This window comes from Paraliobacillus sp. X-1268, from assembly GCF_003426095.1.
GTDB classification, from domain to species: Bacteria; Bacillota; Bacilli; order Bacillales; family Amphibacillaceae; genus Paraliobacillus_A; species Paraliobacillus_A zengyii.
On record NZ_QJSK01000011.1, the window covers coordinates 1 to 57,671 of the forward strand.

General features: G+C 36.2%; 49 protein-coding genes. 36 read left to right on the forward strand and 13 right to left on the reverse strand.

The window, feature by feature from the left end; translation table 11 throughout:
* Positions 1-368: 368 nt before the first annotated feature.
* The gene (gene recQ, locus D2K62_RS12325) at positions 369-2,468 is read right to left on the reverse strand and encodes a DNA helicase RecQ (protein ID WP_117161553.1); all 2,100 of its coding nucleotides are present in this window, start codon (positions 2,466-2,468) and stop codon (positions 369-371) included.
* A 394-nt stretch (positions 2,469-2,862) separates the two neighbouring features.
* Between recQ and D2K62_RS12330 the strand changes: the two genes are divergently transcribed.
* The 4 genes from D2K62_RS12330 to D2K62_RS12345 all read left to right on the forward strand — a co-directional run bounded on the left by D2K62_RS12330 (position 2,863) and on the right by D2K62_RS12345 (position 8,179).
* A complete protein-coding gene (locus tag D2K62_RS12330; protein WP_112182254.1) occupies positions 2,863-4,713 on the forward strand; it encodes a cation:proton antiporter in 1,851 nt (616 codons plus the stop codon).
* A 452-nt stretch (positions 4,714-5,165) separates the two neighbouring features.
* Positions 5,166-5,723: a TRAP transporter small permease gene (locus D2K62_RS12335; protein WP_112182253.1), complete on the forward strand. Its 558-nt coding sequence runs from the start codon at positions 5,166-5,168 to the stop codon at positions 5,721-5,723.
* A gap of 39 nt (positions 5,724-5,762) precedes the next feature.
* Positions 5,763-7,043: a TRAP transporter large permease gene (locus D2K62_RS12340; RefSeq protein ID WP_112182252.1), complete on the forward strand. Its 1,281-nt coding sequence runs from the start codon at positions 5,763-5,765 to the stop codon at positions 7,041-7,043.
* A gap of 182 nt (positions 7,044-7,225) precedes the next feature.
* Entirely contained in the window at positions 7,226-8,179 is a 954-nt protein-coding gene (locus D2K62_RS12345; protein ID WP_332871763.1) for a DctP family TRAP transporter solute-binding subunit, read from the forward strand.
* 48 nt (positions 8,180-8,227) lie between these two features.
* Here the strand turns inward: D2K62_RS12345 and D2K62_RS12350 are convergent, their stop codons facing one another.
* Complete coding sequence (locus tag D2K62_RS12350; RefSeq protein WP_332871762.1) at positions 8,228-9,307, reverse strand: AI-2E family transporter; 1,080 nt, start codon at positions 9,305-9,307, stop codon at positions 8,228-8,230.
* A gap of 333 nt (positions 9,308-9,640) precedes the next feature.
* Between D2K62_RS12350 and D2K62_RS12355 the strand changes: the two genes are divergently transcribed.
* The 3 genes from D2K62_RS12355 (at position 9,641) to D2K62_RS12365 (ending at position 12,471) form a co-directional block, all read left to right on the forward strand.
* A complete protein-coding gene (locus tag D2K62_RS12355) occupies positions 9,641-10,408 on the forward strand; it encodes a TerC family protein (protein WP_117161554.1) in 768 nt (255 codons plus the stop codon).
* Positions 10,409-10,471: 63 nt separating this feature from the next.
* Entirely contained in the window at positions 10,472-10,924 is a 453-nt protein-coding gene (locus D2K62_RS12360; protein WP_117161555.1) for an OsmC family protein, read from the forward strand.
* Between the two features lie 152 nt (positions 10,925-11,076).
* The gene (locus D2K62_RS12365; RefSeq protein ID WP_112182247.1) at positions 11,077-12,471 is read left to right on the forward strand and encodes an L-cystine transporter; all 1,395 of its coding nucleotides are present in this window, start codon (positions 11,077-11,079) and stop codon (positions 12,469-12,471) included.
* A gap of 620 nt (positions 12,472-13,091) precedes the next feature.
* Here the strand turns inward: D2K62_RS12365 and D2K62_RS12370 are convergent.
* Positions 13,092-16,148, reverse strand: a complete 3,057-nt coding sequence (locus D2K62_RS12370; protein WP_117161556.1) for an efflux RND transporter permease subunit — start codon at positions 16,146-16,148, stop codon at positions 13,092-13,094.
* A 135-nt stretch (positions 16,149-16,283) separates the two neighbouring features.
* Between D2K62_RS12370 and D2K62_RS12375 the strand changes: the two genes are divergently transcribed.
* Complete coding sequence (locus tag D2K62_RS12375) at positions 16,284-17,522, forward strand: aminopeptidase (protein WP_117161557.1); 1,239 nt, start codon at positions 16,284-16,286, stop codon at positions 17,520-17,522.
* 50 nt (positions 17,523-17,572) lie between these two features.
* On the opposite strand, the gene D2K62_RS12380 is transcribed toward D2K62_RS12375, so the two are convergent.
* On the reverse strand, positions 17,573-18,820 hold the full coding sequence (locus D2K62_RS12380; RefSeq protein WP_112182244.1) for a hemolysin family protein: 1,248 nt from the start codon (positions 18,818-18,820) through the stop codon (positions 17,573-17,575).
* Between the two features lie 283 nt (positions 18,821-19,103).
* On the opposite strand from D2K62_RS12380, the gene D2K62_RS12385 reads away from it, so the two are divergent.
* Positions 19,104-20,126, forward strand: a complete 1,023-nt coding sequence (locus D2K62_RS12385; protein ID WP_117161558.1) for an acyltransferase family protein — start codon at positions 19,104-19,106, stop codon at positions 20,124-20,126.
* Between the two features lie 714 nt (positions 20,127-20,840).
* On the opposite strand, the gene D2K62_RS12390 is transcribed toward D2K62_RS12385, so the two are convergent.
* Entirely contained in the window at positions 20,841-21,056 is a 216-nt protein-coding gene (locus D2K62_RS12390) for a DUF5316 family protein (protein WP_112182241.1), read from the reverse strand.
* Positions 21,057-21,135: 79 nt separating this feature from the next.
* Complete coding sequence (locus D2K62_RS12395; RefSeq protein ID WP_232828015.1) at positions 21,136-22,002, reverse strand: fructosamine kinase family protein; 867 nt, start codon at positions 22,000-22,002, stop codon at positions 21,136-21,138.
* A 120-nt stretch (positions 22,003-22,122) separates the two neighbouring features.
* Between D2K62_RS12395 and D2K62_RS12400 the strand changes: the two genes are divergently transcribed.
* Together D2K62_RS12400 and D2K62_RS12405 are read left to right on the forward strand one after the other, a co-directional pair.
* Positions 22,123-22,443 (forward strand): YwdI family protein, encoded by a 321-nt coding sequence (locus D2K62_RS12400; RefSeq protein WP_117161559.1) that lies wholly within the window; start codon positions 22,123-22,125, stop codon positions 22,441-22,443.
* 46 nt (positions 22,444-22,489) lie between these two features.
* The gene (locus tag D2K62_RS12405; protein WP_112182239.1) at positions 22,490-22,858 is read left to right on the forward strand and encodes a DUF423 domain-containing protein; all 369 of its coding nucleotides are present in this window, start codon (positions 22,490-22,492) and stop codon (positions 22,856-22,858) included.
* 13 nt (positions 22,859-22,871) lie between these two features.
* On the opposite strand, the gene D2K62_RS12410 is transcribed toward D2K62_RS12405, so the two are convergent.
* The 3 genes from D2K62_RS12410 to hemQ all read right to left on the reverse strand — a co-directional run bounded on the left by D2K62_RS12410 (position 22,872) and on the right by hemQ (position 24,904).
* Positions 22,872-23,120 (reverse strand): hypothetical protein, encoded by a 249-nt coding sequence (locus D2K62_RS12410; protein WP_112182238.1) that lies wholly within the window; start codon positions 23,118-23,120, stop codon positions 22,872-22,874.
* A gap of 211 nt (positions 23,121-23,331) precedes the next feature.
* Positions 23,332-23,850 carry a spore coat protein GerQ gene (gene gerQ / locus D2K62_RS12415; RefSeq protein ID WP_232824324.1) on the reverse strand — a complete coding sequence of 173 codons (519 nt, stop codon included), beginning with the start codon at positions 23,848-23,850 and terminating at the stop codon, positions 23,332-23,334.
* A 307-nt stretch (positions 23,851-24,157) separates the two neighbouring features.
* The gene (hemQ, locus tag D2K62_RS12420; protein WP_117149576.1) at positions 24,158-24,904 is read right to left on the reverse strand and encodes a hydrogen peroxide-dependent heme synthase; all 747 of its coding nucleotides are present in this window, start codon (positions 24,902-24,904) and stop codon (positions 24,158-24,160) included.
* A 337-nt stretch (positions 24,905-25,241) separates the two neighbouring features.
* Here hemQ and pta point away from each other — a divergent pair, with 337 nt between their 5' ends.
* Together pta and menC are read left to right on the forward strand one after the other, a co-directional pair.
* Positions 25,242-26,213 (forward strand): phosphate acetyltransferase, encoded by a 972-nt coding sequence (pta, locus tag D2K62_RS12425; RefSeq protein WP_112182236.1) that lies wholly within the window; start codon positions 25,242-25,244, stop codon positions 26,211-26,213.
* A 105-nt stretch (positions 26,214-26,318) separates the two neighbouring features.
* Positions 26,319-27,404: an o-succinylbenzoate synthase gene (menC, locus tag D2K62_RS12430; RefSeq protein WP_112182769.1), complete on the forward strand. Its 1,086-nt coding sequence runs from the start codon at positions 26,319-26,321 to the stop codon at positions 27,402-27,404.
* A 330-nt stretch (positions 27,405-27,734) separates the two neighbouring features.
* Here menC and D2K62_RS12435 read toward each other — a convergent pair whose 3' ends face one another.
* Positions 27,735-28,577 (reverse strand): lipoate--protein ligase family protein, encoded by an 843-nt coding sequence (locus D2K62_RS12435; RefSeq protein WP_112182235.1) that lies wholly within the window; start codon positions 28,575-28,577, stop codon positions 27,735-27,737.
* Between the two features lie 142 nt (positions 28,578-28,719).
* On the opposite strand from D2K62_RS12435, the gene D2K62_RS12440 reads away from it, so the two are divergent.
* The 4 genes from D2K62_RS12440 to D2K62_RS12455 all read left to right on the forward strand — a co-directional run bounded on the left by D2K62_RS12440 (position 28,720) and on the right by D2K62_RS12455 (position 32,697).
* Entirely contained in the window at positions 28,720-30,024 is a 1,305-nt protein-coding gene (locus D2K62_RS12440; RefSeq protein WP_112182234.1) for an HD domain-containing protein, read from the forward strand.
* A 52-nt stretch (positions 30,025-30,076) separates the two neighbouring features.
* Positions 30,077-30,568 (forward strand): YwgA family protein, encoded by a 492-nt coding sequence (locus tag D2K62_RS12445; RefSeq protein WP_112182233.1) that lies wholly within the window; start codon positions 30,077-30,079, stop codon positions 30,566-30,568.
* 141 nt (positions 30,569-30,709) lie between these two features.
* On the forward strand, positions 30,710-31,630 hold the full coding sequence (locus tag D2K62_RS12450) for an ABC transporter permease subunit (protein WP_112182232.1): 921 nt from the start codon (positions 30,710-30,712) through the stop codon (positions 31,628-31,630).
* Positions 31,627-32,697, forward strand: coding sequence for an ABC transporter permease subunit (locus tag D2K62_RS12455; protein WP_112182231.1), 1,071 nt, complete (start codon positions 31,627-31,629; stop codon positions 32,695-32,697). The genes D2K62_RS12450 and D2K62_RS12455 overlap by 4 nt, the downstream gene beginning before the upstream one ends.
* Before the next feature lie 47 nt (positions 32,698-32,744).
* Here D2K62_RS12455 and D2K62_RS12460 read toward each other — a convergent pair whose 3' ends face one another.
* Positions 32,745-32,927 carry a 2-hydroxymuconate tautomerase gene (locus tag D2K62_RS12460; RefSeq protein ID WP_112182230.1) on the reverse strand — a complete coding sequence of 61 codons (183 nt, stop codon included), beginning with the start codon at positions 32,925-32,927 and terminating at the stop codon, positions 32,745-32,747.
* Positions 32,928-33,066: 139 nt separating this feature from the next.
* On the opposite strand from D2K62_RS12460, the gene D2K62_RS12465 reads away from it, so the two are divergent.
* Complete coding sequence (locus D2K62_RS12465) at positions 33,067-33,591, forward strand: YwhD family protein (RefSeq protein ID WP_117149580.1); 525 nt, start codon at positions 33,067-33,069, stop codon at positions 33,589-33,591.
* A 691-nt stretch (positions 33,592-34,282) separates the two neighbouring features.
* On the opposite strand, the gene D2K62_RS12470 is transcribed toward D2K62_RS12465, so the two are convergent.
* A complete protein-coding gene (locus D2K62_RS12470) occupies positions 34,283-36,280 on the reverse strand; it encodes a transglycosylase domain-containing protein (RefSeq protein ID WP_117161560.1) in 1,998 nt (665 codons plus the stop codon).
* Between the two features lie 211 nt (positions 36,281-36,491).
* Here D2K62_RS12470 and speE point away from each other — a divergent pair, with 211 nt between their 5' ends.
* The 4 genes from speE (at position 36,492) to D2K62_RS12490 (ending at position 41,370) form a co-directional block, all read left to right on the forward strand.
* The gene (gene speE / locus D2K62_RS12475) at positions 36,492-37,322 is read left to right on the forward strand and encodes a spermidine synthase (protein WP_117161561.1); all 831 of its coding nucleotides are present in this window, start codon (positions 36,492-36,494) and stop codon (positions 37,320-37,322) included.
* 664 nt (positions 37,323-37,986) lie between these two features.
* Positions 37,987-38,421: a YwiB family protein gene (locus D2K62_RS12480; protein ID WP_112182226.1), complete on the forward strand. Its 435-nt coding sequence runs from the start codon at positions 37,987-37,989 to the stop codon at positions 38,419-38,421.
* A complete protein-coding gene (gene argS, locus D2K62_RS12485; RefSeq protein WP_117161562.1) occupies positions 38,421-40,091 on the forward strand; it encodes an arginine--tRNA ligase in 1,671 nt (556 codons plus the stop codon). Before D2K62_RS12480 ends, argS begins: the two co-directional genes overlap by 1 nt.
* A 493-nt stretch (positions 40,092-40,584) precedes the next feature.
* The gene (locus D2K62_RS12490) at positions 40,585-41,370 is read left to right on the forward strand and encodes a GNAT family N-acetyltransferase (RefSeq protein ID WP_117149583.1); all 786 of its coding nucleotides are present in this window, start codon (positions 40,585-40,587) and stop codon (positions 41,368-41,370) included.
* A 22-nt stretch (positions 41,371-41,392) separates the two neighbouring features.
* Here D2K62_RS12490 and D2K62_RS12495 read toward each other — a convergent pair whose 3' ends face one another.
* Positions 41,393-42,583 (reverse strand): phospholipase D-like domain-containing protein, encoded by a 1,191-nt coding sequence (locus D2K62_RS12495; RefSeq protein WP_117161563.1) that lies wholly within the window; start codon positions 42,581-42,583, stop codon positions 41,393-41,395.
* Positions 42,584-42,730: 147 nt separating this feature from the next.
* Between D2K62_RS12495 and D2K62_RS12500 the strand changes: the two genes are divergently transcribed.
* The 14 genes from D2K62_RS12500 (at position 42,731) to D2K62_RS12565 (ending at position 57,149) form a co-directional block, all read left to right on the forward strand.
* Positions 42,731-43,315 carry a P-loop nucleotide/nucleoside kinase family protein gene (locus D2K62_RS12500; protein ID WP_117161564.1) on the forward strand — a complete coding sequence of 195 codons (585 nt, stop codon included), beginning with the start codon at positions 42,731-42,733 and terminating at the stop codon, positions 43,313-43,315.
* 241 nt (positions 43,316-43,556) lie between these two features.
* A complete protein-coding gene (gene rpoE, locus D2K62_RS12505) occupies positions 43,557-44,078 on the forward strand; it encodes a DNA-directed RNA polymerase subunit delta (RefSeq protein WP_112182221.1) in 522 nt (173 codons plus the stop codon).
* 218 nt (positions 44,079-44,296) lie between these two features.
* A complete protein-coding gene (locus D2K62_RS12510) occupies positions 44,297-45,904 on the forward strand; it encodes a CTP synthase (RefSeq protein ID WP_117161565.1) in 1,608 nt (535 codons plus the stop codon).
* Positions 45,905-46,150: 246 nt separating this feature from the next.
* A complete protein-coding gene (locus D2K62_RS12515; RefSeq protein ID WP_112182217.1) occupies positions 46,151-46,516 on the forward strand; it encodes a response regulator in 366 nt (121 codons plus the stop codon).
* Between the two features lie 224 nt (positions 46,517-46,740).
* Positions 46,741-47,595: a class II fructose-1,6-bisphosphate aldolase gene (gene fba / locus D2K62_RS12520; protein ID WP_112182216.1), complete on the forward strand. Its 855-nt coding sequence runs from the start codon at positions 46,741-46,743 to the stop codon at positions 47,593-47,595.
* 238 nt (positions 47,596-47,833) lie between these two features.
* Positions 47,834-49,120 carry a UDP-N-acetylglucosamine 1-carboxyvinyltransferase gene (locus D2K62_RS12525; protein WP_112182215.1) on the forward strand — a complete coding sequence of 429 codons (1,287 nt, stop codon included), beginning with the start codon at positions 47,834-47,836 and terminating at the stop codon, positions 49,118-49,120.
* Between the two features lie 565 nt (positions 49,121-49,685).
* Complete coding sequence (gene rho, locus D2K62_RS12530; protein ID WP_117161566.1) at positions 49,686-50,969, forward strand: transcription termination factor Rho; 1,284 nt, start codon at positions 49,686-49,688, stop codon at positions 50,967-50,969.
* A gap of 167 nt (positions 50,970-51,136) precedes the next feature.
* Positions 51,137-51,382, forward strand: a complete 246-nt coding sequence (locus D2K62_RS12535) for a type B 50S ribosomal protein L31 (protein ID WP_112182213.1) — start codon at positions 51,137-51,139, stop codon at positions 51,380-51,382.
* A 249-nt stretch (positions 51,383-51,631) separates the two neighbouring features.
* Complete coding sequence (locus D2K62_RS12540; RefSeq protein WP_112182212.1) at positions 51,632-52,255, forward strand: thymidine kinase; 624 nt, start codon at positions 51,632-51,634, stop codon at positions 52,253-52,255.
* A gap of 535 nt (positions 52,256-52,790) precedes the next feature.
* A complete protein-coding gene (prfA, locus tag D2K62_RS12545) occupies positions 52,791-53,861 on the forward strand; it encodes a peptide chain release factor 1 (RefSeq protein WP_112182211.1) in 1,071 nt (356 codons plus the stop codon).
* A gap of 3 nt (positions 53,862-53,864) precedes the next feature.
* Positions 53,865-54,752 (forward strand): peptide chain release factor N(5)-glutamine methyltransferase, encoded by an 888-nt coding sequence (gene prmC, locus D2K62_RS12550; protein WP_112182210.1) that lies wholly within the window; start codon positions 53,865-53,867, stop codon positions 54,750-54,752.
* Positions 54,753-54,829: 77 nt separating this feature from the next.
* Positions 54,830-55,435 carry a stage II sporulation protein R gene (gene spoIIR / locus D2K62_RS12555; RefSeq protein ID WP_117161567.1) on the forward strand — a complete coding sequence of 202 codons (606 nt, stop codon included), beginning with the start codon at positions 54,830-54,832 and terminating at the stop codon, positions 55,433-55,435.
* A gap of 67 nt (positions 55,436-55,502) precedes the next feature.
* Positions 55,503-55,913: a GNAT family N-acetyltransferase gene (locus D2K62_RS12560; RefSeq protein WP_117161568.1), complete on the forward strand. Its 411-nt coding sequence runs from the start codon at positions 55,503-55,505 to the stop codon at positions 55,911-55,913.
* Positions 55,914-56,120: 207 nt separating this feature from the next.
* Positions 56,121-57,149 carry an L-threonylcarbamoyladenylate synthase gene (locus D2K62_RS12565; RefSeq protein ID WP_117161569.1) on the forward strand — a complete coding sequence of 343 codons (1,029 nt, stop codon included), beginning with the start codon at positions 56,121-56,123 and terminating at the stop codon, positions 57,147-57,149.
* The last annotated feature ends 522 nt before the right edge of the window (positions 57,150-57,671 follow it).

Consider the following 57,671-nt stretch of genomic DNA (forward strand, 5'->3'; position numbering starts at 1 on the left):
GGAAAGATCATCGTTATCAACATAAGAGTCCTTTTGACATTCTATATCTTACGTATGAACAAACCTTCCAAGCAGTATAGGCTTACGGTATACATTTTTTTAAAATAGTAAAGTGGCTTATTATTACACATACATCTAATTGGAAAATAATTCAACTTTATGTTAGAAGTTAGTTGCGTAATGTTTGTTTTTTCTATAGTTTATCCTTAGCTTGACGGCTATGGGTTGTGCCCACGGAAAGCGAAACCCTTTGCTGACGTAGTGAGATCAAGCACGTTATGTCGAAGTTTATAGAGAGTTAGTCATAGTTACTATTTTTTAGAAAGTGGCTTAATGATATAAGTAATAATGATCTCAATCACAATAGGTTAACTCGTTAAGATCCTATTTTTTATTAATACCGCTCGGATGATTTCATAACTGTAGCTTTCATCTAGACTGTCTTTGAGGGCTTTCAGTTTTGGTTCTTCTAGTTGTTCGTGAGCGTCCAATACCGCCATTTCCTCATCTTCGGAAAAAAAGAGTGACCAATCTAACTCCATCCCATGTTGATAAGCTTGAAATAAATGACTAGAAACAGTTTGTTCTTTAATTTCTCGTTTGTTAGCAATTTCAGCTAACGATTCACCTGCTTGATAAAGTTGATAACTAACCAAATAGCTTGGCTGATCATCCGTTTCCTTTGGTGCTTGTTCTTTTATCCATTCTGTAATAGCATCCATGAAGGGCACTCCATACTGTTCGAACTTTTTCGTTCCCACTCCTTTAATATGAAGCATGTCCTCTTTTGTTTGTGGTAAATAGCGACTTAACTCTTTTAATGTTGCATCTGAGAAAAGAACATACGGAGGAACTTTATCGTGAGCAGCCATTTCTTTACGTAACACACGCAGTTTCTCGAATAAACTTTCTTTGTAGTCTGTCTTAGCTGCTTGTAGAACTTTTCCTTTTTGCATCCAGATCTTTTGGGTTCCTTTTAAAATAGCTTCTGCATTTTTTGTTAATTGTAAAATAGGAAAACGCTGATCCCCAGTGGTTAAGAAATCTTCCGCTACTAAATAATGAATAAAATTCGTTATTTCTTTTTCTGTTTGATTGGCCATTAAACTATAAGTAGATAACTTATCAAAGCCAAACTGTTTGATCTTCTTATCTTTAGAACCCTTTAAGACTTTGGCTGTTAATCCTGCGCCGAAACTTTCATTCATTCGTTTTACACAGGAAAGCACCATTTGTGCCTCTTTGGTCCTATCTTGTTTTTCCCCAATATTCTCGCAATTCGTACAGCGACCACAATCCTTATCAGTTGAGTAATCATGAAAATAATGCAACATGTAAGTTTGCAGACAGCTATCCGTGTGGCAGTAATTAACCATTGATTGTAGTTTCTTGTATTCATTTGTTTTCATTTTTTCATCCATCATCGACTGTTCAATTAAGAACTTCTGTAAATGAATGTCTTGTCCAGAAAATAATAAAATACAATCACTAGGTTCTCCGTCACGTCCAGCGCGCCCTGCTTCTTGATAATAAGCTTCGACATTCATTGGCAATGCGAAGTGAATGACAAACCGAACATTAGATTTATCGATCCCCATGCCAAATGCATTTGTTGCTACCATTATCGTCGCTTCATCTTGGATAAAGCGATTTTGTTCTGTTTGTCGCTTTTGTTCACTAAGTCCTGCATGATATTTAGCTACGGACAAGTTTTTACCTTCTAATAGATTAGCAATGGAATCTACTTGCTTTCTTGTTGGTGCATAAATGATGCCGGATTCTTGAGGATGTTCCTTCAGATATTCAGAAACAAATTCATGTTTATCTCGTCCTTTAATAAGATGAAAAGCTAAATTTTCACGGGCAAAACCAGTGTTAACTACGGCGTCTGAATCAATCGATAACAAGCGCTGGATATCCTTCACAACCTCTGTAGTTGCTGTCGCGGTGAGAGCCATTACCATGGGAATGTGGGTGAGGGTGTGGAAGGTATTCACGATTGATCGATAGCTAGGACGAAAATCATGCCCCCATTGCGATATACAATGTGCTTCATCAAAGGCTAGAAAAGAAATCTTCATTTGTTTAATCGTATATAAAAAGGAATTGGTTTCAAAACGTTCAGGAGCAACATAGACGAAGTGATAATTCCCCTCCTTTAACTCTTTTAAGCGGGCTTGTTGTTCTTCACCAGAAAGTGAACTATTAATATATGTAGCAGAAATACCTAAAGCATGTAGCGCATCTACCTGATCCTTCATTAATGAAATTAATGGAGAGACGATGATAGCAGTACCGTCTAGTAGTAAACCGGGAATTTGATAGCAAATCGATTTGCCACCACCAGTAGGCATAAGACCTAACGTATTTCTTTTATGTAAAACATGCTGAATGATCTCTTCTTGGCCACGCCTAAAAGAATCAAATCCATAATATTCTTGTAATAACTTTTTTGCTTCTTCTAACATCTAGATAGCCATCCTTTTTCAAATTTAGTTTAGTATCACCGTCGATAAGGCTCCACTTTAATTGAAGTATAATGCGGTTAATTTAGTGGGAACGAAAGGACGCTAACAACCTGTTTAGTTCGACTAACAAGCCGTGGAAGTGCGGATTGAAGTTTCACTTTATATCTTATTCTAACATTAGATGACAAATTAATAGAAGGGACTTTTTAAAAAGTTGTTTTAAAATTTGTATGATGCTTTAAAATAGCTGAAATTCAAGGTTTAACTAGCTTCAAAGTTTCGTGAAGAGTAAAAAAGAAGACGAATATAGTTCAAACTGTTTTACATTATTAGGCGCGACAAGTAAACTATCGTTATAATTAGAAAGTTAGACGGATAGAGAGGAGGCTACAAAATGATCGGTTCATTTTTAGTGCAATTTATGATAATTGGTATACTTGGAGTCGGTTCCCAATGGGTAGCTTGGCGATTTCGTTTTCCTGCAATTGTCGTTATGTCAATTGTTGGTTTACTTGCAGGTCCTATTTTTAGTATTATTCATCCGGAACAGGACTTTGGTGACATGTATCGTCCCTTTATTTCCGTAGCAGTTGCGATTATCTTGTTTGAAGGTAGTTTGAATTTAAATTTTAAAGAAGTACGAGGATTAGGTAAACCTGTACTTCGAATTGTAACGTGGGGAGCTCTAATTAGTTGGGTTCTAGGCTCACTAGCTGCTCATTATGTAGCAGGATTATCATGGACTATATCCTTTGTCATTGGTGCCATTTTTATTGTAACAGGCCCAACAGTTATATTACCGTTATTACGACAGTCAAAATTAAAACCAAGGCCAGCTAAAATTCTGAAATGGGAAGGCATTATTGTCGACCCCTTTGGTGCACTACTAGCTGTGTTTGCATTTGAAATTATTGTCTTTTTAACAGCTGAAACTGCTGATATAACAGCATTACTAATCTTTATTCTAGCGTCTATTTTTGCTGTAGTACTTGGTATAGGATTCGGAAAATTGATTGGTTGGTTATTTGAAGCTGGACATATGCCAGAGTATTTAAAATCCTCGGCAGTATTAAGTGCAGTAATCGCTTGTTTTGCAATTGCAGATGAAGTAACGCATGAAACAGGTCTACTAGCTGTAACAGCTATGGGTATGACTTTAGCGAATATGGGTATTGCATCTATTCGACAGATGCGTCACTTTAAAGAAGATATATCTATCTTACTCGTATCAGCAATCTTTATTATGCTGACCGCTTCATTAACAAGAGAAACATTAATTCAAGTCTTTAATCCTGAAATTATAGGCTACGTACTTTTAATGTTATTTTTAGTTCGTCCACTATCCATCTTTATATCGACGATAGGAACTGATTTGAAGTTTAATGAAAAAATCCTAGTAGGTTGGATCGCACCTCGCGGAATTGTTGCACTAACAGTGGCGAGCTATTTTGCTTCTGTTTTTACAGATGGAGATTTTGAAGGTGCAGAGATCATCACATCTATAACATTTGCTCTCGTATTCTTTACTGTTTGTGCACACGGGTTTTCAATTGGTTGGTTAGCGAAAAAATTAGATTTATCCTCAGATGGTAAACCAGGTGCATTAATTGTAGGTAGTAATCAATTCTCCGTCGCCTTAGCGAAGGTAATGAATGAATTAAAAGTACCTATTTTAATTAGTGATTCATCGTGGGAACGTCTTTATAAAGCGAGACAGGCAGGAATAGATATCCATCATGGAGAAATTTTATCAGAGCAGACGGAGTATACGGTCGATATGACGCCGTATGATTACTTGATTGCTGCCACTGAATATGATTCTTATAATGCTTTAGTAGCTTCTACGTTTGTCCCAGAGTTCGGTAGAAAAGACGTTTATCGACTTTCTATTCAACACAATAGTGGTGATAATATAGAAGATATGGACCATACAATTGGTGGAAGAATATTATTCACTCGAGATGTCGCTTTGGATGATTTAGCACATAAAGTAGAAATCGGTTATGTATTCCGAAAGACAACATTAACAGAGCAATATACATTTAAAAATTATCGTGATAACTGTGAACCACATACCGTTTTATTATTTGTGCTAAAAGCAAACGGAAAACTACTTTTCTTTACGGAGGAACTAACAATTTCACCAGAAGTAGGTGATACGGTCATCAGTTTAACACCACCAAGCAAAGAATTTAATAAGATGAGAGAAAAGATTGAAGAACAACGAAATGATAAACAATCATAATAAAAAGGGGCATGCAAAAAATAGCATGGCCCTTTTTTCGTGCTATTTGTTAGGATGAATGCATATTTTTTAAAAGAAAGGGTATTACATAATGTGTATAGGTATCTCTTATGCATTTCATACAGTTTGTACATTATAAGGAGATGCGATATCCAGTAGTCTACAGATGTAATAGATATAAAAAAGGAGGGAGTTAAATTAATTAGGAATATATAAGTGAACTAAAACCCTTTTTTTAGCATATTTAAAGTATTTGCCAAGAAAAAAGAGTATTTAAGCTTATAACTACATATACACCGCTCCTTTTTATTACAGGCTTATATTTGTCGTAAGAAGCAGTGTAACTAAAGCTTAGCGTATTTGTTAAGAAATCTACGTTACACTATAATAGTAATAGTCTGAATAATATGGTTATCGTGTACCATCATCCCAATAGAGGAGGGAACAAGTAATTGAAACTATTCCAAATACTCGATAATTTTTTATTGAAATTAGAAGAGATTATCTTAAGTTATTCCGTTTTATTAATTGCAGTTATGGTTGTTGGAAACGTACTTAGTCGTGCGATTACAGGGAAAAGTTGGTTCTTTGCAGCTGAGATTAGTTTGTTTGCTGTAATAATCGCAACTTTTATGGGAATCAGTTATGCTGCACGAAAAGGACGACATATTAGTATGTCAGCATTTTATGATTTAGCTCCATTTAAAGTTAGAAAAGTATTGGCAATATTTATTCCATTAGTTACTGCAATTGTTCTTTTTGTTGTTTCTTATTACTCTTTCAGACACGTGCAATCTGTTTATGAGAGTGGAACAGTTACAGCTGCGTTAGAATTACCAGCAGTATATATGTTAGTCTTTATCCCTATTGGGTTATTCCTAGGTGGATTACAGTACTTAAGAAATGTATGGATGAATATCAGGCACAAAGAAATTTATCTAGGCACAGATGTGAAAGATTATAATGATAAAGAAAATGATGAAGATATAAAGGATCAAATTCATGTATAGAGTTAAAATAGTAAATATGGTAGGGGAAAGGATTACACTATGCTCACGACATTAGTGACGATTATGATCGTCTTGTTATTATTAAATTTCCCGATGATGATTCCTTTAATTGCTGCCCCATTAGTGGTAATGATGATCTATTTTCCAATGATGGATCCGATGTTAATGATTCAGCAATTAAAAACTGGAATTGAATCATATGTATTATTGGCTGTGCCATTGTTTATCTTTGCTGCAGACATAATGACGACAGGGAAAACATCTAATCGTTTATTAGATTTTATTGGCTCATTTGTTGCGCATATTCGTGGTGGTTATGCGATTACAACCGCAGCTGCATGTACATTGTTTGGTGCTATTTCTGGTTCAACACAAGCAACTGTTGTAGCAATTGGAACACCAATGAGGCAACGTTTACTTAAAGCAGGTTATAAAGATTCAAGTGCAATTGCATTAATAATTAATTCCTCAGATATCGCGTTACTTGTCCCGCCTAGTATTGGAATGATTATGTATGCACTTGTTTCTGGAACTTCTGTTGGAGATTTATTCCTAGCAGGCATTATTCCAGGCTTGCTCGTGTTTCTTACATTTGCAATTTATAGTTATTTATACGCGCGTTTCAAAAAAATCCCATTAGCAGAAAAGGCAAATTGGGGTGAGCGTTGGAAATTTACTAAAAAAGCATTATTACCATTAGGATTTCCGATAATTGTAATAGGTGGTTTATACTCTGGTATTTTTGGACCAACAGAAGCTGCCGGTGTGTCAGTATTTTACGCTTTTATATTAGAAGTAGTAATATATCGCTCAATAAAACTGAAGGACCTACCAAATGTTGCGTTGTCAACTGGTTTAGTAACTTCCGCGGTATTTGTTTTAGTGGCTGGTGGTCAAGCATTCACATGGTTGATCTCATTCGCAAGAATACCACAGCAGATTACGGAAACAGTCCTAGGTACAGATCCTAGCGCAATATATGTACTATTAATGGTATCTTTATTCTTTTTCATAGGTTGTATGTTTGTTGATCCAATAGTTGTTATTTTAGTTTTAACACCAATCTTTTTACCAGCGGCAACAGCAGCAGGTATCGACCCTGTTCATCTTGGAATTATCGTAACGTTCCAAGCAGCTTTGGGTTCTGCAACACCGCCATTTGGTGTCGATATATTCACCGCCAGTGCGGTTTATCAAAAACCTTATTTAGAGGTTATTAAGGGAACGCCACCATTTATTGTTATGTTATTAGTAATTGGTGCACTCTTAATCTTTATACCGGATATTTCACTAGCTTATCGTTGGTTCATCCCATCGTAGAGTAGTGATATCATATATAACAAATTTATTAGGAGGTAAGGCATATTTTTAAGAAAAAATATCTTTTCGGTTTATTAACAGTTCTCGCACTTAGCTTTTTATTAGTAGCTTGTGGAGGGGAAGAAGAAACAGAAACGGACACAGGAAGCGACACAGAAGGTGATGATACAGCATCATCTGATATTGAAGCTGCTACATGGCGTTTTGTAACAGAAGAAGTTTCTGGTCAAGTACAATATGAATATGCAGCTGAATTTGCTGCACGTATAGATGAAAAGACAGATGGGGCAATCACTGTTGAACCATATGAATATGGTGGTTTAGGTAGTGAAACTGACCAAGTAGAACTATTGCAAAATGGTGGAGTTGAAATGGCAGTTATGTCACCAGGTTTTACAGGTGGAATGGTTAAAGAAGGACAAATTTTTGCTCTTCAATTCCTATTTCCAGATAGTGTAGAAACAACGCAAGAAATTTTAGAAACAAGTGAAGCATTAAACACTGATTTACGTGAGCGTTATGAAGAATATAATATCTCGCCATTATCATTCTGGACAGAAGGTGCAATGCAGTGGACGAGTTCAACACCACTTGAAACACCTGAAGATTTTCAAGATTTCAAAATGCGTACACAAGAATCACCTTTAATTCTTGAATCTTATCGTGCATATGGTGCAGAACCAACAGCAATGAGCTGGAGTGAGTTATATACTGCATTAGATAACGGCACTGTGCAAGGACAAGAAAATCCAATCTTCTTTATTGGAGATGCTTCATTTAATGAAGTTCAGGATTACATGACGATCTCTAATCATAATAACTATGTAGCAATGACTACAGTTAATACAGATTGGTACAATGGTCTAGATGACAATGTAAAAGATATTGTTGATGAGACAGTAGAAGAGATGCAAGAATGGGTATTCGATGAACAAGCAAGTCAAAACGAAGAGTTCTTAGAAACAATTAAGAATGACACGGATAACCCAACAGAAGTTGTTGAGTTAACAGAAGAACAACGTGATGCATTTAGAGAACTAGCTGTTCCTGTTCGTGATTTCTATCGCGATGAAGTATCAGAGGTAGATGGTGCAATTCTTGATAAGTTAGAAGAAGAAATTGAAGCAGCACAATAAGCATAATCAAAAAAACCAGGCTCTCAACTAATGAGCCTGGTTTTTTGATTATAAAATATCTTGTTCATCTTCAGGTTGTTGTTTTTTCCATTCATGATAAAAGTGTGAAATGATTGTTTTAATTACTGCATATGCTGGTATTATAAACAGTAGTCCAAGAAAACCAGCAATACCACCAGCAGCAAGAATTAATGTAATGACAGTTAACGGATGAATTTGTAGTACCTTGCCCATTACATTAGGTGAAATGAAATTACTCTCAATTTGTTGCGCTATAATCATAACAACGGCAGCCCATACCCCGAGTATTGGATCTTGGAAGAGACCGACAATAACAGCAGGTACTGCAGATAAAAATGGACCGACAAATGGAATGAAGTTCATTAAGACTGCGAATAATGCAAGTGTTAATGAATAGGGCAGATCAATAATGACGTATCCAATATAGAGCATAATACCAACGCAAACACTAACAATAAATTGTCCTTGAATAAAGGAAGCTAATGTGTGATTAATATCCCCCATTAATGTTTTATAGCTTTTTGCTTTCGCTTTGCTTAAAAACTGTGTAATAAATGGAACAAACTTATACCCATCTTTCAACATAAAGAATAGGAAGAAAGGGATAAGGAAGAAAGAAAATACAAAGCCGAATATTTGTCCAACTGCATCAAGTAGAAAAGATGTAATGTTTTCTACATAGGTGTTTAGGTTATCTGTAACATTCTGAATGGTAGTCTCGAGTTGTTCTGGAATATAATCTTGATTATTTTGCCATAAGTTTATTAACTCCTCTGCGGTCGAAATCATACTTGGTGTATTCGAGACAAGTTTATTAAATTGATCTTGAACAATTGGTACAATATAATTCACTCCAAAAAATCCAAGTGTAATTATTAGAAGGAATACAATGAAAATACTGATGAGACGTGGAACTTTGTATTTTTCTAATAGATTCACAAGCGGATTAGTAACGTAAAAAATAACTCCCGCTCCAATGATTGGTACGGCAATTGCTGTCAGATAGGCGACCAATGGTGCAAAAACAAAATTAGTTATCGAAATTAAATAAATAAGTACGAAAATTAATATGGTTGTTATTAGAATTCGAAACCATTTTTGATGCATCAAAAAAAACCACTTCCTTTATTGAAATTTTTTAGTATGTATTTTAACAGTATTTACTATAAGAATAGCATATAAAACTACAATCTTCTAATATTTTAAATATAGTAAAAAAAGATAGTTTTGTTGACAATATCTCACAGTAGACTTAATATAAAATACATGAATAAAGGGGAGTAGCTGTTACAATTATATCGTCAATACGAGAGAATATCTCCGGTATAATTGGCAACGAAAGTTGTTAGCAAGACCTTTACCAGTAAAAATGGTAAAGGTCTATTTCTATGTTGAAAAATAGAGACCAATTATTTATTAATAGAAATAGGGGGAATACTAATGGATGCACAATTGTTAATTGAATATGGTTGGGTATTAATTGTACTTGTTGGTTTGGAAGGGATCTTGGCAGCTGATAATGCACTTGTTTTAGCTATTATGGTAAAGCATTTACCAGATAATCAACGTAAAAAGGCTTTGTTTTATGGTTTAGCTGGTGCTTTTGTATTACGCTTTGCATCATTGTTTGTTATTTCATTTTTAGTAGATGTTTGGCAAGTACAAGCAATTGGAGCACTTTACCTATTGTTTATATCTGGTAATCATATGTATCAAAAGTTTCGAAAAGGCTCGGAAAAAGAAGAAAAAGAGAAAAAAGTTAAAAACAGTGGTTTTTGGCCTACAGTTGTAAAGGTGGAATTTGCTGATGTTGCCTTCGCAGTTGATTCTATTTTAGCAGCTGTGGCGTTAGCGGTCGCACTTCCACCTACTAGTCTGCCCAATATTGGTAGTTTAGATGGTGGTCAATTTCTCGTTGTATTTGCTGGAGGTATGATTGGTCTAATTATCATGCGTTTTGCTGCCAATGTATTTGTTCGAATATTACATGAGCGTCCGGGTTTAGAAGTTGCAGCCTTCGCTATTGTTGGTTGGGTCGGTATTAAACTAGTAGTTAGTGTTCTCTCCCATGATGCAGTTCAAATTTTATCACATGGTTTTGCACATTCCTTAGCTTGGAAATTAACATTTTACATTGTTCTCATAGGGATTGCACTTGCTGGTTGGTTTTTATCAAGTGTTCAAAAAGTTGAAGAGCGTGCATTATAAATAAGTTCAAAGCAGCCTATCCTTTACTTAAGGAATACTATATTAATGGAAAGGAAGATAATAATGGCATTACATCAATTTCATCTAGAAGCAGATTGGACTGGAGGTCGTAATAGCGTTGGTAAAATTGAAGCAGGTAATCTTCAAACCGAAATTTCGATCCCAACAGAAATGGACGGTCCAGGAATTGGTACGAATCCAGATGAAATGTTACTTGGGGCGGCAGCTACTTGCTATTTGATTACATTAGCTGCAATGATAGAACGAGCAAATCTACCATTAGAAACGATAAAATTAACTTCAGTTGGTGAAGTCGATGTAACAAATGGTATTTTCACCTATCAAAAGATTACACATCGACCATTAGTACAGTTAAAAGTGGAAGCAAGTGAAAGAGATTTAGACATACTTAAAGTACTTGTGAAAAAAGCAGAGTCTACCTGTATGATTTCAAAAGCAGTGCAAAGAAATGTAACAATTGAACTCGAACCGGAAATTTCGATTGCACGATTATAGATTGCTATCATAACTTTTGTTAAATATCTTGACAAAAGAGTTATGAAATTGTAATCTATTCCTTATAAAACTTATCGGATTAAGTGTAATTCGATAAGTTTTTACTTTTGTTTTTATTTAGCATAATACTACATACATATGGGGGAATTAGCTTGGATACAGTATTTATTCTTATCAACATTGCATTAATGTTAGCACTAATAGGTTTATTAATTTTCATGCAAAAAAGACATGTCTCTTTCAGTAAAAGAGTCTTTACAGGTTTAGGGTTAGGAATACTCTTAGGGGTGTTATTACAAGTAGCATATCCTGCTGATTCAGAGATAGTAAGTACTACAACAGAATGGTATAACATACTTGGCCGTGGCTATGTACAATTACTAATGATGATTGTTATTCCGCTAGTTATGGTATCAATCATTCAATCTATTATAAACTTAGAAAAGTCGGCTGATCTAGGTAAGATGTCGGCTTGGATTATTGGTATCCTTGTTGGAACGGCAATGGTTGCAGCGTTAGTCGGTATTGTGGCAGCTTCTGTATTCAATTTAGATGCTAACCAAATTGAAATAGGTCAAGCCGAACAAGATAGAGGATTCGCTTTAGAAGAAACACTTGGAGAAGTAGAAAACTTATCTACACCAGACAAAATATTAAGTTTTATTCCAGCTAATCCATTTTTGGATATGACAGGACAACGTTCAACCTCAACGATAGCTGTTGTAATCTTTTCTGTGTTTATTGGTGTAGCAGTATTAGGTGTGAGACGCAAAAAACCAGAAGAAGCAGCAAAATTCACTGAGATAATCAATGCGGTATATGCTGTCGTAATGCGAATTGTAACGTTAATATTACGATTAACACCATTTGGTATTTTAGGTCTAATGGCTAATACAGTTGCCGGAACAGATGTCGCTGGAATACTAGAACTCGGTAAATTCGTTGGAGCTTCTTATGTAGCATTGATTGCAATGTTTATAATTCATTTAATTGTTTTAGCATTGTTTGGCTTAAATCCACTAACTTTTTTAAGAAAAGTATTACCGGTATTAGGTTTTGCCTTCACATCACGTTCAAGTGCGGGTACAATACCACTGAATATCCAAGCACAAAAGAATAGTTTAGGTGTGCATGAGGGAATTGCAAACATGTCTGCATCATTTGGTGCAACAATCGGTCAAAATGGTTGTGCAGGAATTTACCCAGCTATGTTAGCTGTAATGATTGCACCATCACAAGGCATTGATCCACTGTCATTTGGTTTCATTGTTCAATTAATTTTAATTATTGGAATTAGTTCATTTGGTGTTGCAGGTGTTGGTGGCGGTGCAACGTTTGCAGCATTAATCGTTTTATCATCAATGAACTTACCAGTTGCGTTAGCTGGTCTACTTATTTCAGTAGAACCATTAATCGATATGGGACGTACTGCATTGAATGTTAATGGTGCGATGTTATCTGGAACATTAACATCAAAAATTATGCGTAAGTTAAATATAAAAACCTATAACAACCCAACAGCGATCGAAAAAGATACAACTATCTAATAATGAAAGACAGTTCTCATCAACAATACTACTGTTTAAATGTCATAGTAGATAGAAACTACGACGTAAGATTATAAAGGTTAAGTTATATAATTCCTTGTTAATCTGTCGCTACGTAAAAATACTCGCTTTCCATGGGGAACGCTTCAGCCTCCTCGTAAGCAAATGTTTTCGATGGGCCGAGTAATCGCAGGTCCAAAAATCGCTCACTGCGGGGTCTTCAGACTGTTCCTTTCCCATAGGAGTCTCGCATTTTTCCTCCGCTAGTTTGTATTGATATTTTTCTTTTCTAAAGCGGGGTGCCATAATAAACATACATTAGTCTTAAATCAAACTAGCGTATCAAGTGAAATTGGCGACACTCCTGCAGGAACAGCACATGTTTTCGATGGGATGAGTAATCGCAATCCCACGGGCTGAAGATCCACTCGGAAAGCGTACTGTGCTTATCCGAGTTAGCTGAAGCCGTGCCTGCGGAAAGGGAGCCAATTTCACTTGAGGAGCGGGTCATGGTATTCTGTTAAGTCTAATTATATCGATTCTTCAAACGATAATCTTTTAAAATATAACGAATTAAAGCGCATCTCCTCAAATGAGGAGATGCGCTTTTAGATTCTTGTTTATTTTCGAATTCGATCCATTGTCACGTAAAATGCTGGTAATAGAACGAGCGTTAATATAGTGGAGAATAATAAGCCGAAAACAATGGAAACTGCTAAGGGCTTAAAGAGTACATCTCCAGTGAAAATGATTGGTACAAGTGCCGCGATGGACGTAAGTGTTGTTAATATGATCGGACGAATACGAGCACGACCAGCTTCGGTTATAGCTTTTATTGTTGATTCATATTTTGTTTTGTTTTGTTCGATAAATTCAATCAGTAAAATGGAATTTCGGACGACAACACCAGATAAGGAAACAATACCGAGAACGGCTAAGAAACTTAATGGCTGTCCTGAGATAAATAGTCCGACAATAGCACCTGTAATCGCTAAAAAGACTGTACTTGTTACGAGCAATGGCGTTAACAAGGAGTTAAACTGAATAGCAATTGTTAAGTAAATTAAAAACAGAACGATCAAAAATAGTTTTGCAACTTCAATAAAGAAGTCTGATTCAGCAGACGATTCACCCGTTTCTAAGATTTGATAACCCTCTGGTAAATCCTCTATAGCACGAGCGATTATTTCATCTGAATCTGTAGTAAAGGACTCACTCTCATCGTCCATTTCATATCCTTCAATTGTAATCGTACGTTCTCCATCTAAGTGTGGAATTGCGCCGATTTGAACTGTTGTTTCGGTTGTAATAAATGTGTCAAAACCTACCATAGTAGGAATGCCATTTTCAGCTTGATCTGTTAACGCAATCTCTAACGTGCTTAAATCAATACCTTCTGGATTTCCGTCGTCTAATCCTAACTGGATAGGTAAACGATCAATACCATTATCGAAATAGCCAAGAGGCACGCCGATGTTAGCCAGTTGTAATGTACCAGTTATTTGATCTACACTGATATTTTCTGAAGCTAAAAAGTCCTGATCAATCTCATAGTTAATAAATGGCTGTTCTTGACTAGTGTTACTCGTGACAATTTTAGCTGTTTCTAAGCTAGCTAGTTCTTGCTTAAGGTTGTCTGAAATGGTAACAAGTTGATTAATTTCTGGCCCTTGAACCTTTACTTCAACACTTGGAGAAGGGGGTGGACCTGAAACAATAGTTTCTAAGAATAGTTCCGTAGTTGGAAATTCCGCGCGTAAATCTGTTTCCCATTGATCAATAAATGCAGTTGCACTTGTTTGATCACGATCTACACGAACAACTAATTGTCCTGTGTTTTCTCCAGACCGTGTTAAAGAGGAAGCAAATATACCAGGTAATCCACTACCACTGTAAATGGCTGTTTCACTTATATCATCTGATTGTGAAATGAGAAAACTTTCGATATCCTCAAGTTCTTGATTTGTTGATTCAAGTGTTGTTCCTTGTGGTAACGTAGCTGAGATAGTAACCTCCGAACGATCAGCGGCAGGGAAAAATTCAAAAGGCACTTTAAAAGCTAAAAGGACTAACAAAAAGCAAAGGACTACGCCACTAATGACTGTCAACCATGGTCTTTTTAAAGTTGCAGGAATAATTTTATCAGCATAACCTTTTTCCATTTTACTGAAAAGAGGTCCTAAAAGTCCGTTTGCCGATTTGGTTTTCTTCGTCTTTGAATATTTTTGTTTTGTATATTGGATTGTTGGTATCATCGTTAGTGCCAATATAGTTGAAGCTACTATTGTACAAATTAGTGCTAAAGGCAAGGAACGGATAAAGTCTCCATTACTTCCTGATAAAAATGTTAGTGGTAGAAAACTGAATACAATCATCAAGGTCGAGGTAATAATCGAAACAGATATCTCGCGTACACCATTAATTGTACCTTTAAGTGCAGATTCTCCCATTTGGAATCGCCGTTGAATATTATCATTTACTACGATCGCATCATCAACTAGAATTCCAATCGCAACAATCATTCCAATAATTGATATTTGATTTAAATCAACACCCGCATAAGGTAATGGAATTAGCCCGATTATAATCGATATGGGTATGGCTAATGCTACTAGAATGGCTGATGATAGTGGTAGCCCCAATAACATAATTACTAGTACAGCGATTAATGATATGGCGAATGAAGTAATAAGACTCGTGAAAACCTCATCTATAACTGTGCTTTGTGTGTAAAATTGGTCAACAGATACATCGTTAGGAAGACCCTGTTCTAATTCTTCAATTTTATCATTAATTTGTGCTTGTAAATTAGCAATATTTACGCCTTCTTGTGCTTGGATAGTTAGAGATAGCGCATATTGATCCTGATAACGAATAATATCATCAAGTTCATCATCTGCAACTTCTAGTGATGCGATATCTGCTAAATAAACAGGCTGATTATTTGCATTTTGCCCGATCAAAACACGCTCAAGGTCATCGATTTCTTGATAAGACTCTAGAGATAACTGATAAATAGTATCATCTTGCTGTTCGGTGCCAATCGCAGTGGGGGCAATTGCCGTATTCAGTGCCGAAATGACTTGATTAGGTTTTATTTGATTGCTACCTAAATCATCTGGATCCATGGTAATTGCGATAGATTGATCTGGTAATCCTTTTGTTAAAATTGCTTCTACCCCAGTAATCCCTGTTAATGTTTGTTCCCATTCATTTACCGACGCGCGAAGCGCAAATAGGCTAGCTTGGTTATCAGCTAATAAGTGATAGGTCGCTACGTTTGAGGTAACAATGTCAGTAGATACAGAAGCCGATTGAGCTGTTTCAGGAAAAGAAGCACTTTCCTCTGCTGCAGCTTGGCGTATCGTGCTATATACAGTGGATGCTTCAACATCACTGTCGAGTGAAATGGTTATAGTAGAAAAACCAGTAGTAGATGCGGATGATACTTCTGAAATACCATCAATATCTTCTAATGCATTTTCAAGTGGATTGGTAACTGTTTGTTCGACTTCCTCAGGATTTGCACCAGGGTATACGGTTGAAATCGATGCAATGTTTTGGCTTATTTCTGGAATGTCGCGTTTAGGTAGTTGGATATATGTAAATATGCCAGTGAATAGTAATAAAATGACAAAAACCCAAACGATTTTTCGGTAATGTAAAAGCAGTTTCATATCGTTCCTCCTTGATTTATCTATAGTGTGATTATAGCAGATCGATCATTAAAATGCTGATCAGATACACTATTTATTTTTCTGGAAATATGGAATAATAGAGATAGATATTACATAGAAAGTGTGGGGATTAGAATGTCTCAAAAAGATACATTAACAAAGTATGGAGAACTTGCGATTAAAACAGGTGTTAATGTCCAACAAGGGCAGGGGTTAATTATCAATGCTCCCATTGAAGCAGTTGATTTTGTTCGAAGTCTTACAAAAGAAGCTTATAAAGCAGGGGCAAAAAATGTTCATATCCAATGGAGTGACGATCAGCTGACTTATCTAAAAATGCAACATGCACCACTTGCCGTGTTAGAAAACTTTCCAACTTGGCAAGCAGATGGTCTGATTGAAATGGTAAAGGAAGGATACTCCCTTTTAACTGTGTATGGTCCAGATCCAGACTTGCTAAATGGAATTGATGGCGAACGTATCAGTGCGGTAACGAAAGCAAGTGCAAAAGCCTTAAGTGAATATCGTGATTACGTGATGAATGATCGTGTAACATGGTCAATAGTAGGTTTTGCATCGAAAGCCTGGGCAAAAAAAGTATTTCCATATTTACCTCTAGAGGAAGCGCAAGAGAAATTATGGGAACAAATCTTTTTTATTACACGTGTAGATCAAGATGATCCAGTAGCCGCTTGGGAAAAACACAATGAAAAATTAAGGTCAGCCCGAGAGTATTTAAATGAGAAACAATATAAAAAATTGATTTATCGTGCAGCAGGAACAGATTTATCAATTACTTTGCCAGATGGTCATATTTGGCAAGGTGGATCAGGGCCATCAGAAAAAGATATAGAATTTAATGCGAATATTCCAACTGAAGAAGTGTACACCTTGCCTGATAAATATGGTGTAAATGGTACAGTTACGAGTACCAAGCCACTTAGCTATGGTGGAAACATTATCAATAATTTTACTCTTACATTCAAGGATGGAAAAGTGGTTGATTTCTCAGCACAAGAAGGAGAAGAATCATTAAAAAATATGCTTGATACAGATGAGGATGGTGCCAGGCGCCTAGGGGAAGTGGCACTTGTACCACATGAATCTCCAATTTCAATGTCAGGATTAATTTTCTTTAATACCTTATTCGATGAAAATGCATCTTGTCATCTAGCCTTAGGAAAAGCATATCCGACCTCCATTGAAAATGGTTCGACAATGTCTAAAGAAGAGCTTGATCAACATGGGGTGAACGATAGTTTAATTCATGAAGACTTTATGATAGGTTCAAGTGATATGGACATTGATGGTGAAACAGAAACTGGAGAAACAGAAGCTGTTTTTCGAAATGGTAACTGGGCAATTCAAATATAGTTAGAAGAAATGCGTGCTCAATGGAAATTGGCACGCATATTCTTTATATATTATTCTTTTATTTGGACAACAATTTTTTTAACTCTTCTATCCGTAACATCATCTACAATAATATTTAGTTTGTCGTATGAAAAGGTAGCACCTATCTCTGGAATAGCTTCAAACTTCTCGATAATCCAACCACCAAGGGTATGATATGAACTCTTGGGAATAGGCACATTCATAATATTAGCGAAGTCATCTAAAGGATACTGTGCATCAAGCCTATAGTTAAGGTCGTCGATTTGGGAAAGAGAAGTTAACTTTTCATCTTGCTCATCCCATATTTCTCCTACAATTTCTTCTAATATATCTTCTAACGTTATTAAACCTGCTGTACCAGAGAATTCATCTAAAACAATTGCCATATGAACTTTTTCTTTTTGTAAAGTTGGTAATAAAGTTGATATTTTTGTTGATTCTACAATGAATAAGGGTTCTCTAAGCAGCTCCCTAATATTTAATTCTTTATATCTAATCATATGAGTAAGGAAGTCTCTTTCTGACAATATTCCAATTATATTATCAGTATTACCTTCATAAACTGGTATTCTTGAAAACTGCTCAGAAAAGAAAACTTCTTTCATTTCATCTATTGATTGATTAACATCAATGGCTACCATATCAATGCGAGGTGTCAAAATTTCCTTAGCAATCGTATCATCAAAATCCATTGATCGGTGAATTAATTCACGTTCTTCTTTATCAATAACTCCTTCTTCTTCACTAATATCAAGCATTACTTTCAACTCATCTTCAGTAACAGAAGGCATTCCGTCACTTTTAGCAAAGAAATTTGAGACGAATACTTTTAATTTAATGAATAGAAAGTTAATAGGGGCAAGTATTTTTATTAAAAGAAATAGTATACCTGAAATTTTCAAAGCATATGTTTCAGCATGTTCTTTTGCTAAAGATTTAGGTAATATCTCTCCAAAAATTAATATTAAAATTGTCATGACAATGGTACTGATTACTATAGCGCTATTTCCGCCGACTAAATCGGTAGCTATTTTTGTAGAAATACTTGCAGCTGCAATGTTAACGATGTTATTACCGATTAAAATTGTCGACAATGACTTATCGAAATTTTCTGAAATATATAATGCTTTTTTACTTCCACTTTTGCCTGCTTCAGCAAATTTTTTAATTCTAATTTTGTTGAGACTAGAATAAGCTGTTTCGGCAGACGAGAAAAAGGCTGATAACAGGATTAAAGATATAAGTAAAAAAATCGCATTCAGTGGTAAATCGTCCAAAAATGTCACACTCCTAATAGTTTAAAAAAATTTTTGAAACCTTAATTGAAAAGGTATACAAAAGGTATTATAATATAAAGCTTTATACGTGTACAGTTAATTGTATAGGAGTTAGATCTTAAAGATAAATTAATTAGTTAGTAAATTACTCTAAATAATTACAAGGATTACATTAAATTAAAAATCCATTACAAGTTGATTAACGGCATTTAAATTTGCTTATTTTATCATATAATGGGTATATAGATAAAAGGGATCTTTCAACTAGATAAGGGTGAGTGAAATGAAGCGAGATGCTTTTTTTGATAATGCTAAATTTATATTGATTTTTTTAGTAGTATTTGGTCATATGATTCAACCGTTTACGCATGATTCAGCAATTATGCGTGTCAGCTATGATTTTATCTATCTATTTCATATGCCTGCATTTATTCTGCTAAGTGGATTCTTTGCTAAAGGAATAGGAAATGCAGGGTATATTTGGAATTTAACTAAAAAGTTAGTCTTTCCGTATGTGGTATTTCAGGGTGTATATTCGGCGTATTACTTTTTAATTGGAAACGCTAGTTGGCAAACCCCACTATTTCAACCACATTGGTCATTATGGTTTTTACTAAGTTTATTCTCTTGGCATCTGTTATTAATACTATTTAAGAAAATATCACCAATGGCAGGGATTATTATCGCAGTGGGAATTGGAATTAGTGCTGGTTATATAAATGGTATCGGAGCGGAATATAGTCTTTCTAGAACTTTTGTCTTCTTCCCATTCTTCTTAATTGGTTACTGGATAACAAAAGATCAAATAAAAAATTTAACGCATCCAATTGTGAAACAAGTAAGTTTTGCAACAATGAGTCTCGTAGTAATACTACTTGTCTATCTACCTAGCTTTTCATCGCATTGGTTACTCGGATCGTTTGCTTTTGCAGATTTAGATCAACCAATATGGGGAGGTTTCATACGTCTAGGTATTTATCTTATTGCAACAATATTAACCTGTAGCTTATTTGCCTGGATTCCTCGCAAACAATATAGATGGACCAATTTTGGCAAACAAACACTTTATGTTTATTTATTGCATGGATTATTCATCCAATTATTTCGAGAAGCAGGTTGGTTCAGAGTAGATCACATACTTGATGTCTTCGGATTAGCTGTCTTATCGCTTTTAATCGTTTTGCTATTATCAAGCAAAACAGTGTTCATGTCTTTTCAACCAATTATCGAGGGCAGATTAACTGAGATCAATCAAAGATTAACAGAAAGAAAAACCAGAAAAAACAAACAAGTAAACTATCAATAACAAAGACCTTTTTCGCGAGTATTGTTATGCTATTTGGATTTTAGAGAAACTACGACGTACCATTCTTATCACAAACAAAAATCTATTAATTTAGACACGATACGCTACGCAAGCCAATGGTCTCCCTTTCCGCAGGCACGGCTTCAGCTAACTCGGAAGCAAAGAACACTTCCGAGTGGATCTTCAGCCCATGCTATTCCTGCTGGAGAATCGACCATTGGCTTCCTCCGCTGGTTTGTAGTAAAAAAATGAAGAAATGACTAATCTATTTTACTGGCAATTAACATATAAGAAGAGAGATTACAATTATTTAATAAAATAGCTTTTTATTTTCTGGGAATATCAACCACCTGAGTTGCTAATTTAGCTACCACCCCATTTATCAAGTCGCTAATTCTTACTTGTAATTGCGTGCAAACAAATGAATAAGAACTATATCAGCGAAGGAAGCAAATGCTTGACACTCCTACGGGAACAGCGAATGTTTTTGATGGGATGAGTAATCGCAATCCCACGAGCCGAAGATCCACTTGGTAAAGTGTTTTTCTTTACCAAGTTAGCTGAGGCCGTGCCCGTGGAAAGGGAAAGCATTTGCTGACGTAGCGGGTAAGACCAAAATGTTACGTAGCAGTTGATGATAATTTAGTCATAAACTATAAATGATTTAGATATTAATAACAAAACACGTATCCGTTATGGATGCGTGTTTTGTTATTAACGTAAAAGGTAAGAGAATCCTGCAATTGCTAATGAAATGGCGGCTATTAAACCTGTATATAATGCAAACTTTGTCCTGGAATTACGGTGTTTGCTTGTTTCCGATTGATAACTAGATCGTTCTCGATGTGTACGGACAGTTGTCGGAAGACCACCAATAAGAAGCATCGAAATAATCAAGGCAATAACGCCAATAATAAGGAAAAATGACACATCAACACTCCTCTCTAGAAAGTTACGTAGCAATATAGTACATATTTATATTACGAATAAATTTTATCAAAAGTTTCATTTAAACGTATCTGTTTAAAGTTCGATCTACAGCGGTCCCGTAACCTTCACCGAATAAGGTTAAATGGACCAGAAGATAATAAAGTTGGTATAACGGTTTCACATCATTATAGTAATCTTCAATCGGCATGACTTCCTTGTAGGCGTTGTAAAAGTCCTGTGGAAACCCGCCAAATAATTCTGTGAAAGCTAATTCAAATAAATGATCACCATAAAAAACAGCAGGGTCAATTAGAAATGGTTTACCATTAGCGCCAGTTAACCAATTTCCGCCCCAAAGATCCCCATGTAATAAAGAAGCTTTAGGGTTAGCAGGAAGCCATTTATCAATATGATTAATTAATTTTTCTAATTTAGCATAGCGTTCGTTTGATAATCTGCCTCGTTCATTTGCGAGAAGAAGTTGCGGAAGTAAACGATAATCACGCATATAACTTATCCACGTATCGGTAAAATCGTTTACTTGTGCTAAGGATCCGATAAAACCATCTTGGTCTAACCCGTATTTTTCGTGATGATGTTGATGAAGTGCAGCAACTTGCTCCCCTAATTCAATTGTCGACTTTTCTGTTGATTTCCCTTCAATCCAATCCATTACGAGTATGGCATGTTCATGTTGCTTTGGTTCATTGTAGTAATGGACTGTTGGAACAGCGATTGTATTTGTATTCTTAATTAACTGAATTCCATTTGCTTCAAACGTAAAAAAGTTGGCCGGTACATGTTGATTTGTTTTTACAAAGTAATTTTTATTGTTTGTTTCCACACGATATGCTTGGTTAATATCTCCACCTGAGATAGATCTAATAGTCTCAATAGTCGCATTTGGATTGATTTTTTCTATTGCTTCGTGTATGATTCGATTCAATCTGTTCACTTCCTTTACTTAATTATAAATGCTTATTTGGCATAATTTCAAATGCTATCCATTTCAACTAAAGGATTTGAATTGTATAATAGGAAAAGAAGTTTTAGGGAGGCATAAAAAGTGATAACAAATAAAAAAGTACTGCAAAAAATGCAGCAAGAAGTACAAACTGCACTTACAAAACACGACCAACTAAGTGAAGTGAAAGAACATGCTCGAGCAATTCGGTTATTATGTGATTTAGTTTTAGATACGGAAGAAACTGAAACTGTAGCTAATTCTACACATGTACAAACACACGATGCGCAAGAAGAGCTAGAACTTCGAAAAATGATGGGCGAGTCACCTGCATCATCAAAACCTACTGTTACAAATGGCTCACCTCAATCAAAGCCTCTTGTTGAAGAGGACGCTAATGGGGATTCGTTATTTGATTTTTAAATAGGGAAATGTGTTATTTAATAAAAAATATTAGGAGGATGGAACAATGAAGTTTTTTTTATTACTTGGAATTATTAATGGATTTATCGCAGTTGCATTAGGAGCATTTGGTGCACATGGACTAGAAGGTAAGATTTCTGAAAAGGCAATAGCTACATGGGAGAAGGCCGTTCAATATCAAATGTTTCATACTGTCGCATTACTAGCTACAGGTTTTTTATTAGCGAAGTATCAAATCACAAGTGTCTCTTTGGCAGGCTGGTTTTTTCTAGCGGGAATTATTCTTTTTTCGGGTAGCTTGTACATCTATTCAACAACCGCGATCAAAACATTTGCATTAATCACACCGCTTGGAGGCGTAGCTTTCTTAGTAGGTTGGATATTACTTGGATATGCTGTAATGAAAGTTGTTTAATTTATAACCTATATTATGTAAAATACAAATAACTAACAAAGACTAGGATTAGAATAACACGTAAAACATGATAGGCAAATTGAATGGTATCATGATTCTTCCATTCAATAAGCCCTTCACATAATAGGTTAACAGCTAGCATAAGACAAGTTACATATGCAAGAAATATGTACCCAGAGAACACTGTTATAATACCGAATACTATTGCTAAAAGTAACGTTAAAAATTGTAATTGTAATAACCTTTCATGTGGATGTCTCATCATGCTTTTCCTCCAAATAAAGTAGTCCTTGCCTCTTGATTAAAAAGCAAGGACTTCTTATTTCTCGGTGCAACCGACCGAAGTGCTCTCCCTTTAAAACATGAGGTGAAATGAAGCTGTTTAAGCGAGAGTTGCAACGGACGGTAATTTAACTAAAAAACAGTGTGGAAAGAGAAAAAGATACCTTACTGCTGAAGTTTTACTTTATCAATTAGCGGGCACCAGGAATATCGTAATTTATCTCCCCATCAAATGTAATATAATCTAAATAGACCATTAATAAGAGATAGCGTTTCGTAGTCTCTGGATCACTAAGGATAATATGATCTCTACCAGCTGCTTCGATTACGCCTTTAAACACTTTTGCATTCCAGCGATCGTTATTTTCAAAAGTCATATAAACAGTGGCTACTTTTCCTTTGTTTAGGCGCAAAATATTCTCAATGTAGGATTCTTCTAAAGGTAACATCCCTGGTACTTGGCTATAAGAAGGTTGATTTTGAGTAGGGCTTGTAAAGGCTTGTGCAGGATAATAAGCTGGTTGTTGGTAGCCTTGTTGATACATCCCAGGTGTGTAACCATAGCTAGGCATTTGTTGTGGCTGATACATCGTCTGTCCTTGTAATCCTTGTTGCTGTGTAACTTTGGGAGTTGGTTGCCCCGGCATTGGTTGCGCTTGAGCCATATATCCTCCAGCAGGTGTTTGGCGTTGCTTCTTTTCATCAGTCATTTATTATTCGCTCCTCTCATTATTTTACTTATATATGTGACTTCGTTAGCCCACATGAATCGTGCTAATAAATCTACTTCTTCTTTCATATCGTTCACAACAGCCATGCATTCACCTCATTTTGTTAAGAAATTCTCCACTACCTATACTTATGCATGGGCGAAAGAAAAATGATTGAAAATGGAAAGATAATTCATCTTCTAAAGGACTTTTATTAAGTTACTTGTATTTTCACTAATAAATAGCAATCTTTTATTTAGAAAATCACCCAATAAAAAAAGCCCCACATATGTGAGGCTTTCCTAATTTAGATGTGTAAAAATGTAGGGACAGTATCTTTTGTTAAAATATTACCAACGTAAAATGCACCAAATTCGCCATATTTAGCACTTACTTCATCAAAGCGCATTTCATATACCAATTTTTTAATATCTATTGCATCTTTGGCAAACAACGTAACACTCCATTCCCAATCATCAAAACCCATGGAACCAGTAATGATTTGTCTAATTCGTCCTGCATATTTACGTCCAGTCAAACTGTGTTCATACATTAAGTTACGACGGTCTTCCATTGGTAGGGAATACCAGTTTTCATCACCTTGTCGCCGCTTGTCCATTGGATAGAAACAAATATATTCCCATTTAGGTAAACGAGGTCGTAAACGTGCTTGTGTTCCAGGATTATCTTCTGGATTTTCTCCTTCTTTAACCATATATTTAGACAACTCGACAACTGATACATAAGAATAACTTTGCGTTGTAAAAGCAGCGAGGGATGATTTATTGAACTTTAATTCAGCTTCATTTAATTCTTTCATCGTTGGACGTAAGATCATAAAAATCATATCTGCCTTATGTCCGATAATGGAATAGACAGCATTACTTCCGGTTTTTGCTTCATCAATTTCTTCCCAATTTGATAAAAGTGATTGGAATTCTGCCAAAGCTGCATCTCTTGTTTCAGTTGAAGCAGCTTTCCAAGCGCCCCAGTTTATTTTGCGGAGGTCATGTAAACAATACCAACCATCCATTGTTTCTACTGCTTGTGCCATATTAATCTCTCCTTATTTTATAATTGTTATAATCTAAAAGTACTCATTGTTTTTAATATAACATAATTCGGGAATAGTAATCATACTGGAAGTTTTAATTTTAGTGATTTTAATCGTTGCTTCATAACGTATTGTCATAATTTAGACAAGATTTAATTCTAAAATGATTCAGACAGAAAGTAGCGTCTTTTCTAACGTAAAGAGGTAGGAAGTGAATAAAAGGGAAAGGAGAGGACGAGATCAAGCCAATGATTGAAAAAAAATAATCAGTAACACTTTCATTCACACACAAAAAGGCGTATTATATATAACAGAATAGATTTTGGAGGGTAAAAACATGAGCGATTTATATGAAATGTTAAAAGGTAGATTAAAAGGAAATAGCAGAAGAATTGTATTCCCAGAAGGATCAGATGAAAGAATTCTACAAGCTGCAAGTAAATTAGGCGAGGAAGGTTTAGTTCAACCTGTACTAGTCGGATTAAGAGATAAATTAGAACAGCAAGCGAAAGAATTGAATGTTTCTTTAGCAAATGTGGAAATTATTGATCCTAATAAATATGAAGCATTTGATGAAATGGTTGCGAGCTTTGTTGAACGACGAAAAGGAAAAGCAACAGAAGAAGCTGCACGTAAAATGCTTTTAGATGAAAATTACTTTGGTACTATGCTTGTTTATATGAACAAAGCAGACGGGTTAGTAAGTGGTGCGGTGCATTCTACTGCTGACACGGTTCGTCCTGCTTTACAAATTATTAAGACAAAAGAGGGAATTAAAAAGACATCTGGTGTATTCATAATGGTTCGCGATGAAGAGAAGTATGTATTTGCGGATTGTGCGATAAATATTGCGCCAGATAGCCAAGACTTAGCTGAAATTGCTTTAGCAAGTGCTGATACAGCTAGCTTATTTAATATTGATCCACGCGTTGCGATGTTAAGTTTTTCAACGAAAGGATCTGCAAAATCTGAAGAAACAGATAAAGTAGCAGAGGCTGTAAGAATTGCTAAGGAACAACGTCCGGAATTAACATTAGATGGCGAATTTCAATTCGATGCGGCATTTGTTCCTAGTGTAGCAGAGAAAAAAGCACCAGATGCAGACATTAAAGGTGATGCAAACGTATTTGTATTCCCTGGATTAGAAGCAGGAAATATTGGTTATAAAATCGCTCAACGTTTAGGAAACTTTGATGCTGTCGGACCAATTTTACAAGGGTTAAATAAACCAGTAAATGATTTATCTCGTGGTTGTAACACAGATGATGTTTATAAATTAGCGATCATCACTGCAGCACAATCTGTATAATATTTATGAAGAAAGGTTCCGCTGAAAAAGACGGAGCCTTTTCTGTATCTTTTGGGAGGGATTTAATTGCTTACAATAAATCGTGTCGTACTTCATCACCTGATAATGGAATATAAATACCCGTTTGTGACAAGTTTTGGGCGTGTGGAGCATAAGGACTTTTATATCATAGAAGTTATTGATGAAGATGGAATTAGTGGTTTTGGTGAAACAGAAGCATTTACAACTCCCTGGTATACAGAAGAAACAACGGAAACAAATCGACATGTGATAGAAAGATTTTTAGTTCCTTTGGTAGTAGCATCGCCAATTTCTCATCCAGAGGAGGTTGCGGAACGTTTTCAAAAGGTTCGTCGTAATAACATGGCAAAAGCGGCTGTAGAGAGCGCTGTTTGGGATTTGTTTGCGAAAAAGATGAATCGACCTTTATATCAGCTAATTGGTGGAACTAAACAAGTAATCGATGTTGGTGTTAGTATTGGCCTTCAGACATCTACGAATCAACTTTTAAAAGTGATTGATGACAAGCTTGCTTTTGGATACAAGCGAGTTAAGTTAAAAGTTAAGCCTGGTAATGATGTGGAACTTGTTCGAGAAGTGAGACGAGTGTTTCCTGCGATTGATTTAATGGTAGATGCGAATTCTGCCTATAAATTATCCGATTTAAAAATTTTAAAACAGTTAGATCAATTTAATTTACAAATGATTGAGCAACCATTAGCGAATGATGATTTTGTTGAACATGCATCTTTACAAAAACAATTACAGACACCAATTTGCTTGGATGAAAGTATTCATACATATAGTGATGTGAAAACTGCAGTAGCACTTGGTAGCTGTCAAATTATTAATGTGAAAATGAGTCGTGTAGGTGGAATTCAGGCTGTTAAAGAAATAGAAAAGTATGCAACAGAACATAATGTGAGTCTTTGGTGTGGTGGCATGCTTGAAGCAGGTGTTGGAAGAGCGCATAGTCTTGCGGTGGCGAGTTTAGGACAATTCACATTGCCAGGAGACACAGCAGCATCAGAGAACTATTGGCATCGCGATATTATTGCACCAGCTGTGCATGTGAAAAATGGCCAAGTTCAGATACCAAATAAATCAGGAATTGGATACGAAGTTGACAGAGACGCGCTAAAGCACTTTACAGTAGAAAAAATAGTTATCAATAAAAATAGCACGGACTAATCAAGCGGAAGTCCGCACTAATCCGTCGGAGCATGCATTAATTCGGCGGAAGCCGCACTAATTCAGCGGGAGTCCGCACTAATCCGTCGGAGTCACGCAGTAATTCGGCGGAAGCATGCATTAATTCAGCGGAAGGGCGCCATAATCCGTCGGAGTCCGCACTAATTCGGCGGAGTGCGCAATAATTCAGCGGAAGTCCGCCATAATCCGTCGGAGCACGCCTTAATTCAGCGGAAGTCCGCACTAATCCGTCGGAGTCACGCAATAATTCGGCGGAAAGACGCCATAATCCGTCGGAAGACTTCATCAAACATAGTCAAAAAGCACTCGTTAAGCTAAATCACCGAGTGCTTTTTGATTTCTATCAATCATATGTTGTTTTCTTTTTTTATATTCGATACTTTCTTCGTCCGTTAAATCAGTTTGATCACTTTCTGAAGTCAAATTATCCAATAGATGTGTAAGTTTATCTTTTACTTGATCGACTGTAATCTGCTCGCCAATTAGTTCGGATAAGGAACGCATGGTATCAGGTTTTACGGTTGGATAAGTGAATTTCGATGTTTCCCCTCTTAAGCCAAGATTGTAAAAATGTCGAATTAATTCTGCTCGTTCTTGTCCGTCACCTTCTACTGAAAGATAAATTTGAACAGCTATTCCGTCACGAACTCGTCGTTGAGAAATGCCAGCAAATTTTTTGCCATTGATACTTAAATCATATTCCCCCGGACAATAGGATCCAACAACCTCAAATGCTTTAATTTCATCTGTGTAATCTGTTAATAAATCTTGAATGAATGCGACCATGATATCGTATCCTTGATGAATGCCTACTGTATTTCCGCCAGAAAGTAAGAGTGATATATTAAGTACACCTGAATCAAGTACGACGGCTAATCCCCCAGAGTTTCGGACAACCGTTTGGTAACCTTGACTTTGCAACCAGCGCACAGCTTCCTCCATATAAGGTAAGCGAGCATCTGAAATTCCCAAGACGACCGTTTTGTCGTGTACCCATAATCGAATCGTGTGTGGTGCTGTATGTTTACTAACAGACAGAGCGATTGCATCATCATAAGCAAATGAATCCATTGCCTTTTCCGTTACGCTAGGATCACTGTGGTCAATTAGTCGATATGTTTTTCCAGTAAAAAAAGTTTTCCAATCTATCATGTGTTGTGCTCCTTCGTATGTAGCTATTATTTTCAATAGTTTTGATTTGTTTAAAGCTAGTACCTCTTTTAGAATAACCAAAACTATTATATAATGAAATAATAAATTGTGCAGACAAAAAGGTAGAGGAAAGGAATAGAATATGGCTTATAAGGACGAACAATTATATGAAGAAAAAGTTTTTAAAGACCCTGTTCATCGCTATGTTCACGTGAAAGATCGTGTGATATGGGATCTTATTGGAACTGCTGAATTTCAGCGTTTACGTCGAATTAAACAGTTAGGTACAGCTTATGTCACCTTTCACGGAGCAGAACATAGTCGTTTCAATCATTCCTTAGGTGTATATGAAATTGTTCGGCGAATATTGTTTAATTTTGAAGGAAGACCTAATTGGAATAAAGACGAGCGTCTTCTCAGTCTATGTGCTGCATTATTGCACGATCTAGGTCATGGCCCATTTTCTCATTCTTTTGAAAAGGTTTTTAAATTAGATCACGAAGACTTTACAAAAAAAATAATTTTAGGAAATACAGAAATTAATCAGATATTACGTAAAGTTGATGTAGATTTCCCACAAAAAGTGGCAGATGTCATTAATAAGACGTATGAAGATCAATTAGTGGTTAGTATGATTTCAAGTCAGATTGATGCTGATCGAATGGATTATTTACAACGAGATGCCTATTTTACTGGTGTTAGTTATGGTCATTTTGATATGGAACGTATTTTACGTGTCATGCGTCCTCTTGAAGATCAGGTCGTGATTAAAGCTTCTGGTATGCATGCAGTAGAGGACTATATTATGAGTCGCTATCAAATGTATTGGCAAGTTTATTTCCATCCGGTTAGTAGAAGTGCAGAAGTCATTTTATCAAAAATTCTACATCGTGCAAAAGATTTATATCAAGCGGATTACGCCTTTTCCTTAGAACCAACACATTTCCTATCTATTTTTGCAGGAAAGGTAACAGTGAAAGATTATTTGCGATTGGATGAATCAATTGTTCTTTATTACTTTCAAATGTGGCAGGAGGAAACCGATCCTATTTTAAAAGATTTATGTCGTCGTTTTATGAATCGTAATTTGTTTAAATATATTGAATTTAATCCTAATTTACAAATGAAAGAATCGATAGAATTAACACGTTTATTTACAGAAGTAGGAATAGATCCAGCATATTATCTTGTTGTCGATTCATCCTCTGATTTACCATATGATTTTTATCGTCCTGGCGAAGAGGGCGAGCGATTACCAATTAACTTATTAATGCCGAATAAATCGTTAGAAGAATTATCAAGGCAATCTGACATTGTTGAATCAATTTCAGGGAAAAAGAGAACAGATCATAAGTTGTATTTTCCGTTGGATTTTGTTCAAACATTACCTGATGATAACCCGAAAAAGGCAAGAATAGAAGTTTTACTAGGCTTGCGTAAAGAATAAGGGATACAGGTCTGGAATAATTTTTACTAAGTTTGGAATAGGAGATGTTTGTATGTTAGCAAATCATGCTAAACTGATGAAGTTTTTCATGACTTCCGGCGAAATTGTTGGCCGAAAAAAATTACAGAAGATGATTTATATCTTAAAACAGTGTGAGGTCCCTTTTGAAGAAAAATTTGAATTTCATTTTTACGGACCTTATTCAGAAGAATTATCTTTGAGAATGGAAGAGTTATGTAACTTAGGTTTTATTGCAGAACAGAAGGAAAAAAAGAGCAATTATTATCAATATCGTTATACAATGACAGCAGATGGAGAAGACTTTCTTGAACAATCCGAAGTAAACCTTCCATCATTTGAAGATAAAATAGTAAAGATGAAAGAAAAAAGTTCGCGTTTTTTGGAACTTGTGTCTACGATGCTTTATTTTAGCGAGTTAACCAAAACAGAAGTGGAAGAAAAAGTGCAAGTCGTGAAGAAAAGTTCAAATTACACACCAGCCGATATCGATGAAGCTTGGACGTTTATTAATGAATTGCAATAAACGCTTTAGCAAAAAAACTTTTAGTACGTTAAACAGAAAAGCACAGCAACCAATGCTGTGCTTTTTACTGTTCATAGATTTGTTGTTAATTTTTAGAATTTTCATTATAATAAAAATAGTAATTGGAAAGGAGTTGTAAAATTGCACAGGATCGTACGTTTTTTTCTATATTACATAGCAGGATTAATTGGCATCATTCTCGTTAGTAGTGCACCTATATTATTTCAACCTTCAGACCTATTGAACCTATCTCCATATATAGATCAAGTTATCTCGCTTGTAAAAGCATTAGGTCAACCAGATAGCTGGACATATTTTTACTTAGATCGGGAGTTATCCGTTTTTTCAATGATATGGAATCCTTATCTATATTCGATAAAATTATTTGTTGGAGCTATTATTCTAGGTTTTTTTGTTGCATTTATATTAGGTATCGTAACGATGTTTTTACCGAAAATACTGATGCAATCTATTAAACGCTTACTAGGATTTATGGAATCTATTCCAGATTTGATGGTGGCTTTTTTGTTACAGTTAGGTGTTGTTACGATTTTTCAACACACTGATATTTTACTGATGCGTTTTGTTACATTAGGCGATGAACGTATCTTTTTAGCACCTGTTGTGGTTTTATCTTTTTTGCCAATGGTCTCCCTCTATCGAATCCTTATCTTATTGATGGAAGAAGAGCTGACAAAAGAATATATTGAATTGGCTCGAAGTAAAGGGATTAGGCAAAGTTATATTTTAGTGAAACATGTGCTGCGTAATATTATGAAGAGTGTTTTCTACCAGTCAAAAATTATTGTTTGGACAACGTTATCCAGTTTATTTGTTATTGAATACATGTTTAATATTAATGGAATCTCTAGTTTTGTGATGACAGACTTTCGTTCGATTATCCTTGCTGTCGTTCTATGGTTGGTTTTCACACCATTATTTATCCTTTACCAAGGCGTCGAGATATTCATTTTTAACGAATCATATGATTCACATCCGGTAGCTCCAATAAGACGAACAAACCATTGGCAAACGTTTAAACAATTGGGGGTTCGAAAATGAAATTTGGCTATCAATTGCTAAAAGGACTAGGAGCGCATTTTAAAAACCCCAAGTTCCTCATTGGCTTCCTGATCATCTTTGGAATGCTAGTCGTCAGCGTGGTCCACTCGATTATCCAAGAAGAACCCGTTCGACAGTATGTATTGGTTTATGATGAAGATGGTGGTCTAGTAAGTTCTAAACCGCATCCACCTTCCAAATATGTGCCGATGGGCAGTGATCTGCTTGGATATAGTATTATGGATCAATTAATTACAGGAGCGAAATATACGATCCTTTTTGCTAGTGGGATTGCTTTATTGCGTATGTTAGTTGGATTTCTATTTGCAATTCCATATGTGTTTTTACTGAGCAATAAGTGGAGAAAGATGTTTGAAAAAGTAGTAGACAGCTTTCACTACTTGCCGTTAACTGTTCTTGCACTTGTATTATTATCACCTTTTATAATGGGGTCAACAACGGGATTTGAATATAGTTTCACGGAACGTATTCTTGTACAAGGACTTATCTTGACCATTCTAGTTGTGCCGCTTCTTACCGTTTTAATAGGAAATGAAATGCGTTTAATTCTAGAAAAGGAGTTTATCACTGGGGCGAGGGTTTTAGGTGCATCTAATCGACAAATTATTAAGAAACATGTGATGCCACATTTAAGTGCCAGATTAGGGCTGATCTTTGGCCAACAGTTTATTCAAGTATTAGTCCTACTCATTCATTTAGGTTTATTTGGTTTATTCTTAGGTGGAACAAGTGTCATGTATGATGAATTTCACAAATCACCACCACATTCTGTCACATATGAATGGTCTGGGCTCATTAGTAATACAAGGGAAGCGTTTATGACTGGTTATTATTGGATTGTTGTACCTGTCTTTCTTGCATTTATAATCGTGATTATTTCTATGCAGCTTATTGTAGAAGGCATCCAAGAGGTACAGCAGAGAAGAATTGGTGTGGGAATAAAAGGTTCAAGATCGATAAGAAGTTTATTTCATCGGAAGAGTAAACCAAAGGAAAGCTCTGTTAAAGAAGTAACAGTGAAACCAGAAGACTTTCATTTCTTATAAAGAAAACCCTAGTTACGTATGGTTACGTTACTAGGGTTTTCTATTCATTAATCTATCAGACGTTTACCACCGACACCATATTGACTTTTATCAATATCTTCAATAAATACAACGACTTTCTCTTTGGAAGCTCCAGTTGTTTCACTAACTGCCTCTGTAACCTTTTCTATGAGTGCTTTCTTTTGGTCGTCTGTTCGGCCCTCTAACATTTTTACTGTAACGTATGGCATAATAATTCACTCCTTTTCTATCACCATTATACTTAAATTAGGATGTGAATTCATTTCTGAGGTTTGCAAGATGAAAAATGGTTACGCAATATGCTACAATAACACCATATAAGAGAAGTCATGTAGGAGGATTTTAATTATGTCTAATGAAGATGGATCAAAGCAAAAGAAAAGTAATGCTTTTACAATAATGAAAGACGATTCGACAGCAGGTCATGGTGGTTATGGTGTTGGTTCAGTTAGTTTGGAAAATATATCACCAGTAATTATTGATCCAAATGAAAGCCGTGCTTTTGTTGATATGGGTGCGATGCATGCCAGAAGTGAAATCGAGCGACGCGTGAAATTTCTACCAAACAAAGATGAAGTGCCAAACGGCCTTTTATATTGGATTGTCTGGGTAACCGTTGAACGAGGCGAGAATGGTCCATATTACCATGGTGTTGCAGGTAGTGAAGTTCGTGTAGATCGATCAATCAAGCGGGCTTACAAATCAATGCCTGAGCATGTTACACATATGGATAAGTCCATGAAAGGCTACTATATAGTAGAACATATGGATGATGCATCGAAGAAATTATTAGCTGATTTTTTACGTGAATTTGATCCGAAAATGTGGGAAAATGCACCGGATGAATTAAAAGATGCACTCCCAGCACAATAGCACGCACAAAAAAGGATTCTGCAGAGAGCAGAATCCTTTTTCTTCGTACGCAACTGACGAACTTGACATAAACTCTGTCGTAGTTAGAGTTTATGCTTAGTCCTCGCTGCGTCAGAAAAGGCTTTCCCTTTCCGTGGGCACAACCTCAGCTATCTATAGAAGCAAAAATCGCTTCCATAGAGGATCTTCGGTTTGTGCTGTTCCCACAGGAGTCTCAAGCCATTTCTTCCTTCGCTTGATAGCTAATCTTTTCGACTTGTAATTATTTTACGCCCTCCTTCTTATATTGCAATATAATAAACAAGCGTATTAAGTGAAATTTTCGATACTCTTATTGGAAGAGCATGTACTTTTCCAAATAAAGTGTAACCTATTCGCTTCCGTCGCTGTACAGACTTTAAAAGCAAGATCTGAAGATCCACTCCGTAAAGCGATTTGTGCTTTACGGAGTTAGCTGAAGACTTGGGACTGCGATTACTCGCCCCACCGAAAACATTTGCCCGCGGAAAGCGACGGCCTGAAGCGGAAATCAACATGGCAGTTACGAAAGAGTCTATATAAATTCTGTCATTGACAGAAATCAGATCTGTTTAAGGAATGTCACATAATAGAACAAATATAATCCAAACGCAACACGGCCAATGATTAGCGCTTATTTTTAAATGAGAAAGTTGAATTCGTATATATTAATTTATCCTTCTGGCCGATGAACAGAGCAATAATGTTCTGGAACTGTTCCCTCAACGAAATACATAAGCTGTTTGTTTTCACAGTATGGAGTAGCTAATTCGCCAATAGTAGGATCAATATATGCCGCGACAATACCAGCAGGTACCTCAAAATTTTCAACAGGTAGGTTCGTATGAACACCTTCCATAAAATCGGCCCATATTTGCTTGGCAGCCTGTTGTTCGATTGTTTTATCAATCGTCCTGTTATCGTCATAGCCTGTCCAAACCCCCATAACTAGTTGTGGGCTATAACCAATCATCCAACTGTCAGTCTCGGTGGTACCTGACTTTCCTGCATACGTATGATGTAATTGATCTACGATTGATTCTCCTGTGACATGCATATAACCATTTAAAGAAGGGTTGAACATACCTGTCATTAATTGATTTAAGATAAAAGTTTGCTGTGGATCAAGCACTTGTTCTTTCACTTGTTTTGGACGTTGATAAACAACCTTCCCTTTAGAATCGGTTATTTTTTCAATGGTGTGAGGTGATAAAGAGTTACCGCCATTTGCCAACATGCTATAGGCAGTTACCATTTCTTTCACACTTATGGATGCAGTTCCTAAAGCAAGAGAAGGTACAGCTTCAAGCTCACTTGTAATACCAAATGTACGTGTTGTATCAATCAGACGTTTTGGTGTTAAGAAAATATTCGTTTTTACCGCATAGATATTATCACTTACCGCCAATGCTTGCGCTAAAGTGACAGGTTTATCGGCATAATAGCCATTGTAGTTACTAGGTTGATAACTACTCCCATCAGCTAACACAAAGGTAGTTGGCTTACTCATTAATGTTGTGGCCGCCGTATAACCATTTGTCAATGCACTATAATATAAGAAAGGTTTAAAAGTAGAACCAACCATCCGTTTTGCTTGAACGGCTCTATTATAAGGACTTTCTGAATAGTTCTTACCACCTATTAAGCCTGTAATAGCACCTGTTGACGGGTCCATTGCAATGCCGCCAATTTGCAACGCACTACTCTCACTAATTTGGCTAGCTGCTGTTTGGTCTAATTTCTCTTGATGGGTTTCGTCTAGTGTTGTATAAACATGGTACCCACTAGTACGAATAACGTCGGACTCTTTTTCTAATATTGCTTCCATCTCAGCTAATACGATATCTTGGAAATAAGGTGCGATTGAATCCGAAGTAGTTGGCAATTCACTATTGATTTGTAGATCTTCTCTTTCAGTCAAAAAAGCTGTTTGTTCGGTTATCATTTCTTCCTCAGCTAATAAAGATAGAATGTGCTGCTGACGTTCTTTTGCTTGATCATAATGATTGATTGGTGAATAGTAGCTTGGACTATTCGGTATGCCAGCTAATAGTGTCGCTTCTGCAAGCGTTAGGTCACTACTTTCTTTTTCAAAGAAATATTGGCTAGCAGTTTCAATTCCGTAGGCACCATGACCATAATAAATCGTATTAAGGTAGCCTTCCAACAATTCATCTTTACTATAGAAGATTTCTAAGCGCATGGTATAAAAGGCTTCTTTTATCTTTCTCGACCATGTTTTTTCATGTGATAAGTAGAGGTTCCGTGCATATTGCTGGGTAATGGTGCTCGCCCCTTCTTTCATTGAACCAGTTTTTATATTAACTAACACTGCAGCTAGAATTCGCTTCAAATCAAAGCCGTGGTGACTATGAAAATTTTGATCCTCTGCTTGTAAAGTTGCGTCAATTAGTGTCGGATTAATTTCTTCTAAATCAACCCAATAACGATTAACTACACCTAATTCTTCACCTATTTTGGTTCCGTCTTGACTGTAATAAATGGTGTTTTGAATGGTCGTTAAAGGAGGCGCTCCCAGAACGAGCGCATATATGTAAATGGACAATGCGAAAATAATGATCGAAAGCGATCCAATATAAAAACTTCTTACAATCCAGCGAGGGGGTCTGTCACCTAACTTTTTGAATTTATGTTTGAATAACTTCTTCATTTTTGTTAAAACTCCTTTATACAGCCAATATCGCTCTGGATAGTAGTATCATTATGGTGAAAACTATCCATAAATAAACGTATATATTCGACAAATTTTATGAAAAAAAAGAAAACACTTGCTTTTTTTATTAAACTCTCTAAAATTAGTTTGTTTGAAACATTAAATAAGTAGTTGTAATATAGATTTAAAAGCCAAAGGAGATAGACATATGGATTTATGGTATACAGAGAAACAAACAAAGGATTTCAGTATTTCAGCAAAGGTTAAACAGACATTACATACGGAGAAAACAGATTTTCAACAGTTAGATATGATAGAAACAAACGAATGGGGAAATATGCTTGTATTAGATGGAATGGTTATGACAACAGAGAAAGATGAATTTGTTTATCATGAGATGATTACGCATGTTCCGTTGTTCACGCATCCAAATCCGAAACATGTTTTAGTAGTAGGTGGAGGCGATGGTGGTGTCATTCGTGAAATTTTAAAACACCCGTCCGTTGAAAAAGCGATTTTAGTTGAAATTGATGGTAAAGTAATTGAGTATTCAAAGAAATTTTTACCGGGAATAGCTGGTAAGTTAGATGATCCGCGTGTGGAAGTAAAGGTAATTGATGGTTTTATGCATATCGCTGAAAGTGAAGCAATGTATGATGTCATTATGGTAGATTCAACTGAACCAGTAGGCCTAGCTGTTAATCTGTTTTCAAAAGGATTTTATGCTGGAATATCTAAAGCATTAAAGTCAGACGGTATTTTCGTCGCGCAATCAGATAATCCTTGGTTTAAGGCAGATTTAATTAAGCAAGTTTACCATGACGTCGAAGAGATTTTTCCGATTACTAAATTATATACGGCTAACATTCCTACGTATCCAAGTGGTTTATGGACGTTTACAATTGGAAGTAAACAGTACAATCCATTAGAAGTAAAGCCTGAACGTTTCCATGAGATAGAGACTAAATATTATACAGAAGAAATCCATAAAGCTAGTTTTGCTTTACCGAAATTCGTTAAAGATTTAACAGAAAAATAAAGGAATAAAATTTGTAGCGCTTCTATATCAGTAGAAGTGCTTCTATTCCATTTGTAAGACCCTTTTCGTAAATCTTGTTTCTTTTAGAGATTAGTGAAAGATATATATGCCGACTTAACATTATCGAGAATTTGTTCTATTCTTTATAAGTGCAGTTTTATTCTGCCACTGCGGAAAAACACTCGCTTTCCATGGAGAACGCTTCAGCCTCCTCGCGAGCAAATGTTTTCGATGGCCGAGTAATCGCAGGTCCAAAAAACGCTCACTGCGGGGTCTTCAGACTGTTCCTTTACCATAGGAGTCTCGCGTTTTTCCTTCGTTTTGTATGGTTTTTCTTAAGAAAGTATAAAAGTCTGTTATTGTTGGTCTAATACCTCTGATAAATCTGTTCGACTATCGACGGAAATACACGAAGACTCCTGCAGGAACAACGCGATCTGAAGATCCACTTCGTAAAACGCTTTTTGCTATACGAAGTTAGCTGAAGACGTGCCTGCGGAAAGCGTAGTGTATATCCAAAGCGGGATCATTACAGAGTTTATCGATTTATCTCAACAATCTTTTAAAAAATTAAAGTTTACAAAAAGGTCTAAATAAAAAGAGGGTTGAGTTTAATTGAAAACCTTCTTATACTTAAGGTTATCTAGTTAGTGAGGGTGATACAATGGAAAGTGAACAAATCCCTGTTACAATTAAGTTAGTTACAGAAATTCGTGAGCTTAGTGATAAGACAAGAACGGTCGTCGAAGAGACAGGCTCATTTATTCAAAAGGGTGCGATTGCGGCAATTCGCTTCACGGAGCATCAAGAAGAACAAGCTGACGTCGATGCATTTATTACCATTACAGATGATAAAGTTAGTATCAAGCGAACAGGCGCTGTGACGATGCACCAACAATTTAAGATGAAACAACGTACGGAAAATATCTATCACCATGAATTTGGTACGATACATATGGAAACCCACACAGATCAAATTACTTTTCAGCAACCAAATGGAGCGCGTTCAGGAAAACTGTTTATTAGTTATACCACAAAAATAAATGGTGAAGGTGAGCGAAGACACCGATTAACATTGACTTTCAAGGAGGTTTCGTAATGAATATTATGCAAGAAATGCAAGAAAGATTAAAAACAGAGATTAAACAAGCTGTACTTAAAGCAGAATTAGCAACAGAAGCAGAATTGCCTGCTATTGTACTGGAACAACCAAAAGACAAAGGACATGGAGACTACGCAACAAACATCGCCATGCAGCTAGCACGAATTGCTAAGAAAGCACCGAAACAGATTGCAGATGAAATTGTAGCTGCATTAGATACAATGGAAGCTTCGATTATGAAAGTAGAAATTGCTGGACCAGGATTCATTAATATTTTCATGGATAATACGTATTTAACGCGTCTAATCCCAGTTATATTAAAAGAGGGCGACAATTACGGACGATCAGAAGCGGCGTTAGGCTATAAAGTCCAAGTTGAATTTGTGTCAGCAAACCCAACAGGGGACTTACACCTTGGGCATGCGCGTGGCGCTTCAGTAGGTGATTCACTTTGTAATATTCTTGATGCGGCTGGTTATGATGTCGAACGTGAATATTATATTAATGATGCTGGTAACCAAATAAATAACCTTGCTAAATCTGTTCAAGCAAGATATATGCAAGCGCTAGGAAAAGACACGGCGATGCCTGAAGATGGTTACCATGGTAAAGATATTATTGCGCTTGGCGAGGAATTAGTTGATGCTTATAAAGATGAGTGGGCTAATAAACCGGAAGAAGAACGATTAGAATTTTTCAAAGAATATGGCTTGAAATATGAGATTAAAAAACTGGAAAAAGATTTATCAGAATTCCGAGTGAACTTTGACCAATGGTTCTCAGAAACATCTCTTTATGATGATGGTAAAATAGCTCCTACTTTAGCTTTACTAAAGGATAAGGGACACACTTTTGAAGAGGACGGTGCAACTTGGTTCCGTACTACTGATTTTGGTGACGATAAAGACCGTGTACTTATTAAAAATGATGGAACGTACACGTATTTAACACCAGATATCGCTTACCATAATAATAAATTAGAGCGTGGTTTTAAAACATTAATTAATATTTGGGGTGCTGATCATCATGGTTATATTCCAAGAATGCGCGCTGCTATCCAGGCATTAGGTTATGAATCAGAAACGCTTGAAGTAGAGATTATCCAAATGGTTAACCTATTTGAAAATGGTGAGAAAGTCAAAATGAGTAAGCGAACAGGAAAGGCTGTAACATTGCGTGAATTGATGGAAGAAGTAGGCGTCGATGCAATGCGTTATTTCTTCGTTATGCGCTCAAGCGATTCACATTTAGACTTTGATATGGATTTAGCTAAATCTGAATCAAATGATAACCCGGTTTTTTATGTCCAATACGCGCATGCAAGAATCTGTGCAATGCTTCGTCAAGCAGAAGAAAAGGGTTTCCTTACAGATGAAAACATTGATGCTAGCTTGTTAGTTTCTGAAAAAGAAGAAGATTTATTGAAGCGCATTGGTGAATTTCCACAAGTAATTATCGATGCAGCTGAAAATAGAACACCACATCGTCTAACACAATATATCTTTGATGTTGCGTCAGCCTTGCATAGCTTCTATAATGCTGAAAAAGTTTTAGATGCTGAGAATCCAGAGCGTACAAAAGCAAGATTGGCTTTAATGAAATCTGTAAAATACACGATTGCAAATGGTTTACAGTTAATTGGCGTAAAAGCCCCAGAAAGCATGTAATTTTCATAAAAGAAGATCCAGTCCATTTGAAGATGGACTGGATCTTCTTTTTTTATATAAGGCATTTTTTAACCTATAATCCGTCGGAGCGCGCGCTAATTCAGCGGAAGGCAGGCATAATCCGACGGAGCACGCATTAATTCAGCGGAAGGCAGGCATAATCCGACGGAGCGCGCAATAATTCAGCGGAAGCCCGTAATAATCCGACGGAGCGCGCGCTAATTCAGCGGAAGGCAGTCATAATCCGTCGGAGCACGCATTAATTCGGCGGAAGGCAGTCATAATCCGTCGGAGCACGCATTAATTCGGCGGAAGCCCACAATAATCCGCCGGAGCACGCATTAATTCAGCGGAAGGCAGTCATAATCCGTCGGAGCACGCATTAATTCAGCTGAAACAGAATAGTAGCTCATTTCTATCAACATAAAGGAAAATTTTCAAGAAAGTTGTGGTAATATATTAGTACTGATTAACAAAACGAGGTGGGAACGCGATGATTCGACAATTGACTGAACAAGATGATGCTGTTACACAAGCATTAATTCAACAAAAACCAGCAGAAAATTTATTTATTATTGGAGATATTGAAGCCTTCGGTTATGCGCAAGATTTTCAGAAAGTATGGGGAGACTTTGACGAATATAACCAGTTGCGAGCTGTTTTATTAAAATATGAAAAAAATTACATTCCATATGCACAAGGAGCCTTTGATGCAAAAGGATTTGCGGATATTATTAATGCAGATCAAAATGCTCCGCTGCTTTCTGGATTGAAAGAAATAACGGCCCAAATCGAGCCACATTTACAAATTACATATAAAATTAAACGGGAGCTATATTATGCGAAATGCACCAATGATGCATCTTTATCAAAAATGGATACATCAGAGGTTAAGGAGATAACATATAACGAAATCGACGAATTAGGTGGATTTTTGATTCGGGTGCCGGAGTTTGATGAACTAGTATATGATCCTGAAGCCAAGCGTCGAAATCTCGACAAAGGTGTAACGCGCGGCTATTATATTGAGCGAAGCAATAAAATGGTTTCTTCTGCTTCTACAGCTGCGGAAAATAGTAGTTCAGCAATGATAGTAGCTGTTGCAACGGATCCAAGCTATAAACAACAAGGACTTGCGACAGCTTGTTTAACAAGGCTCTGTCAGGATTTATTGGCTGAAGGGAAACAACTATGTTTATTTTATGATAATCCAGATGCCGGAAAAATCTATAAGCGTCTTGGATTTCAGGATATAGGATATTGGATGATGTATCGCTAGTCGCACTTCGAGTCTGATGTTTTTACAAAAGGCCTTCAACTAATTTGCCAATCCAACCAGAAATTTTTGCTTTGATGGATTGGTTATTTAAATAACCTTCTGTAGCAGGAAAACTAGATTTAAGATCTTTTAAGAAAGCGTCTTTGATTGGAGCAATCATTTCTTTGTCACCAGACATTTTAAGGTTAATCTCTTGGTTTAAAAAAAGGCTACGCTTATCAAAATTTGCAGTTCCAAGATCAGCCCAGTTATCGTCAATTAAACTAATTTTTGCATGATAAAATCCATTGTTGTAAAAATGGACTGACCCTCCTGCCGCTAGTAATTTACGATAGTAAGGGAAAGCAGTTGGTTTAACTAGCGGATGGTCCGCTTTTGCGGGAATAAGTACGGTTACATTTATACCTTTCTCACATGCTTGTAATAAGCAATCGAAGACTCGTTTACTTGGAATAAAGTAGGGAGAACCAATGCTAATGGAGTGTTTTGCCTGCTGTAACCATTTCACTAGCAAGTCTTCTAGTTGTCCAGCTTCTGTTATGTGAATAGTAAAGCTTGTATTTCCTTTTAACGGTTTAGTCGGATTCCTCTTTAGAGCTGGTTTATTTTCTATCTCCCAGTCATAGTCGAAAATATTTTGCAATAGCAAGGCCATTTGTTTATCAACTAGTTTTATATGATAATCACGCCAATCACCTAACTTTGGGTCAGCACCTAGATATTCTTTACCAACGTTAAAGCCACCAAGATAACTAATGTTATCATCGATTATCGTTATTTTTCGATGATTTCTTCTGTTAAGGCGATAAAAGAAGAATGGAAAAGAAGGTGGATTACTTTTACGCACATGTACACCGCTAGCTCGCAAGTCTTTTATTAGCTTTCTTTTTAAGGTAATAGATCCAAACCAGTCCACATTTAATTTAACTGTCACACCAGTCTCGGCTTTTTCCTTTAGCAGTTTAAACATATCTTTACTAATTTGATCATTTCGGACAGTGAAAAAGGAGATAGAAATGCGTGTTTTCGCTTGTTTCACATCTTTAAATAATTCTTTAAAAAATATATCTCCTCTTGTAATTAGCTCATATTTAGTAGGTTCTAATGGGAAAGTAACTTTGGGAGCCTTTTTTTGAAAGTGTCTTTTTCCTATTTGAAAGTCAACCCATAGTAGAATGAGTAAAATGAATGCCCCAATGATGATACTAGACATTTTATGTCCCCCTTATTGATTCGTAGGAGTTATCTTTCCCAAAAAAGCAAAAATCATTTGCTGATCTAGAAAAAGTACATGCTTTTTTAGGAAGTATGCGTTACCATAAAAAGTAGTTGATTTAAAATGTGAAGGGATGATAAATTTATGCAAAAGCTTATATTTTTTGTGGGAGTAGCAGGCACCGGAAAAACAACGGTTGCGAAAGAAGTTGCATCATTTGTACCAAATGCATTTCTTGATCGTGATACGGTTGGTGGACGTTTTGTCGAACGTTTTTTGGATATGCAAAGAATGGATAAAAATGATCGTGATTCTGCATTTTATAAAGAGAATTTAAGAGATCTAGAATATGATACAACAATGGATATATGTATAGATAATCTAGCTGCTGGTCAGAATGTCTTTATGATTTCACCGTTTACAGCAGAGTTAAAAAATAAGCAATGGATAGAAGATGTTTTAACTAAAAGTGGCAAAACCTTTGCAGAAGTAGATGTTAAGGTCGTCGTAGTCACACTAGGGGATATAGAGACGCAGCGCGCTCGTATTGAAGAACGAGGTACCATTCGTGATACATGGAAGCTTGATAATTGGGATAGTTATGAAACACGAGTAGACTTTGTCCCAACAATTAACTGGGCAATTCCTACTGAAAACATTCACATATTTGATAATTCTGGAACCTTAACAGAAGCTAAAGTTAAGAAAGTAGTCGATTTTATAAGCTAGTTGGAAGTGAGTTGATCGAAATTCCCTCTCTTTTAAAAAAGGAATGGCGGTAAATATTGCATTTTGATTTTCATACCAATATAATGTATTGGAGACAATTCAGATTCATGTTTTACTTGAAGAAGAAGAGTCTGCTTATAAAAGAGTATCATCATGCCATTCGAAAAAATGTTTAATAGATGCTGATGCGTTTGCTAACATATAAACAGAAAATAATATGATAAAAGGGAGTGCTTTGACGGTGAGCTTCGATAAATATAGCCGCGAAGAATTACAAGAGCTATCAATGGTTAATTTAGCAACAATGGTATTAAAAAAAGAGAATAAAGCGATGCCTTATCAGGAGATTTATGATCAGGTTATTGAATTAAAAGGTTTTAATGATGTAATGAAAAAGGAATATTATGCACAATTTTATACAGACTTAAATGTTGATGGCCGATTTTTAACAATTGGATCTGGTCTATGGGGGCTAAGAGATTGGTATCCTATGGAAAAAATTGAAGAAGAAATTACAGCAGTACCTAAGAAAAAGAAGAAAAAGAAAGCTGCTGCCAAGAAGAAAAAAGCTGTAGTTGAAGAAGAGGATCTTACAGAAATAGATCTTGATTTTGAACAAACAGATTTTGATGAAAGTGATAATGAAGATGATGATGAATCATATGATGACGATGAAGATATAGATGTAGACTTTGACGATGATGACGAAGAAGATGACGACGACAGTGACGAAGAAGATGAGAAAGATAAAAAAAAGAAATAGTCACTAAAATTGCACTTGACTTTTGATAGTGGAATGCGTACAATTTTATTCGGGCTCCATTATTTATTTAAATAATAGAAATAGCGTCCCCCTATTAATAGGGGGACGCTTTTGTTTTTTTATGCACTTATGTCCATAAATTATTTTGTTCAATAGATTTTTTTGTATTGGAACGCCAATAAAATCACACATTAACCAAAAAGGAAGAGGGATGTAAGGTGACTAAATATATTTTTGTTACAGGTGGTGTTGTGTCGTCAATAGGAAAAGGTATTGCGGCAGCTTCATTAGGACGTTTATTAAAAAATAGAGGATTAAGTGTAACGATTCAGAAATTTGATCCGTATATTAATGTTGATCCAGGAACAATGAGTCCTTATCAGCACGGAGAAGTTTTTGTTACAGAAGACGGTGCAGAGACAGATCTGGATTTAGGTCACTATGAACGTTTTATTGACATTAATTTAAATAAATATAGCAACGTAACCACTGGTAAGATTTATTCTACTGTTATAAAAAAAGAACGTCGCGGGGATTATCTAGGTGGTACGGTACAAGTAATTCCACATATTACGAATGAAATTAAGGAAAAGGTTTTTCAATCTGGTAAACAAACAAATGCTGATGTTGTTATTACCGAAATTGGAGGTACTGTTGGAGATATCGAATCCTTACCGTTTTTGGAAGCTATCCGTCAAATAAAAAGTGATATTGGAAAAGAAAATGTCATGTACATCCATACAACATTAGTGCCATACATCAAAGCAGCTGGTGAATTAAAAACAAAACCAACGCAGCATAGTGTAAAAGAATTGCGCTCTTTGGGAATTCAACCAGATGTCATTATTCTTCGTACAGAAATGAAGATCACGCAAGATATGAAAGATAAGATCGCTCTATTCTGTGATATTGATGCTGGATCTGTAATTGAATCAACTGACGCTGAGACACTTTATCATGTGCCATTAGCTTTACAAGCACAGCATCTTGACCAAATTACATGTGACCATTTTGGTTTAGATTGTCCACCAGCAGACATGACCGAATGGAATGACTTAGCCGAAAAGGTTAGAAACTTATCAAAAACAGTTACAATTGGATTAGTAGGAAAGTATGTTGAATTACCAGATGCGTATATCTCTGTAGTTGAGGCATTAAAACATGCAGGCTATAGCTATGATTCCGATGTTTGCGTTCGATGGATTGATTCTGAAGGTTTACATGCTGAAAATGCAGCGGAATTACTTTCTGATGTCGATGGTATTCTAGTCCCAGGAGGATTTGGTGATCGTGGGATTGAAGGTAAAATTGAGGCAATTCGTTATGCTAGGGAATCTAAGATACCGTTTTTAGGAATTTGCTTAGGTATGCAGTTAGCGACAGTTGAATTTGCACGTAATGTACTTGGATTCGATGGTGCGCATTCTGCCGAAATTGATCCAAATACGCCTTACCCTATTATCGATTTATTACCAGAACAAAAAGATGTTTCTGATATGGGTGGAACACTTCGATTAGGTGTCTATCCATGTCGCTTAAAAGAGGGTACAAAAACGAGAGAGGCATACGAAAATGAAGATGTTATTTATGAGCGTCATCGCCACCGTTTTGAATTTAATAATGAGTACAGAGAAAAAATGGAGGAAAAAGGATTTATCTTTTCCGGTACAAGCCCAGATGGTAAACTTATTGAAACGATCGAGCTTGCAGATCATCCATGGTTTATAGCATCGCAGTTCCATCCGGAATTTAAATCTCGTCCGACTCGTCCACAACGTTTGTTTTATGGATTCATTGGAGCTTCAGTAGCGCAACAAAATCAGTAATATGGAAAGTCGACATGGTTTAACCATGTCGACTTTTTTTAGTAGTATACATATAGAATAAGTAGAGAATACAAAGAAAAAATGGTATCTTTATACAATGATTATACAAATTAAGTTTAAAAAGCAGGAATAATATCAGAGGCATAGAAATATATAGTATATAATGGTTATTTTAGTTAGCCTGTTTTTTTCATTTTTATTATACTATGATGTAAATTGTGATACTAGATAGAGAGGTGGATTACGATGACGCGAACAGTTTTGATCGTAGATGATCAACTAGGAATACGATTATTATTAGAAGAAATAGTAAAAGGTGAGGGTTATAAGGCTATTAGTTGTGCAAATGGTCAACAAGCATTAGATTTTGTGGAACAAGCACCACCAGATTTAATAGTAATTGATTTTCGTTTACCGATAATTGATGGTGCCACTGTTATCGAAAAACTAGAGGAAAGTGGAAAATATATTCCGACAATAATGATGAGTGGTTTAGCGGAGCAAGCAAAGAATAAAACAAAAGATTTTTCATCTGTAAAAGAAGTTTTCTCAAAACCATTTAATATAGAAGATGCAAGATTTCATATTAATCGATTATTAACTAAAACATAGGTATATTTAATGGATATTTTTTCAATATAATTAAAAAAATGGGTTATAAAATGATAACCTTCATATAAATGACAAATTAATTCAATAGAAAACGTTTACATATGTAAGATTTGTTGCACCTTCTTCATGAAATTGGTATTCTTATAAAGTACCCAATCATCAAAACATATTTGACTGGCTATAGGGAATATTATATTTACTAAACTTTATTAGGAGGAATAATTATGCCATTAGTATCAATGAAAGAAATGTTAGACACAGCAAATGAAAAACGTTATGCAGTTGGCCAATTTAATATTAACAACTTGGAGTATATTCAAGCTATCTTACAAGCTGCTGAAGATGAAAAATCTCCAGTTATTCTAGGGGTTTCTGAAGGCGCTGGAAAATACATGGGTGGTTACAGTGTTGTTGTTGCAATGGTTGATGCGACAATGAAAGCTCAAGGAACAACAGTACCAGTTGCGATCCACTTAGACCACGGTCAAACATTTGAGTCATGTGCTAAAGCAATCCATGCTGGTTTCACATCAGTTATGATTGATGCTTCTCACCATCCATTTGAAGAAAATGTTGCGTTAACTTCTAAAGTGGTTGAACTTGCACATTTCCATGGTGTTTCTGTTGAAGCAGAAGTTGGAACTGTTGGTGGAACAGAAGACGGTGTTACAGGTGGCATCATGTATGCTGATACTGCGGAGTGTAAAGAGCTAGTAGAACGTACTGGAATTGATTGTCTTGCTCCAGCTCTAGGTTCTGTCCACGGTGCATATGAAGGTGAACCAAACCTAGGATTCAAAGAAATGGAAGAAATTAACGTAGTTGCTGGAGTACCACTAGTACTTCACGGTGGAACTGGTATCCCTACAGCAGACATCAAAAAAGCAATTTCTTATGGTACATCTAAAATTAACGTGAACACAGAAAATCAAATTCAACAAACACAAAAAGTACGTGATGTTTTGGCTGCAAATCCTGACATGATTGACCCACGTAAATACTTAGGACCAGGACGCGATGCGATTAAAGCAACAGTAATCGGTAAAATGCGTGAATTTGGTTCATCTAACCAAGCATAATAGTGAAGAAAAAGCCATCCTAAGCGGGTGGTTTTTTTGGTTTTATTAAAGAAATATAACCTTCACTCTCGCATACCTTTTTAATAAAATATCTGGATAGGGTGGATAGATAGCCCAATTGTTAGTATAATAGGAATTGTGTTAGTAAAAATTATGCATGTTTTCGGGGAAAATGTGTACGATAAGAAGAATACAATCATTATTTATATAAACAATAGATAAAGCGAGGAATGCAAAAATGCAAAAACTATATGTGCAGGGCGGTACTCCTCTCAATGGAAAAGTGCGGATCAGTGGTGCGAAAAATAGTGCGGTGGCATTGTTGCCAGCAGCTATTTTAGCTGATTCTAAAGTTATTATTGAGGGTTTGCCGAAAATCTCTGACGTCGGTATATTAGGCGAGTTATTAGAAGAAATTGGTGGAGAAGTATCGTGGCATGGACAGACTGTACATATTGATCCTTCGAATATGACATCCATGCCATTACCGAACGGAAAAGTAAAAAAACTAAGAGCTTCCTATTATTTTATGGGCGCTATGTTAGGACGTTTTAAGAAAGCAGTAATTGGCTTACCAGGTGGCTGTCATATTGGACCACGCCCAATTGATCAGCATATTAAAGGGTTTGAAGCACTTGGAGCAAAAGTTACAAATGAACAGGGCGCAATCTATTTACGTGCTGATGAACTAAAAGGTGCACGCATTTACCTTGATGTTGTTAGTGTAGGTGCGACAATCAATATAATGTTAGCAGCTGTAAAAGCAAAAGGGAAAACAATTATTGAGAATGCAGCACGCGAACCAGAAATTATCGATGTGGCTACATTGCTTACTAGTATGGGTGCAAGAATTAAAGGTGCAGGAACAGATGTTATTCGAATTGAAGGTGTGGATTCTCTAACGGGTTGTATGCATACTATTATTCCTGATCGAATAGAAGCAGGAACCTATACCATTATGGCGGCAGCACAGGGGGAGAAAGTGTTGATTGATAATGTTATTCCACAACACTTAGAGCCATTACTCGCTAAACTTCGTGAAATGGGTGTTCAAATTGAAGAAGGGGAAGAACAGTTACTGATCACTCGATCAAAAGACCTAAAGAGTGTTGATATCAAAACTCTGGTACATCCAGGCTTTCCTACCGATTTACAGCAACCTTTTACATCGTTGTTAACGAGTTCAACTGGAACAGGTGTTGTAACGGATACAATTTATCAAGCGCGTTTTAAACACATAGATGAGCTCCGTAGAATGAATGCACAGATAAAAGTTGAAGGAAGTTCAGCAATTGTTTCAGGTCCTGTTCAATTAGAAGGAGCAAAAGTGAAGGCTAGTGACCTTCGCGCTGGTGCAGCCCTAATTGTCGCAGGTTTGATGGCGAATGGTATAACAGAAATAACAGGATTAGAACATATTGATCGTGGTTATGAAGAGTTAACAGAGAAACTGACTAAATTAGGCGCGATTATTTGGCGTGAAGAGATGACAGATAGTGAAATTGAACAATTTCAAAACTCATAAATACAATGAAAAGAGTAAACAGGAAGCTAGTAACTAAAATATGCTTCCTGTATTTTTTTCCAAATCCTCTTAATATTACTACCTCAAAAACGCTTCTTAATTTTATTTTTTTGCAATAATCTAGTCAACTTGTGCTAAAATAAAATTATAGATTGAATAATCTATAATAAAAAGGTACGATATAAGAGGTTTAAGTATTTAAGAAAAGGGTATCCTTTGTAGCAATGAACAAACTTCTATTCTATCTTTAAGAGTTGAATCTATTTTTTACTCCCATAAAGACGGTCTACTAGCTAGATATAACAATGAATTCCTTCGCCTAACTTCTTGAATAAATGTGTAAAAAACCAGATGCTTTCTACGCTGCATACATATTTCACAGCAGGATATTTACACAACTTAGCAGACTTCAAATACAAGAAGTATCCAAAGAATTAAGTAGCTTCTATATAATAAAGGAATAATTTTTTACAGTTGAATAGATTACAGGATGGACATGCTTGTTTATTTATAATTAAGATGGCCATGTTGTGTGTTTAAATAATTAAATAGGTGTGGTGATTGTGTGAACGAAGTAACTATTTCTCAATTAGAGACCATGACATTGAAAGACCTTTATACTCAGGCAAAAGAGTTTAAAGTATCTTACTATGCCAAATTAACAAAAAAAGAATTAATATTCGCAATTTTGAAGGCACAAGCTGAAAAAGGTGGATATTTATTCATGGATGGTGTGTTAGAAATAATTCCATCAGAAGGATTTGGTTTTCTACGACCAATTAATTATTCTCCAAGTGCAGAAGATATTTATATCTCAGCATCTCAAATACGTCGATTTGACTTACGAAACGGTGATAAAGTTTCTGGTAAGGTACGACCACCAAAAGAAAATGAACGTTATTATGGATTGTTACATGTTGATGCTGTAAACGGAGAAAATCCTGAAATGGCAAAAGAAAGGGTCCATTTTCCGGCGCTTACTGCTTTATATCCGAATCGTTTAATGAATTTAGAGACCGATGAAAAAGCAATATCAACGCGAATTATGGATTTAATAACGCCTGTAGGGTTTGGGCAGCGTGGACTTATTGTTGCACCACCAAAAGCTGGTAAAACGATGTTATTAACTCAAATTGCGAATAGTATAACGAAAAATCATCCGGATGCTAAACTGATAATTTTATTAGTTGACGAACGTCCAGAAGAAGTTACAGATATTGAGCGTTCCGTTCATCCTAATGTGGATGTTGTAAGTTCGACCTTTGATGAAGTTCCTGAAAATCATATTAAAGTATCTGAACTTGTTTTAGAGCGGGCAATGCGTCTTGTTGAGCATAAAAAGGATGTCATTATCTTAATGGATAGTATCACGCGCTTAGCTAGGGCATATAACCTAGTTATTCCTCCAAGCGGTCGTACCTTATCAGGTGGTATTGATCCAGCTGCATTTCATAGACCGAAACGATTCTTCGGTGCTGCACGTAATATTGAAGAAGGTGGTAGTTTCACTATCTTAGCAACTGCTTTAGTCGAAACAGGTTCACGGATGGATGATGTTATTTATGAAGAATTCAAAGGTACTGGTAATATGGAACTACATCTAGATAGATCATTGGCACAACGCCGTATCTTCCCGGCGATTGATATTTTGCCTTCTGGTACAAGAAAAGAGGAACTGTTATTACCACAAGCGCAACTGGATATACTATGGGCTGTGCGTAAATCGATGCAGGACTCATCTGATTTCTTAGATCGCTTCTTACGAAAGATTCGTTCAACCAAAACAAACTTAGAGTTTTACGAGCAGTTAGAGACAGAAATGAAACGAAAAGGAACGATGAAGAAGTAATCCTAGTAAAAAATAAAACTAGCTATTGCAAACGGCAAATCAGACTGTTATAATCTTTCAGTGTGAGTTCTAAAAAAATATGTATATTAACAGTTTTTAAAATTGTGTAATATAGCTAAATAATAACTCTGTTTCTAAGGGATTCAGGGCAGAAGGAGTGGAACAATATGAAAGAGGGCATTCATCCAGAATACAAAAAAGTTGTATTTCTTGATACAAGTTCTGATTACAAATTTCTTAGTGGATCAACGAAATCTTCCGACGAGACAATCGAATGGGAAGACGGTAACACATACCCGTTAATCCGTGTAGAGGTAAGTTCAGATTCTCATCCTTTCTATACTGGTAAACAAAAAGCAGATAAAGCTGGCGGCCGTGTAGATCGCTTTAAGAAAAAATATAAGCTTAACTAAGTCACTTCATTGTGCTAGTTAGAGTAAGAAGCCATTCTTCATTTTGAAGGGTGGCTTATCTTAACTAATGTTGACGAGAAAACAGGCGAATTATCTTCTTTTGCCTGTTTTTTTCTTTTTAAATAGTGTGTAAAAATGAAAAAAGCCTTTGTTACAAGAGCAATGAACAAAATAGATTGAATATGTATATAATGCTACTAGATGTTCTCTAATACAGCTTGTGTTACATATGAAAGGAGAAAATCACACGTGTATGTTATGAAGCAAAGTGGATGGGTAGAACTCATCTGTGGTAGTATGTTTTCAGGGAAATCAGAGGAACTTATTCGACGTGTCAGAAGAGCGACATATGGTAATTTATCTGTTCGAGTTTTTAAACCAGCTATTGATGATCGGTATGCAAAAGAATCCGTCGTCTCTCACAATGGAAATACTATTTTAGCTCGCCCAGTTTCATGCGCTGACGATATTATCGCTGAAATGGATGACTCAATTGATGTTGTAGGTATCGATGAGGTTCAATTTTTTGATGATAAAATTGTTGAGATAATAGATGAATTAGCCAATCATGGTCACCGTGTAATTGTTGCTGGTTTAGACACTGATTTTCGTGGGGAGCCATTTGGTCCTGTTCCGGCGATAATGGCATTAAGTGAATCCGTCTCTAAATTAAATGCTATTTGCCCTATTTGTGGCTCACCTGCAAGTAGAACGCAACGTTTAATCGATGATTTACCTGCCTCTTATGATGATCCAATTATTTTAGTTGGTGCTTCAGAATCGTATGAACCACGCTGCCGCCATCACCACGAAGTTCCAAATAAGCCAAAACAATTACTAAATATAAAAACTTCAGAAAAAACATCTGAATAATGCTAAAGCACCGTCCATGTACGGTGCTTTTTAGTCGATATTTTTATGATGTAACTCTATCACTAATTGAAGATTAAGGCGAAGCGTGGCGATAATTCGATGGAAGGCAGCGGTAATCCGGCGGAGCACGCGATAATTCGACGGAAGGAAGCATTAATTCGGCGGAGCACGCAATAATCCGACGGAGCGAAGCGTTAATTCGGCGGAGCACGCGATAATCCGACGGAAGGAAGCATTAATTCGGCGGAGCACGCGATAATTCGGCGGAGCGAAGCATTAATTCGGCGGAGCACGCAATAATCCGACGGAGCGAAGCGTTAATTCGGCGGAGCACGCGATAATCCGACGAAGCGAAGCGTTAATCCGTCGGACCACCGCAGTAATCCGACGAACCATTCAAAAGTGCGCTATATAAAATTAAAACCTGTCTAGAGCTATTTTGAAACTTTGACTCGGGATATCACCTATACTATAATGAAAAGTATTGTATAATAAATAAGAACGTGCTTTGGAAAAGAAAAAAGAGGTGAATTGCATGCTTGATAAATTACAATCATTAGAAGATCGTTATGAGAAATTAAATGAACTATTAAGTGATCCTGAGATAATTAATGATACGAAGAAACTAAGAGATTACTCAAAAGAACAATCTGACTTAACAGATATTATTGAAGTTTATCGCCAATATAAAGACGTGTCGACAGAACTGCAGGATGCAAAGGTAATGCTTGAGGAAAAATTAGATGCAGATATGCAGGACATGGTCAAAATGGAAATTTCAGAATTAGAAGATCAATTACCAGAATTAGAGGAAAAGTTAAAACTGTTATTACTTCCTAAAGATCCAAATGATGATAAGAGTGTTATTATGGAAATTCGTGGTGCAGCTGGTGGGGATGAAGCAGCATTATTTGCAGCTGATTTATACCGGATGTATGCTCGATTTGCTGAGTCACAAGGTTGGAAGATGGATGTGATGGAATCAAGCTCATCAGGAGTTGGTGGCTATAAAGAGATTATCTTTATGATTAATGGTAAAGGTGCCTATTCCAAGTTAAAATATGAAAATGGTGCCCATCGTGTACAACGTGTACCAGATACAGAGTCAGGTGGACGAATTCATACATCAACTGCAACTGTTGTAGCCATGCCAGAAGCGGAAGAAGTAGAAGTAGATGTACATGAAAAGGATATTCGTGTCGATACATTTACGTCTAGTGGACCAGGCGGACAGAGTGTTAATACAACAATGTCAGCAGTAAGACTAACGCATATGCCTACAGGTACAGTTGTTTCGATTCAAGATGAAAAGTCGCAAATAAAGAACAAAGAAAAAGCGATGAAAATTTTGCGCGCTCGTATTTATGATAAAGTCCGTCAAGAAGCACAAGCAGAATATGACCAAACACGTAAGTCTGCTGTTGGTTCAGGAGATCGTTCAGAACGAATTCGCACATATAATTTTCCGCAAAACCGTGTGACAGATCACCGCATAGGTTTAACTATTCAAAAACTTGATCAAGTTTTAGAAGGTAAACTAATGGAAGTAGTCGATGCGTTGATTATGGAAGAGCAAACAAATAAAATGGAACAAATAGGTGAATAACAAATGAAACAGCCTAACTTACAAGAAGTCCTTCGTTGGGCTTCTCTTTTTTTAGAAGAACATAATCGTGAACCACGCGTCGCAGAAATTCTTTTACTACATCATTTAAATTATACGAAATCACAACTTTTAATGAACTTACGCGAACCAATTTCTACTAAGCAATATCACGCTTATCAACAGGATATACACAAACACACAGACACAGGGATTCCAGTTCAACATATAATTGGTTCAGAGTATTTTTATGGACGGAACTTTCATGTAACAAAAGATGTCCTAATTCCAAGACCAGAAACAGAAGAATTGGTGTTAGGTGTTCTTGAACGAACGAAACAAATGAAACGACCAATCAAAGTAGCGGATATTGGAACAGGCAGCGGGATTATTGCAATTACATTAAAGTTGGAAGATCCAACGTTACAAGTAGAAGCATGTGATATTTCAGTAGCGGCGCAGGAAATAGCAGCCAATAATGCAATGCGCTTAGATGCGGAGGTAACGTTTCACCAAAGTGATTTTTTGCAAAAGTGGATAGACAATGGGGAAACGGTAGATGTCATTGTCTCTAATCCCCCTTATATTGCCTGGGAAGAAAAAGAGACGTTAGCAGATACGGTTAGAAATTTCGATCCAGAGCTAGCTTTGTTTGCAAAAGCTAACGGGCTTTTTGCTTATCAACAAATTATAAATCAAGCTAAAATTGTGTTATCCACATGTGGATTACTTGCATTTGAAATAGGTTATCAACAAGCTGCACAGATTAAGAAACTTATTTTGCATGCATTTCCTGATAGTGAGGTAGAAATCTGCCAAGATATAAACGGGCGTGATCGCATGATTTTCGTAACCTTAACAAGGAGCAAATTAAACGGTAGTCCTAAAATATAAATTTAAGAGATTACTAGTTTAAAGAAAGAGTAACATGCCCATACTAATGCTAAGAAGCAATTAGGGGGCTATTACAAATGAAAAAAATCATACCTATTATTGGACTTTTAGCAGTGTGTATTACACTATTTTCTATGCAAACTTTTGTCAGCGGGGAAGAAACTGTATCAGAAGAAGCTTATCAGGTCATTCCGGACGAGGCGATACGATTAAGAATCCTTGCCAATAGTGATCAAGATAAAGATCAACAGATAAAAAGGTTGGTACGCGATGAAGTAAATGAAGAAATTACGACATGGGTAGAAGACCTGGATGATATTGATGTAGCACGTGAGTTGATTGAGTCTCGACTAGATAAGATTGAAGAGATAGTAAGGAACACGTTGCAAGCGGAAGGGATAGAGATGTCATCCGAGGTATCATACGGCAAGAACGTCAATTTTCCTGATAAAGTATACGGATCTTATGTTTATCCTGCGGGAGAATATGAAGCTATTATGATAACGTTAGGTGAAGGGAAAGGCGCGAATTGGTGGTGTGTACTGTTTCCACCCTTGTGTTTTCTAGATTTTTCTAATGGGACTAGTGTTGCAGCTGCAGAAGAAAAGGATGAACCAGAAGAAAAAGAGGAAGAGGACGTAGAAGTAAAGTTCTTTTTATTCGAATGGTTTAGGTTTAGTTAAATAGGTATAATTCCTTTTTTCTCTCATAAACTGATAGAAAACTAGATTCAATTAGGAGATGATAGGAATGGAATGTCTTTCAACACGCGTAGCAGATCATGCAGTAGTGGATGATTTTTTTCAAGATAAGTGGCCTGACGGGCTAAATGAACAAGAAATATGGGAATCTGGCTATCTAGTAAAAAATGAAGATGAACAAGTTGCATATGCTTTCTTCATGTTACAACCAGTAGAAGAGAATGCGTTTTGGTTAAAAAACTTCTATATTAAACAGGTGTTAGCACCATCATATATATTGGGACTAATAGAGGTTTGTATAGAAGTAGCACGAAAGAAAGAAGCAAGTAAACTCTATGTGCATAGTCAGCAAAAGACAATAAGAGATTTAGTTGAACAACTTGGTTTTGAATTAATTGATGAACCAGCATTTCAGCGAGAATCAACAGGAGAATGGTGGATGCTTCCTGTTGATAAATGAAGATTCTATCAACAGGTGTGGATAAACCCTGTTGATAATGTGTGTATAATATGAAGTGCTTGTTAATAATGTCAATTTTATATAAACTAAGTAAATGTACGGTAAATAAAGAGTTTTGAATTGTGGACAGAAAGTTGATATGTGGATAACTTGTATATAAATTGTATACAACTTGTGGGTAAACTGTTAATAGTGAAAGGGATTATGATGAAGACAAAATACTGGAAAGCAACAGAAATAGATAGAGAAGGACAACAAGCAATCAGTGAAGCTGCAAACTTATTAAAGCAACAAGAAGTTGTTGCTTTTCCAACAGAAACCGTTTATGGATTAGGTGCGGATGCAACGAGTAATCAAGCAGTCAGCAATATATTTGCAGCAAAAGGGCGACCATCAGATAATCCGTTGATCGTCCATCTTGCTAGTCCAGAACAAATTGGAGAATATGTTACAACGATTACACCTATTGCAAAAAAACTGATAGAGGCGTTTATGCCAGGACCACTTACTATCATTCTGACGAGTAATGGAAAGATTGCAGAAAATGTTACAGCTGGATTAGATACAATTGGGATCCGAATTCCTGATCATAGGGTAGCTAGAGCATTATTAGCGGAAACAAATTTACCGGTTGCAGCACCAAGTGCAAATACATCTGGAAAGCCAAGTCCTACAAGCGCTGTACATGTGTACAATGATTTGAACGGAAAAATTGCTGGGATTATTGATGGCGGTCCAACTGGTGTTGGTCTGGAGTCAACGGTGGTAGATTGTACGATGGAAGTGCCTGTCGTGTTGCGTCCTGGTGGCATAACCCAGGAACAATTAGAAGAAGTGACTGGAGCGCTTGTCTTAGATCATTCGATTAAAAAAGAAGATCAGCCTAAAGCGCCTGGAATGAAATATAATCATTACGAACCGGAAGTACCTTTATATCTAGTTGATGGTGATGTAACTTTTTTTCAATCACAGATTGATCAACTTGAATTAGAAGGGAAAAAAGTTGGTGTCATGGTAAGCGAAGAGCTAGTAGCAAACTTAACGACATCTCATATGAAAATTATCGGTACACAGGCAGACTTAACAACTGTCGCTGTGCATCTTTATGATACATTGCGTTCTTTTAACAAAACAGATGTGGATGTTATTCTATCTGAAGTTTATCCAAAAGCTGGAGTAGGTGAAGCCATTATGAATCGATTAGAAAAAGCGGCAAGTCAATTGATTAAGCAATAACGCGTTAGGTGGCTAGAAATAGTTCACTTTTCGCTTGTGAAAACTTAAATGAGTAAGTGAACTAGCATACCAATTCGTATATGGGTATGCTAGTTTTTGTGTATTTTAGAACAAATTCTGAACGTGAAACAGGAATTTAAGGCTTGATAAACTTAAGAAGTCTCACAATCAAAAGTTGAAGTTGACCACGTTCTCCTCATTGCGTTTCATCTTTCGAAATTGATAGAAAATGTGACGTAGTGGAACTTTCTTACCCGCTACGTCAGCAAACGATCTTGCTGGGGCGAGTAATCGCAGCCCCAAATGGATTCCCTTTCCATGGACACAGTATGGATAGAAAAGATGAATTGAACTGGATGAAAATAATAATTTACATGCTAATTTCTAGATAACAAAATATAATTAAAATCTGTTCTTTTTATGTAGATTTATACTCTCTGTTAATGATGTGAAGATGGGTATTAGCGTATCAAGTGAAATTGGTGACACTCCAGCAGGAACAGCACGGGCTGAAGATCCACT

What these genes read in the sequence shown, in the direction of transcription:
- recQ (WP_117161553.1), bottom strand. Translation starts at nt 2,468, where the DNA reads ATGTTAGAAGAAGCAAAAAAGTTATTACAAGAATATTATGGATTTGAT.
- D2K62_RS12330 (WP_112182254.1), top strand. Translation starts at nt 2,863, where the DNA reads ATGATCGGTTCATTTTTAGTGCAATTTATGATAATTGGTATACTTGGA.
- D2K62_RS12340 (WP_112182252.1), top strand. Translation starts at nt 5,763, where the DNA reads ATGCTCACGACATTAGTGACGATTATGATCGTCTTGTTATTATTAAAT.
- D2K62_RS12350 (WP_332871762.1), bottom strand. Translation starts at nt 9,307, where the DNA reads ATGCATCAAAAATGGTTTCGAATTCTAATAACAACCATATTAATTTTC.
- D2K62_RS12355 (WP_117161554.1), top strand. Translation starts at nt 9,641, where the DNA reads ATGGATGCACAATTGTTAATTGAATATGGTTGGGTATTAATTGTACTT.
- D2K62_RS12360 (WP_117161555.1), top strand. Translation starts at nt 10,472, where the DNA reads ATGGCATTACATCAATTTCATCTAGAAGCAGATTGGACTGGAGGTCGT.
- D2K62_RS12370 (WP_117161556.1), bottom strand. Translation starts at nt 16,148, where the DNA reads ATGAAACTGCTTTTACATTACCGAAAAATCGTTTGGGTTTTTGTCATT.
- D2K62_RS12375 (WP_117161557.1), top strand. Translation starts at nt 16,284, where the DNA reads ATGTCTCAAAAAGATACATTAACAAAGTATGGAGAACTTGCGATTAAA.
- D2K62_RS12385 (WP_117161558.1), top strand. Translation starts at nt 19,104, where the DNA reads ATGAAGCGAGATGCTTTTTTTGATAATGCTAAATTTATATTGATTTTT.
- D2K62_RS12405 (WP_112182239.1), top strand. Translation starts at nt 22,490, where the DNA reads ATGAAGTTTTTTTTATTACTTGGAATTATTAATGGATTTATCGCAGTT.
- D2K62_RS12410 (WP_112182238.1), bottom strand. Translation starts at nt 23,120, where the DNA reads ATGAGACATCCACATGAAAGGTTATTACAATTACAATTTTTAACGTTA.
- gerQ (WP_232824324.1), bottom strand. Translation starts at nt 23,850, where the DNA reads ATGACTGATGAAAAGAAGCAACGCCAAACACCTGCTGGAGGATATATG.
- hemQ (WP_117149576.1), bottom strand. Translation starts at nt 24,904, where the DNA reads ATGGCACAAGCAGTAGAAACAATGGATGGTTGGTATTGTTTACATGAC.
- pta (WP_112182236.1), top strand. Translation starts at nt 25,242, where the DNA reads ATGAGCGATTTATATGAAATGTTAAAAGGTAGATTAAAAGGAAATAGC.
- menC (WP_112182769.1), top strand. Translation starts at nt 26,319, where the DNA reads ATGGAATATAAATACCCGTTTGTGACAAGTTTTGGGCGTGTGGAGCAT.
- D2K62_RS12435 (WP_112182235.1), bottom strand. Translation starts at nt 28,577, where the DNA reads ATGATAGATTGGAAAACTTTTTTTACTGGAAAAACATATCGACTAATT.
- D2K62_RS12440 (WP_112182234.1), top strand. Translation starts at nt 28,720, where the DNA reads ATGGCTTATAAGGACGAACAATTATATGAAGAAAAAGTTTTTAAAGAC.
- D2K62_RS12445 (WP_112182233.1), top strand. Translation starts at nt 30,077, where the DNA reads ATGTTAGCAAATCATGCTAAACTGATGAAGTTTTTCATGACTTCCGGC.
- D2K62_RS12455 (WP_112182231.1), top strand. Translation starts at nt 31,627, where the DNA reads ATGAAATTTGGCTATCAATTGCTAAAAGGACTAGGAGCGCATTTTAAA.
- D2K62_RS12460 (WP_112182230.1), bottom strand. Translation starts at nt 32,927, where the DNA reads ATGCCATACGTTACAGTAAAAATGTTAGAGGGCCGAACAGACGACCAA.
- D2K62_RS12465 (WP_117149580.1), top strand. Translation starts at nt 33,067, where the DNA reads ATGTCTAATGAAGATGGATCAAAGCAAAAGAAAAGTAATGCTTTTACA.
- D2K62_RS12470 (WP_117161560.1), bottom strand. Translation starts at nt 36,280, where the DNA reads ATGAAGAAGTTATTCAAACATAAATTCAAAAAGTTAGGTGACAGACCC.
- speE (WP_117161561.1), top strand. Translation starts at nt 36,492, where the DNA reads ATGGATTTATGGTATACAGAGAAACAAACAAAGGATTTCAGTATTTCA.
- D2K62_RS12480 (WP_112182226.1), top strand. Translation starts at nt 37,987, where the DNA reads ATGGAAAGTGAACAAATCCCTGTTACAATTAAGTTAGTTACAGAAATT.
- argS (WP_117161562.1), top strand. Translation starts at nt 38,421, where the DNA reads ATGAATATTATGCAAGAAATGCAAGAAAGATTAAAAACAGAGATTAAA.
- D2K62_RS12490 (WP_117149583.1), top strand. Translation starts at nt 40,585, where the DNA reads ATGATTCGACAATTGACTGAACAAGATGATGCTGTTACACAAGCATTA.
- D2K62_RS12495 (WP_117161563.1), bottom strand. Translation starts at nt 42,583, where the DNA reads ATGTCTAGTATCATCATTGGGGCATTCATTTTACTCATTCTACTATGG.
- D2K62_RS12500 (WP_117161564.1), top strand. Translation starts at nt 42,731, where the DNA reads ATGCAAAAGCTTATATTTTTTGTGGGAGTAGCAGGCACCGGAAAAACA.
- D2K62_RS12515 (WP_112182217.1), top strand. Translation starts at nt 46,151, where the DNA reads ATGACGCGAACAGTTTTGATCGTAGATGATCAACTAGGAATACGATTA.
- fba (WP_112182216.1), top strand. Translation starts at nt 46,741, where the DNA reads ATGCCATTAGTATCAATGAAAGAAATGTTAGACACAGCAAATGAAAAA.
- D2K62_RS12525 (WP_112182215.1), top strand. Translation starts at nt 47,834, where the DNA reads ATGCAAAAACTATATGTGCAGGGCGGTACTCCTCTCAATGGAAAAGTG.
- D2K62_RS12535 (WP_112182213.1), top strand. Translation starts at nt 51,137, where the DNA reads ATGAAAGAGGGCATTCATCCAGAATACAAAAAAGTTGTATTTCTTGAT.
- prfA (WP_112182211.1), top strand. Translation starts at nt 52,791, where the DNA reads ATGCTTGATAAATTACAATCATTAGAAGATCGTTATGAGAAATTAAAT.
- prmC (WP_112182210.1), top strand. Translation starts at nt 53,865, where the DNA reads ATGAAACAGCCTAACTTACAAGAAGTCCTTCGTTGGGCTTCTCTTTTT.
- spoIIR (WP_117161567.1), top strand. Translation starts at nt 54,830, where the DNA reads ATGAAAAAAATCATACCTATTATTGGACTTTTAGCAGTGTGTATTACA.
- D2K62_RS12560 (WP_117161568.1), top strand. Translation starts at nt 55,503, where the DNA reads ATGGAATGTCTTTCAACACGCGTAGCAGATCATGCAGTAGTGGATGAT.
- D2K62_RS12565 (WP_117161569.1), top strand. Translation starts at nt 56,121, where the DNA reads ATGAAGACAAAATACTGGAAAGCAACAGAAATAGATAGAGAAGGACAA.